The sequence below is a fragment of the Mycobacterium sp. IDUB_19 genome (assembly GCF_055419445.1).
Map to the genome: position 1 here is coordinate 1 of NZ_JBVAXR010000038.1, position 46494 is coordinate 46494.

The 46494-nt window shown below is 66.6% G+C and carries 46 protein-coding genes; 34 read left to right on the forward strand and 12 right to left on the reverse strand.

Annotated elements, in window-relative coordinates; translation table 11 throughout:
• The coding region (locus ACZY0B_RS22500; protein ID WP_463766445.1) for an AMP-binding enzyme at positions 1–222 on the forward strand (222 nt) is incomplete at its 5' end.
• 10 nt (positions 223–232) lie between these two features.
• Here the strand turns inward: ACZY0B_RS22500 and ACZY0B_RS22505 are convergent.
• Complete coding sequence (locus ACZY0B_RS22505) at positions 233–970, reverse strand: TIGR03089 family protein (protein WP_463766446.1); 738 nt, start codon at positions 968–970, stop codon at positions 233–235.
• A complete protein-coding gene (locus ACZY0B_RS22510) occupies positions 958–2424 on the reverse strand; it encodes an LCP family protein (RefSeq protein ID WP_463766447.1) in 1467 nt (488 codons plus the stop codon). Before ACZY0B_RS22510 ends, ACZY0B_RS22505 begins: the two co-directional genes overlap by 13 nt.
• Positions 2425–2498: 74 nt before the next feature.
• Here ACZY0B_RS22510 and rfbD point away from each other — a divergent pair, with 74 nt between their 5' ends.
• Genes rfbD through manB form a run of 3 tightly spaced genes read left to right on the forward strand, consistent with a single transcriptional unit; the run spans position 2499 to position 5374 of the window.
• Positions 2499–3404 (forward strand): dTDP-4-dehydrorhamnose reductase, encoded by a 906-nt coding sequence (gene rfbD / locus ACZY0B_RS22515; protein ID WP_463766448.1) that lies wholly within the window; start codon positions 2499–2501, stop codon positions 3402–3404.
• A complete protein-coding gene (locus tag ACZY0B_RS22520; protein ID WP_463766449.1) occupies positions 3397–4293 on the forward strand; it encodes a glycosyltransferase family 2 protein in 897 nt (298 codons plus the stop codon). Before rfbD ends, ACZY0B_RS22520 begins: the two co-directional genes overlap by 8 nt.
• Before the next feature lies 1 nt (position 4294).
• Positions 4295–5374 (forward strand): mannose-1-phosphate guanylyltransferase, encoded by a 1080-nt coding sequence (gene manB / locus ACZY0B_RS22525; protein ID WP_463766450.1) that lies wholly within the window; start codon positions 4295–4297, stop codon positions 5372–5374.
• Between the two features lie 72 nt (positions 5375–5446).
• Here the strand turns inward: manB and ACZY0B_RS22530 are convergent, their stop codons facing one another.
• Genes ACZY0B_RS22530 through cofD form a run of 4 tightly spaced genes read right to left on the reverse strand, consistent with a single transcriptional unit; the run spans position 5447 to position 9933 of the window.
• The gene (locus ACZY0B_RS22530; protein ID WP_463766451.1) at positions 5447–5986 is read right to left on the reverse strand and encodes an NUDIX hydrolase; all 540 of its coding nucleotides are present in this window, start codon (positions 5984–5986) and stop codon (positions 5447–5449) included.
• Complete coding sequence (locus tag ACZY0B_RS22535; RefSeq protein ID WP_463766452.1) at positions 5983–7572, reverse strand: Eco57I restriction-modification methylase domain-containing protein; 1590 nt, start codon at positions 7570–7572, stop codon at positions 5983–5985. Before ACZY0B_RS22535 ends, ACZY0B_RS22530 begins: the two co-directional genes overlap by 4 nt.
• 10 nt (positions 7573–7582) lie before the next feature.
• Positions 7583–8935, reverse strand: a complete 1353-nt coding sequence (locus ACZY0B_RS22540) for a coenzyme F420-0:L-glutamate ligase (protein ID WP_463766453.1) — start codon at positions 8933–8935, stop codon at positions 7583–7585.
• Positions 8932–9933, reverse strand: a complete 1002-nt coding sequence (gene cofD / locus ACZY0B_RS22545) for a 2-phospho-L-lactate transferase (RefSeq protein ID WP_463766454.1) — start codon at positions 9931–9933, stop codon at positions 8932–8934. The genes ACZY0B_RS22540 and cofD overlap by 4 nt, the downstream gene beginning before the upstream one ends.
• Positions 9934–10279: 346 nt before the next feature.
• On the opposite strand from cofD, the gene ACZY0B_RS22550 reads away from it, so the two are divergent.
• Entirely contained in the window at positions 10280–10624 is a 345-nt protein-coding gene (locus ACZY0B_RS22550) for a WhiB family transcriptional regulator (protein ID WP_463766489.1), read from the forward strand.
• Positions 10625–10640: 16 nt separating this feature from the next.
• On the opposite strand, the gene ACZY0B_RS22555 is transcribed toward ACZY0B_RS22550, so the two are convergent.
• Complete coding sequence (locus ACZY0B_RS22555) at positions 10641–11063, reverse strand: metallopeptidase family protein (protein ID WP_463766455.1); 423 nt, start codon at positions 11061–11063, stop codon at positions 10641–10643.
• A gap of 173 nt (positions 11064–11236) precedes the next feature.
• On the opposite strand from ACZY0B_RS22555, the gene ACZY0B_RS22560 reads away from it, so the two are divergent.
• The 4 genes from ACZY0B_RS22560 (at position 11237) to manA (ending at position 15547) form a co-directional block, all read left to right on the forward strand.
• Entirely contained in the window at positions 11237–11695 is a 459-nt protein-coding gene (locus ACZY0B_RS22560) for a DUF3499 domain-containing protein (protein ID WP_463766456.1), read from the forward strand.
• A 101-nt stretch (positions 11696–11796) separates the two neighbouring features.
• Positions 11797–13203, forward strand: a complete 1407-nt coding sequence (locus ACZY0B_RS22565; protein WP_463766457.1) for a phosphomannomutase/phosphoglucomutase — start codon at positions 11797–11799, stop codon at positions 13201–13203.
• Entirely contained in the window at positions 13200–14312 is a 1113-nt protein-coding gene (locus tag ACZY0B_RS22570) for a TobH protein (RefSeq protein ID WP_463766458.1), read from the forward strand. Before ACZY0B_RS22565 ends, ACZY0B_RS22570 begins: the two co-directional genes overlap by 4 nt.
• Positions 14313–14320: 8 nt before the next feature.
• Positions 14321–15547, forward strand: a complete 1227-nt coding sequence (manA, locus tag ACZY0B_RS22575; RefSeq protein ID WP_463766459.1) for a mannose-6-phosphate isomerase, class I — start codon at positions 14321–14323, stop codon at positions 15545–15547.
• On the opposite strand, the gene ACZY0B_RS22580 is transcribed toward manA, so the two are convergent.
• Positions 15525–16937 carry an FAD-dependent oxidoreductase gene (locus tag ACZY0B_RS22580; protein WP_463766460.1) on the reverse strand — a complete coding sequence of 471 codons (1413 nt, stop codon included), beginning with the start codon at positions 16935–16937 and terminating at the stop codon, positions 15525–15527. The genes manA and ACZY0B_RS22580 overlap by 23 nt on opposite strands.
• A gap of 64 nt (positions 16938–17001) precedes the next feature.
• Here ACZY0B_RS22580 and ACZY0B_RS22585 point away from each other — a divergent pair, with 64 nt between their 5' ends.
• The 16 genes from ACZY0B_RS22585 to mddA all read left to right on the forward strand — a co-directional run bounded on the left by ACZY0B_RS22585 (position 17002) and on the right by mddA (position 35214).
• The gene (locus tag ACZY0B_RS22585; RefSeq protein WP_463766461.1) at positions 17002–18477 is read left to right on the forward strand and encodes an amino acid permease; all 1476 of its coding nucleotides are present in this window, start codon (positions 17002–17004) and stop codon (positions 18475–18477) included.
• A 99-nt stretch (positions 18478–18576) separates the two neighbouring features.
• A complete protein-coding gene (locus ACZY0B_RS22590; protein ID WP_463766462.1) occupies positions 18577–19824 on the forward strand; it encodes an alkane 1-monooxygenase in 1248 nt (415 codons plus the stop codon).
• The gene (locus ACZY0B_RS22595) at positions 19821–19994 is read left to right on the forward strand and encodes a rubredoxin (RefSeq protein WP_463766463.1); all 174 of its coding nucleotides are present in this window, start codon (positions 19821–19823) and stop codon (positions 19992–19994) included. Before ACZY0B_RS22590 ends, ACZY0B_RS22595 begins: the two co-directional genes overlap by 4 nt.
• Positions 19991–20173, forward strand: a complete 183-nt coding sequence (locus ACZY0B_RS22600; RefSeq protein WP_463766464.1) for a rubredoxin — start codon at positions 19991–19993, stop codon at positions 20171–20173. Before ACZY0B_RS22595 ends, ACZY0B_RS22600 begins: the two co-directional genes overlap by 4 nt.
• A complete protein-coding gene (gene alkX, locus ACZY0B_RS22605; RefSeq protein WP_463766465.1) occupies positions 20170–20805 on the forward strand; it encodes a TetR family transcriptional regulator AlkX in 636 nt (211 codons plus the stop codon). Before ACZY0B_RS22600 ends, alkX begins: the two co-directional genes overlap by 4 nt.
• A gap of 128 nt (positions 20806–20933) precedes the next feature.
• Entirely contained in the window at positions 20934–22391 is a 1458-nt protein-coding gene (ahcY, locus tag ACZY0B_RS22610) for an adenosylhomocysteinase (protein WP_463766466.1), read from the forward strand.
• Positions 22392–22407: 16 nt separating this feature from the next.
• Positions 22408–23040, forward strand: coding sequence for a dTMP kinase (locus tag ACZY0B_RS22615; protein ID WP_463766467.1), 633 nt, complete (start codon positions 22408–22410; stop codon positions 23038–23040).
• Between the two features lie 80 nt (positions 23041–23120).
• Complete coding sequence (gene mtrA / locus ACZY0B_RS22620) at positions 23121–23807, forward strand: two-component system response regulator MtrA (protein WP_007168097.1); 687 nt, start codon at positions 23121–23123, stop codon at positions 23805–23807.
• Positions 23808–23895: 88 nt separating this feature from the next.
• The gene (gene mtrB / locus ACZY0B_RS22625; RefSeq protein ID WP_463766468.1) at positions 23896–25584 is read left to right on the forward strand and encodes an MtrAB system histidine kinase MtrB; all 1689 of its coding nucleotides are present in this window, start codon (positions 23896–23898) and stop codon (positions 25582–25584) included.
• Positions 25584–27338, forward strand: a complete 1755-nt coding sequence (lpqB, locus tag ACZY0B_RS22630; protein WP_463766469.1) for an MtrAB system accessory lipoprotein LpqB — start codon at positions 25584–25586, stop codon at positions 27336–27338. The genes mtrB and lpqB overlap by 1 nt, the downstream gene beginning before the upstream one ends.
• A 49-nt stretch (positions 27339–27387) precedes the next feature.
• Positions 27388–28020, forward strand: a complete 633-nt coding sequence (locus tag ACZY0B_RS22635) for a ComF family protein (protein WP_463766470.1) — start codon at positions 27388–27390, stop codon at positions 28018–28020.
• Between the two features lie 331 nt (positions 28021–28351).
• Positions 28352–29041, forward strand: a complete 690-nt coding sequence (gene hpf / locus ACZY0B_RS22640) for a ribosome hibernation-promoting factor, HPF/YfiA family (protein ID WP_463766471.1) — start codon at positions 28352–28354, stop codon at positions 29039–29041.
• Between the two features lie 91 nt (positions 29042–29132).
• The gene (gene secA / locus ACZY0B_RS22645) at positions 29133–31985 is read left to right on the forward strand and encodes a preprotein translocase subunit SecA (protein WP_463766472.1); all 2853 of its coding nucleotides are present in this window, start codon (positions 29133–29135) and stop codon (positions 31983–31985) included.
• Between the two features lie 56 nt (positions 31986–32041).
• A complete protein-coding gene (locus ACZY0B_RS22650) occupies positions 32042–32788 on the forward strand; it encodes a hypothetical protein (RefSeq protein WP_463766473.1) in 747 nt (248 codons plus the stop codon).
• A gap of 31 nt (positions 32789–32819) precedes the next feature.
• Positions 32820–34391: an HD domain-containing phosphohydrolase gene (locus ACZY0B_RS22655; protein ID WP_463766474.1), complete on the forward strand. Its 1572-nt coding sequence runs from the start codon at positions 32820–32822 to the stop codon at positions 34389–34391.
• A gap of 67 nt (positions 34392–34458) precedes the next feature.
• A complete protein-coding gene (gene mddA / locus ACZY0B_RS22660) occupies positions 34459–35214 on the forward strand; it encodes a methanethiol S-methyltransferase (protein WP_463766475.1) in 756 nt (251 codons plus the stop codon).
• Here the strand turns inward: mddA and ACZY0B_RS22665 are convergent.
• Complete coding sequence (locus ACZY0B_RS22665; protein WP_463766476.1) at positions 35211–35684, reverse strand: SRPBCC family protein; 474 nt, start codon at positions 35682–35684, stop codon at positions 35211–35213. The genes mddA and ACZY0B_RS22665 overlap by 4 nt on opposite strands.
• 118 nt (positions 35685–35802) lie before the next feature.
• Between ACZY0B_RS22665 and ACZY0B_RS22670 the strand changes: the two genes are divergently transcribed.
• Both ACZY0B_RS22670 and ACZY0B_RS22675 read left to right on the forward strand, forming a co-directional pair.
• A complete protein-coding gene (locus ACZY0B_RS22670) occupies positions 35803–36285 on the forward strand; it encodes a cation:proton antiporter regulatory subunit (protein ID WP_463766477.1) in 483 nt (160 codons plus the stop codon).
• A gap of 4 nt (positions 36286–36289) precedes the next feature.
• A complete protein-coding gene (locus tag ACZY0B_RS22675) occupies positions 36290–37447 on the forward strand; it encodes a cation:proton antiporter (RefSeq protein ID WP_463766478.1) in 1158 nt (385 codons plus the stop codon).
• A 3-nt stretch (positions 37448–37450) separates the two neighbouring features.
• Here ACZY0B_RS22675 and ACZY0B_RS22680 read toward each other — a convergent pair whose 3' ends face one another.
• Positions 37451–37999, reverse strand: a complete 549-nt coding sequence (locus ACZY0B_RS22680; RefSeq protein ID WP_463766479.1) for an Rv3235 family protein — start codon at positions 37997–37999, stop codon at positions 37451–37453.
• 191 nt (positions 38000–38190) lie between these two features.
• On the opposite strand from ACZY0B_RS22680, the gene ACZY0B_RS22685 reads away from it, so the two are divergent.
• The 5 genes from ACZY0B_RS22685 to ACZY0B_RS22705 all read left to right on the forward strand — a co-directional run bounded on the left by ACZY0B_RS22685 (position 38191) and on the right by ACZY0B_RS22705 (position 43725).
• Positions 38191–39600 carry a WS/DGAT/MGAT family O-acyltransferase gene (locus tag ACZY0B_RS22685; protein WP_463766480.1) on the forward strand — a complete coding sequence of 470 codons (1410 nt, stop codon included), beginning with the start codon at positions 38191–38193 and terminating at the stop codon, positions 39598–39600.
• Positions 39601–39644: 44 nt separating this feature from the next.
• Entirely contained in the window at positions 39645–40508 is an 864-nt protein-coding gene (gene ppk2 / locus ACZY0B_RS22690) for a polyphosphate kinase 2 (RefSeq protein WP_463766481.1), read from the forward strand.
• 2 nt (positions 40509–40510) lie between these two features.
• A complete protein-coding gene (locus ACZY0B_RS22695) occupies positions 40511–41035 on the forward strand; it encodes a DUF6912 family protein (protein WP_463766482.1) in 525 nt (174 codons plus the stop codon).
• Between the two features lie 156 nt (positions 41036–41191).
• Positions 41192–42343: a ferredoxin reductase gene (locus ACZY0B_RS22700; RefSeq protein WP_463766483.1), complete on the forward strand. Its 1152-nt coding sequence runs from the start codon at positions 41192–41194 to the stop codon at positions 42341–42343.
• Between the two features lie 86 nt (positions 42344–42429).
• Complete coding sequence (locus tag ACZY0B_RS22705; RefSeq protein ID WP_463766484.1) at positions 42430–43725, forward strand: fatty acid desaturase family protein; 1296 nt, start codon at positions 42430–42432, stop codon at positions 43723–43725.
• A 9-nt stretch (positions 43726–43734) separates the two neighbouring features.
• On the opposite strand, the gene ACZY0B_RS22710 is transcribed toward ACZY0B_RS22705, so the two are convergent.
• Entirely contained in the window at positions 43735–44340 is a 606-nt protein-coding gene (locus ACZY0B_RS22710; protein WP_463766485.1) for a DUF5134 domain-containing protein, read from the reverse strand.
• A 175-nt stretch (positions 44341–44515) separates the two neighbouring features.
• Here ACZY0B_RS22710 and ACZY0B_RS22715 point away from each other — a divergent pair, with 175 nt between their 5' ends.
• The gene (locus tag ACZY0B_RS22715) at positions 44516–45052 is read left to right on the forward strand and encodes a hypothetical protein (protein ID WP_463766486.1); all 537 of its coding nucleotides are present in this window, start codon (positions 44516–44518) and stop codon (positions 45050–45052) included.
• A 16-nt stretch (positions 45053–45068) separates the two neighbouring features.
• On the opposite strand, the gene ACZY0B_RS22720 is transcribed toward ACZY0B_RS22715, so the two are convergent.
• Entirely contained in the window at positions 45069–45803 is a 735-nt protein-coding gene (locus ACZY0B_RS22720) for a VIT1/CCC1 transporter family protein (RefSeq protein ID WP_463766487.1), read from the reverse strand.
• Positions 45804–46012: 209 nt separating this feature from the next.
• Here ACZY0B_RS22720 and ACZY0B_RS22725 point away from each other — a divergent pair.
• A partial coding sequence (locus ACZY0B_RS22725) for a DUF2231 domain-containing protein (RefSeq protein ID WP_463766488.1) occupies positions 46013–46494 on the forward strand: 482 nt, incomplete at its 3' end.

A 46494-nucleotide genomic window follows, 5' to 3' on the forward strand; every position in this document is an offset into this window, starting at 1 on the left:
GCCGACGAGGAGTTCGGCCAGCGGCTACGCAGCTACATCGTGTTGCGCCCGGGTGCGTCGCTGACCGAGCACGACGTCAAAGAATACGTGCGAAACCGGTTGGCCCGCTTCAAGATTCCGCGCGACGTGCTGTTCGTCGACGAACTGCCCCGCAACGCGGGCGGAAAGGTGCTCAAACGGATGCTGAACTCGCAACCAATCGACGACGCGGCAGGTGTATGACATGCCCCAGTCAGAGGACGCGAGTGACCTTTTCGGTCTCGACTCGGCGCTGCAACGCCGCCGGATCGGGGTTCGCCACCTGCACCAGTGACGCGCCGACGGCCATGACCGCCAGCAGGCCGTCGACCAACTCGGTGGGGCCGGGCCACGAGGCGCTGGAAAGCACACGATCTTTCGACGTCAAACCCCGTGCAGTCGCGGAGTTTTCACAGTCGGCCAGGATTTCGTCGACGGAGCGACCGGCCAGCGCCGCGCCGGGGAGGCGTTCGGGGACTATCTGGTCGCCGTGCACCCGTACCGCGGTGGCGTAATCGGTGACGCCGATCGGCAGGTCAGATCCCCTCAGTTTTGCAGGGCGGCCGAACGGGTCCATCGACAACACCGCGACCTCGCCACCCGGCTCGACGATCGAGTCGGCCTCATCCAGCCTTTCGGCCGTGCACAGCGCGAGGTCGGCCGGTCCGGCCGCGTCGAGTACGGCCTCGGCGCCGATCCACCACACCCCGAACAGGACCGCGGCGGTCTGCCAATGCGCCGGCAGCAAGATCGCCACCCGGCTGCCCGGGCCGGCGCCCATCTCGTCGCGTAATAGGTTGCCGGTCTTGGCGGCCCAGTTGGCCAGGGTCACCGCGGACAATTCGATGCGTTCGCCGGTGGCGTCGTCGTAGTAGGTGATGCGCGGACCAACCGGGTCGGCCCGCAGCATCGGATCGAGGATCGCCCCGGACAGAGTGATCAGTTGATGCACTCCGGCTTGTCGCTGCCGGCCGTCAGGATCGGCGAGGGCGCAGGAACATTCGGATCGGTGGCCGACTGGTTGGTCACCCGCGCCGGCGCCACGGTGTTACCGGACAGGCCCGAGCCCGGTCCGGTGTAGTCGTTGGCCAGCACTACCCGGACCGCTCCCGGCGCCAGCGACGCATCTCCGACGACCGGCAATCCGCCCAGTTCCTTGGAGACTTCCTGCGCCCCCAGGTCGTCGGGCTTGTTGGCGCGTACCTGGCTGGATTTCACGTGAGTGCCGTCGCTGTTGCCGACGGCGCCGGCGGTAAATCCTTTGGAGCTCAACACGTCTGATACCGCGGCTGCCAATCCGTTGATGTCGGTGTCGTTGACCACGCTGGTGGTGGTCTTGGCGGGAGTGTAGGCGAGTTGCTCGGTCTTGCCCTGATCCTGGTCGTGCAGCAGGCCGGCGACCCAGTCCTGAACCTGGTGCGGGTCCACCCGGACCACGCTTTGCATGCCGTCGTCGCTCCAGCCGGCCCCGTCGAGCACCGGGATGGTGGCGAACGCGACGTTGCCGCCGGCCAGCTTCTGCAACTGCTGGACGAAATCCATGACGTCCCAGCCCTGTGACAGCACCACCGAGCGCTGCACCGCCGCCTCCAGCCGCTTCATGGTGGTGGGGCTGGACAGCGTCTGGCCGGAGATCACCCGGTGAGCCAGCGAGGCCATCACCACTTGCTGGCGCACCACCCGGTCGAGGTCGCCGCGCGGCAGGTCATGGCGCTGGCGCACGAAGCTGAGCGCCTCCGAGCCGTCGAGCTTTTGCGGCCCGGCCGGGAAGTCGGCACCCGAAAGCGGTTCGTACACCGCGTCTTTGAGGCACACATTGACGCCGCCGAGCGCATCGGTGATCAACGCGAAACCGAGCAGCCCGATCTCGGCGTAGTGGTCGACGGTGACGCCGGTGAGGTCGGCGACCGTCTTGATCAAGGCCTCGCGGCCGGCCTCGGTTCCCTGGGTAGCGGCATCGTCGGCCGAATCACCGGCCTTGACCAGGTTGACTCGCTTGGCCTCCCTGGTCTGGCCGTAGACGCCGTTGATCTTCGTCTTGCCCAGGCCGGGGGCCATGACGTAGGAGTCTCGCGGAATCGAGATCGCGGTGGCCGACTTCCCGTTGTTCGGTATCCGGACCAGGATGATGGTGTCGGTGTTGGTGGCTTCCTCGTCACCGGCCTTGAGGGTGGCCAGTTCCTCGGGTGTCAACGCGTTGCCGTGGGCATCCGTGCGGCTGTCCAGGCCGACCAGCAGGATGTCGATCGCGCCGTCGTCGCCACCCTTGCCCAGCGATGGCGCGGACATGTGGAAGATGCCGTCTTCGAACGCCCGGACGTTGTTCCAGGCCACGCCGGTCCCGAGGACGATGGCGACGGCTAGCACAGTGGCAACAACACGAACAACACGTTGCACAGGCATCACACTAGGTTACTTGCGAAACAGCTGCTTCTCGGGTAGCCAGCGGCGGCGCGCCAAAGACATGCCAGACTCGAACCATGTCGGGCAGGATCGTCATCACCGGAGCCGGTGGGCAGTTGGGCGGTTGCCTGGCGTCGCGGGCCGCTGACCAGGGGCGCAATGTCCTCGCGCTGACGTCCGCGCAGTGGGACATCACCGACCCGGCCGCCGCCGAGGCGATCGTGACTAGCGGCGATGTCGTTATCAATTGTGCCGCGTACACCAATGTCGACGGCGCCGAAAGCGACGAAGCGAGGGCGTACGCGGTCAATGAAGCAGCGCCGGAACACATTGCGCGGGCCTGCGCGCGGACCGGCGCACGGTTGATTCACGTCTCGACGGACTTCGTGTTCGCCGGCGATTTCGGTGGCGCCGAGCCCCGCCCCTATGAACCCAGCGACGAGACCTCGCCACGCGGCGTCTATGCGTGCAGCAAGCGGGCCGGCGAGGTGGCCGTGCTGGCGGCGCTACCGGAGGCCGTCGTGGTCCGGACCGCCTGGGTCTACACCGGCGGCACCGGCAGTGACTTCGTCGCGATCATGCGCAAGCTCGCGGCCGGTGACGGCCCGATCAAGGTCGTCGACGACCAGGCCGGCTCGCCGACCTACGTCGCCGACCTGGCCGGCGCACTGCTGCAGGTGGCCGACGACGGCGTGCCCGGACCGATCCTGCACGCCGCCAACGAGGGCGTCGTCTCCCGATTCGGGCTGGCCCGTGCGGTTTTCGAGGAGTGCGGCGCCGACCCCGAGCGGGTGAACCCGGTGAGCACCGAAGAATTTCCCCGCCCCGCGCCCCGGCCGACCTACTCCGCGCTGTCCGGCCGGCAGTCGGCGGCGGCGGGCATGACGCCGCTAAGGCCGTGGCGCCCTGCACTTGTGGCCGCGCTGGCCGCGTCGGACGGTCCAGTCCCAGCCGAACGACCGATAATCTCTACGCGTGACTGACGTCCTGCCGGTCGTGACGGTGACCTATTCGCCGGGCCACCACCTCGAACGATTTCTGGCTTCGCTGTCGCTGGCCACCGACCGCCCCGTCAGCGTCCTGCTGGCTGACAACGGTTCCACCGACGGCACCCCGCAGGCGGCCGTCCAGCGCTACCCGAACGTGCGGTTGTTCAACATCGGCGCCAACCTCGGCTACGGAACCGCGGTCAATCGCGCGGTCGAACATCTCAGCGACCGCGGTGAGATCGACGACTGGGTGCTGGTGGCCAACCCGGATGTGCAGTGGGGCCCGAACAGCATCGACGCGCTGCTGGAGGCGGCGACCCGCTGGCCGCAGGCCGGCGCACTGGGCCCGCTGATCCGCGACCCGGACGGATCGGTGTATCCGTCGGCGCGCCACCTGCCGAGCCTGATCCGCGGCGGCATGCACGCGGTGCTCGGGCCGTTCTGGAAACGCAATCCCTGGACCGCGGCGTACCGCCAGGAGCGGCTCGAGCCCAGTGAGCGGCCGGTGGGCTGGTTGTCGGGGTCGTGCCTGCTGGTGCGCCGCTCGGCGTTCGGTCAGATCGGCGGATTCGACGAGCGCTACTTCATGTATATGGAGGACGTCGACCTCGGCGACCGGCTCGGCAAAGCCGGCTGGCTCAACGTCTACGTGCCGTCGGCAGAAGTGCTGCACCACAAGGGCCACTCCACCGGACGCGATCCGGCAAGCCACCTGGCGGCGCACCACCGGAGTACCTACATCTTCCTGGCCGACCGGCACTCCGGTTGGTGGCTGGCTCCGCTGCGCTGGATGCTGCGGGCATCGCTGGCGCTGCGGTCGGCTCTGATGGTGCGCAGCTCGCGCCGGGAGCGTTCCGAGAAGCTGGCAGAAGGGCGGCACTGAATTGGCAATTCCCTCGGTGGATGCGGTGATTCTGGTCGGCGGCAAGGGCACTCGGTTGCGGCCACTGACGCTGTCGGCGCCCAAGCCGATGCTGCCGACCGCCGGGGTGCCGTTCCTCACTCATATGTTGTCGCGCGTCGCCGCGGCGGGCATCGAGCACGTCATTCTGAGCACCTCGTATAAGGCAGGGGTCTTCGAAGCGGAGTTCGGTGACGGGTCTGCGCTCGGTCTACATATCGACTATGTCACTGAAGAGGAGCCGCTGGGGACCGGCGGCGGCATCGCCAACATCGCCGACAAGCTGCGTCACGACACCGTGATGGTGTTCAACGGCGACGTGCTCTCCGGCGCTGACCTCGGCCAGCTGGTGGAGTCGCACCGCGCCAACGAAGCCGACGTCACGCTGCATCTGGTGCGCGTCGGCGATCCGCGCGCGTTCGGTTGCGTGCCTACCGACGAGAAGAACCGCGTCATGGCCTTTCTGGAGAAGACCGAGGATCCGCCCACCGATCAGATCAATGCCGGCACCTATGTCTTCGAGCGCAGGATCATCGACCGGATTCCGCGGGGCCGCCCGGTGTCGGTCGAGCGAGAAGTGTTCCCGTCGCTGCTGTCGGACCCCGACGTCAAGATCTGCGGCTACGTCGACGCCACCTATTGGCGCGACATGGGCACCCCGGACGACTTCGTCCGCGGATCGTCGGACCTGGTGCGCGGCATCGCCCCATCCCCGGCGCTGCGGGGCCATCGGGGTGAGCAGCTGGTACACGAAGGCGCGGCGGTGTCGCCCGGTGCGGTGCTGATCGGAGGCACGGTCGTCGGGCGCGGCGCCGAGATCGGTCCCGGGGTGCGGCTGGACGGCGCGGTGATTTTCGATGGCGCCAAGATCGAGGCCGGCAGCGTGATCGAGCGCTCGATCATCGGCTTCGGGGCCCGCATCGGCCCGCGGGCCCTGATCCGCGACGGTGTGATCGGCGACGGCGCCGATATCGGTGCGCGCTGCGAGCTGCTGCGCGGCGCCCGGGTCTGGCCCGGCGTCTCCATTCCCGACGGCGGGATCCGCTACTCCAGCGACGTGTAGGCGGCTTTCGTCGAGCGCCCGGCTGGCCGCGCACTCGGCGTCGAAAGCCCGGCTGGCCGGGCACCCGCTAGGTCAATGCATCGTGCGTGCCCGCGAAACCAGGTGGGCGAGAGCGTAATCGGTGCCGGGCGGCAACGCGTCCGCCGGCCACCACCGCAAGTCCTCGGATTCGTTGCTGATCGCGATCTGCGCGCCCGCCGGCGCCTGCGCCACGAACTGCAGGTCCAGGTGGCGGGTCGGGACGCCCAGCGAGCACGTGAGCGGGTGGACGTGAATGGCGGCCAGGTCAGGTGCGATGCGCAGATCGGCGACACCGGATTCTTCGACGGCCTCGCGCAGCGCCGCGGTCACGATGTCGGGGTCGTCTTCGTCGCAGTGCCCGCCGAGCTGCACCCAGCGGTGCAGCCGGCGATGCAGCGTCAGCAGCACCTGGGTACCGGTGTGGTCGAGCACGATCGCCGACGCGGTGACGTGGCCGGCTTCGCACTCGCGGCGGCACGCGTCCGGGCGGCCGTGCACGAAAGCCAGCACGGCGTGGCGCAGCGAGTCTTGCGCCGGGTCGGGCGCCTGCCAGTCGGTGAGGATCGAGATCGCCGAGTCGCGGATGCTCATCGGGATCCGCGCCGGGTCCGGCGATCGCGCAGCGTGTGCCACGCCGCTCGGCACTGCGCGACGACATCCGGCGACCAGCCCAGCCCGTCGATCAGGACATGACGGTCGACGGTGTCGAGTGCCTTCTCGATTTCGTTGGCTTTCAACAGGAGATCGACATCTGCGGCGAGTTCGGCGCCGGCGTGCCCCGGTGCGGGCATGGGTAGCTGCTCGGCTTCCCGCGGTTCCAGTTCCAAGATCCCTCCACCGTAGCTACGGCCCATGATCTCGGCGAAAGCGAACGTCGCGCTGTTGTGGAACACCGCGGCAAACGCGGTGGGGTCAGCCCGGCCGTCGGGGTCGCCGATGAGCCGCACCCGATGCACGGTGTCGGTGCTGGTCGCCGCGGCGGCGTTGACGGTCATCCGTGGGGCCAGATGGATCTGGCGCAGCAGGAACAGGTCGGGGTACCACAGCGACGGAGTGCGCCACCACGGCGTCCGGATCGAGCACTTGTAGCCGCGGTGCACGCCGGCGGCCTCACCGGCGTCGATGTGGGCGGCCAGGGCGGGATCGGCCGGGCGGTCCGGGGCGTCGAGCAGCCAGGTCCGGTGCCCGGCCGCGACATCGTTTGCCCGGCAATCGGTGTCGTAGACCAGGCCGCACAGCTGGCTGCTGCGCGAGACGAGCGGGACGCAGTGCGGCCGCAGCCCCAGCTCGCGGGCTTGCGCGTCGGTGAAGGTGAAGAAGCTGTTGCGACCCGTCACGATGCCGACGTCGACGTCGGCGATGGACCCGAGCCGCGTCATCGTGTCGGATGCCTTGAGGGCGCGCAGCAGTCCGATCGCGACGGGGTCCAAAAAGTATTTGGTCCACTTCTCCTTCTCGTGCAGCAGCGCGGGAGCGGAATCGACATCGAGGTCGGCTCCCTCGAGCGCGTCGGCGTCGGTGAGATTGATCGTGCGAATCCGGGCGGGGCCCGCACCGACCACCCCGCAGAACAGCACGACTTCCTGCAGGATGCCGTCGAACACCAGACGCGCAAATGTGACCAGAGTGATTTCGCGGTAGCGGGTGAGCAGAAATTCGCGTAATTGCGCGGCATAACCGACTTGCAGTAATTCGGCGGGCAATACCAAACCCACCCGTCCGCCGTCGCGCACCATTACGGTGCTCGCGACGACGAAAGGGACCCAGGCATTGGTCAACCTGCTGGGGCGCAGACCCTCGCGCCGCATCAGGTCGAGCGCCGGCTCCCGTTGTTCGGATGCCCAGTTGCCGAATCGGACGTAGGGCGGGTTGCCCGCGACCCCGTCGCGGTCGGCGGACTCGTTTTCGGCCAGCCAGGTGAACAGGTTCGCGGCGTCGACCGGAGCGAACGCTCGCGACTTCGCGGCCTCGCCGTCGACGAGTTCCACGCCGTGGGCCTGGTTGCTCAGCGCGGCCAGCTCACGCAGGATTCGGCCGTCGCCGCAGGAGGGTTCGACAATCCGGGGGCCGGCCTCGCGGACCCAGCGGGCCAGAAATCGCGCAACCGATGCCGGTGTGTAGTAGCCGCCGCGAACCTTGTCGGCCGATACGGCCGCCTTGCCCGCGAACGTCTGCACCGGCTCAGTATCACTTGTCGATCAGGAGATCTCCGGGATTCGCGGGATCGCGCAACCCTTCAGGTTCCGCGGCGTAACCGATCGCGATGGCGCCCAAGGGCTCCCAATCGGCCGGCAGCTCGAGCTCGGTGCGGACCAAATCGGCGGCAAAGATCGTCGAGCCGATCCAGCAGCTGCCCACCCCGCGAACGGCCAGCGCCACCAATAGGGCCTGCACGGCCGCGCCGACGGCGACGGTGAACATGGTGTGCTCGGCAGCGGTGCGCTCGGCGTCGGAATAGGTGTGTGCCCCTTCGGGCACCAACATCGGGATGACGACCTCGGGTGCGTCGTAGAGGATCTGGCCGCGCGCCACCCGTCGGTCGATCGAGTCGGCGGGCTTACCGTCACCGGCCAGGTCGGAACGCCACTTGTCTTGCATGCGGTCGAGCAGTCGCGCCCGGGTGGCCGCAGTGCGCAGCCACACGAACCGCACCGGGCGGGTGTGATGCGGGGCCGGTGCGGTCAGGGCTTCGGCGACGGCGGCCTCGATCAGATCCGGCGGTACCGGCTCGTCGCTGAATCGGCGCACCGATCTGCGCAACAGCTGGGCCTGCGCGCGACCCATATCGATGGCTTCGGCGGTGCCGAGCCAGAACAGATCCTCGGGACCGGATCGCAGCAATTGCCGTGCCCTGGTGCCGTCGTCGACGACGGTGAGCCCGCGCACGACGGCCACCGGCATGGCGGTCAGCTTGCCCTTGACCAGATCGGCCGCCGCGGCCACTTCGTCGGCCACCGCGATCTCGGTGACCACCAACTCGTTGCCGTGCTCGTCGACCGCACCCGAATAGCCATGCAGCACAGCCATACCCGATGCACCGACCGCGGCGTCGATCTGACCATTGCGCCAGGCCCGGCCCATGGTGTCGGTGATCACCACCGCGACGGCGACGCCGAGCTTCTCGCGCAGTGCGGACCGCAGCGCCGCGGCACTGCCGTCGGGGTCGACCGGCAGCAGCGCGAGTTCGGTTCGGCCGACATTGGATCCGTCGACACCGGCAGCGGCCTGGACCAGCCCGAGCCGGTTCTCGGTGATCAGCGTCCGGCCCTTGCGGGCCAGCACCCGCACCGCCTCGTCGTCGACCAGCTTGCGCCGAAGCTCATCGCGCTCCTCGGGATCCTCGGGTGCGGTGACCAGCCGACCCTCGCATTTGGACACCACTTTGCTGGTGACCACCACGACATCGTTGTCTCGCAGCCATGGCGCGGCGGCGGCCACCGCGGCACCGAGATCGTCGCCGGGGCGGAATTCGGGAAGCCCGGCGACGGGCAGGATCTCGATCGCCGCGGCGGTGCCATGCTCTTTCGGAGAGCGGGTCACGGCACCACGCCCGCAACGTCCAGTCCGGCCCGCACCATTTCGGCCGTCGCCTTCGGGTCGCTCATCAGCAGCGGCACCGAGCGCACCGCGACGCCTTCGATTTCCGCGTGGTCGCTCTCGTGCACCAGCCAGCAATCCAATATCCCGGTGGTTGCGCGCGCCCCGTAATACCTACCGACCGCTTCGGCAGTGGACTCGACCCCTATCACCTCGAGGCAGGCATCCGCCATGCCGCGCAATGGCTTTCCACCGATGATCGGCGAGTAGCCGACGACCGGCGCGGACGCCGCCCGCAGCGCGCCGCGAATGCCGGGGACGGCCAGAATCGCGCCGACGCTCACCACCGGATTGGACGGCGCCAGCAAGATGATGTCGGCCTCGCCGATGGCCTGCACCGCTTCAGTTGTGGCGCTGGCCGTTTCAGCGCCGACGAACGCGAAGCTGTGGGTGGTCACGTTGGCCCGGTAGCGCACCCACCATTCCTGGAAGTGGATCGCGCGCCGGCTGTCGTCGGCGGGATCGGTGATCACTACGTGTGTTTCGCAACGGTCGTCACTGGCCGGCACCAACCGCGCGCCCGGTTGCCAGCGGTCGCACAGGGCCGTGGTGATCTGCGACAGCGGGTAGCCGGCGCCCAGCATCTGGGTGCGTACGAGATGCGTGCCAAGATCGCGGTCACCCAGTTGGAACCAATCCGGCTGCATACCGTAACGCGCCAATTCCTCTTTGGCGTGCCAGGTTTCGTCGCGGTGGCCCCATCCCCGATCGGGGTCGACGCCTCCACCTAAGGTATACATGCAGGTGTCCAAATCCGGACAAACCCGGACCCCATGGATCCAGGCATCGTCGCCAATGTTGACGACGGCAGTCAGCTCGTGGGCCTCGCCTGAAGTGTCGCGTGGCCCCTCGGTGCTGAACCGACCCAGCCCGAGTAACTGTTGAACACCCAGCAGGAACCGGGCGCCGCCGACCCCGCCGACCAGAACGGTGACCTTCACATCGCACGACAGTACCGGCCCGCGATGGTCCGAAATCGACGACCACAACCAACAGTTGGGAGCGGTTGTGATGGACACGCCGAAGGGGCGAAATAACAGAAACGCCGGAATTTGATCACGAGATGGTATGGAAATGCGCCGAAACGCTTGACCCGGCAGATTAACCCGTGTCTAATCACATCAGTGTCATTTCCCGGTTGGCCGGCCGGTTCCGGTGTCGCAGACCGAGATTCGATCACTTGTTCGAATTGTCTGTTACATCAGAACAGCGGGAAACAAACCACTCTCTCAAACAAGAAGCTGAGGAGGCGTACGACGCATGTCTTACGAGCACCTGTGGGGCATCATGCCAAGCACTGAGCACGCCGCGATCAGCTCCTCGTCGGCACCGATCATCCGGCCGCACTTGACCGTGGTTCCCGATGCGCCAGTCGCATTCGAGCCCGAGCCGTTGCCGGAACCCGAACTCACTCCGGACCAGTGGCAGGACCGCGCGCTGTGCGCGCAGACCGACCCCGAGGCTTTCTTCCCGGAGAAGGGCGGATCGACCCGCGAGGCGAAGAAGATCTGCCTGGGTTGCGAAGTGCGTCATGAATGCCTGGAGTACGCCCTGGCGCATGACGAGCGCTTCGGTATCTGGGGTGGCCTCTCCGAGCGTGAGCGCCGCCGCCTCAAGCGCGGCATCATCTGAGAAGAACCCTGTCCAGTTATTCGTCTTCGATCGTCGGGTCGATGACCGTGGGTTCAACGTCGAGATAAATGGCCACCTGAGCCACCAGAATCTCGTGCAGTAATTCGCCAAGTTCGACGGTGTCTTTGGCGCGCCGTTCGATGGGCTTGCGAAACAACACAATTCGCGCGCGTGTCGAATTGCCTCGGACGTCCACCCCGGCTGGGATCAAGCGGGCCAGTGCGATCGGTCCGTCGGCGACGACCTCGGGGGGCCACTGCACGCTGTCGGGATCCTTGGCAGCGATGCGGGGAATTTCGTCGACTGCCACGTCGAGTTCGGCCACTCGCGATTGCCAGCGCCGCTCGATGGGTTCGTAGGCTTCCAGCACCGCCATGTCGAATCGCTCGGCCCGGCTGCGCCATCCGGGCACCGTCGGCGGCAGCAAAGGTCCGCGCATATCGCGCCCCCGTCGAGTTGCCCGGTGCCCAGGCGTTCGGTCCGACGGCCGCCCGTTCCGCGGGAAACTGCGCCAATCACCCACGCGCCGATGGTAACGGTTGAACATCGTGCGTCGAACGGATGCGCGTGTCCGGCGCTTCGGCGGCGTTTCCGCACGATAGCCTTTCCGACGTGAACGTTCCCCGTCGCTGCTGCCGGCCCGGGTGCCCGCATTACGCCGTGGCGACCTTGACGTTCGTCTACTCGGACTCAACGGCAGTCGTAGGACCACTCGCGACCGCGCGCGAACCGCATTCGTGGGATTTGTGCGTCGGCCACGCCGGCCGGATCACGGCGCCCCGAGGATGGGAGCTCGTGCGCCACGCCGGGCCCCTCAATTCGGAGCCCACCAATCCCGATGAAGACGACCTGGTCGCCCTTGCCGACGCCGTGCGCGAAGGCAGTCCGGGCGAGGCGGCGGTCTCGTACGGGGGCGGAACCGGCATGCCGTTGAACGGCTTTTCGGACCAGCATCTGCACCATGCCGGGGTCCAGGCCACCGCGCCCAGCAGCAGTCTGCTCGCGCCGTCCGAGAAACGCTCCGGACGCCGCCGTGGACATCTGCGGGTGTTGCCCGATCCGTCCGACTAGGGCCGCGGGGCTTGTTCCAAACCGTTTGGAACCGTAACTTCTGCGGGCCGATAGGCTGACGCCAAGAGGCAGATCAATCCATGGCGTCAAGGAGGCCCCGCATGTCTCGGCCCGCCGCGACTGTCCACCGTGTCATCAAGGCTTATGACATCCGTGGGCTGGTCGGCGAAGAGATCGACGAGTCGCTGGTCGCCGACATCGGAGCCGCGTTCGCCGCGTTGATGCGTGGTGAGGGCGCGCAACGAGTGGCGATCGGATACGACATGCGCGACAGTTCGCCGTCGCTGGCCGCTGCCTTCGCGACCGGTGTGACCAACCAGGGCCTGGACGTGGTGCGCATCGGGTTGGCGTCCACCGATCAGCTGTATTTCGCCTCGGGGTCGCTGGATTGCCCCGGCGCGATGTTCACCGCCAGTCACAACCCCGCCGCCTACAACGGGATCAAGCTATGCCGGGCCGGTGCCAAACCGGTCGGCGCGGACACCGGGCTGAAAGTGATCAGCGACCAACTCATCGCGGACCAGCCGGGCTATGCGACCTATGACGGGCAGCCGGGGACCATCACCGATCGCGATGTGCTTGCCGACTACGGCGAGTTCCTGCGTTCGCTGGTCGCGACCTCCGGAATGCGACCGTTGCGGGTGGCGGTGGACGCCGGCAACGGGATGGCCGGTCACACGACTCCGGCGGTGCTCGGCGCGATCGACTCGATCACCTTGTTGCCGTTGTACTTCGAGCTCGACGGTTCGTTTCCCAATCACGAGGCCAACCCGCTCGACGCGGCCAACCTGCTGGATCTGCAGTTCTATGTGCGCGAAACCGGCGCCGATATCGGGCTGGCCTTCGACGGCGACGCCGACCGGTGCTTCGTGGTCGATGAGCGTGGCGTCGCGGTCTCTCCGTCGACGGTGACGAGCCTGGTGGCCGCCCGCGAACTCGGCCGGGAAATAGGCGCCACCGTCATCCACAACCTGATCACGTCCCGCGCGGTGCCCGAACTGGTCTCCGAGCGCGGCGGCACGCCGCTGCGCTCGCGCGTCGGACACTCCTATATCAAGACGCTGATGGCCGAAACCGGCGCGATTTTCGGCGGTGAACATTCGGCGCACTATTACTTCCGCGACTTCTGGTGCGCCGACTCGGGCATGCTGGCCGCGCTGTATGTGCTGGCGGCGCTCGGTGAGCAGGACCGGCCGTTGTCGGAGCTGACCGCGGACTACCAGCGCTACGAGGCCTCCGGCGAGATCAATTTCAAGGTGGCGGACGCGGCGCAGTGCGTGGACGCCGTATTGAAGTCATTCGGCAGCCGGATCCACTCCATCGATCACCTGGACGGGGTGACGGTGGATTTGGGTGACGGCAGCTGGTTCAACTTGCGCACCTCCAACACCGAGCCGTTGCTGCGGCTCAACGCGGAGGGACGCAGCACCGAGGACGTCGACGCGATGATTGCCCAGATCAGCGCCGAGATCAGTGGCCAGGTGCAGCACAACGAGAGCGTGCCATGAACGCAACCCGGGCGATCGATCTCGAAGACATCGACGGCCTCCTCGCCGCGGACCGGCAGGGCCTGTTGCGGTCCGCCTCCTCGGCGGGCGCGCAGGTGCGCGCCATCGCCGCCGCGGCCGACGAAGGTGAACTGAACTCGCTGCGCACCGGCGACCGGCCACGCAGCGTGATCTGGGTGGCCGGGCGCGGGACCGCCGAGACCGCGGGGACCATGCTGGCCGCGACGCTGGCCGGGGCGGCGTCGGCGCCGATCGCCTTGGTCAGCGAGGTCCCGCCATGGGTGGGTCCGCTCGATGTGCTGGTCGTCGCGGGCGACGACCCCGGCGATCCGGCCCTCGTCGGTGCCGCCGCGACCGGGGTGCGCCGCGGGGCCCGGGTTGTCGTCGCCGCGCCGTATGAGGGTCCGCTGCGCGACTCCACGGCCGGTCGCGTCGCGGTGCTGGCGCCGCGGCTGTCGATTCCCGACGAATTCGGATTGTGCCGGTATCTGGCCGCCGGCCTGGCCACGTTGCACGCTGTGGACCCCCGGCTGAACGTCGATCTGCCGTTGCTGGCCGACGAGCTGGACGCCGAAGCGCTGGGCAACAGCGCCGCCCGCGAGCTGTTCACCAACCCGGCCAAGACAATTGCCGCGCGCCTGTCCCACCACCCGGTCGCACTCGCCGGCGACTGCCCCGCGACGCTTGCGCTGGCCCGGCACGGCAGTGCGGTGTTGCTGCGGATTGCGCACCAGGTGGTTGCCGCCACCGGGCTGGCCGATGCGGCGGTGGCGCTGCGCGAGCCCGTCGAGTTCGGCGATGGCCCTTTGTCGGTGGATGCCCTCTTTCACGACGAAGAGATCGACGGGCCGCTGCCCGAGCGGCTGCGGGTGCTGGCGTTCACGCTGGCCGGCGACCGGACGGTGGTGGCCGCTCGAGTCGCCGGGCTCGACGAGGTCTACGTGATCGCGGCGCACGACGTGCCCGAAGCGCCCGGCGGTGTGGGTGGGTCCGGCGGCTTGGTCGGGGCAGTGGCTCCGGGAGGCGCGATTCGCCCCGAGCAGCAACTGGCAGTATTGGCCGTTCGGCTGGAGATGGCCGCCGTTTATTTGCGACTGGTGCGGGGATAGATAGACAAGTGGAAGTGCTTCGCGGTGCCGTACGGACCTACGCGTGGGGGTCGCGTACCGCTATCGCCGAATTCACCGGGCGTCCGGTGCCCGCGGCTCACCCCGAGGCCGAGCTCTGGTTCGGCGCGCATCCGGGTGACCCGGCCTGGCTGGAAACCGAGAAGGGCGAGCTCTCCTTGCTGGAGGCGGTGACCGCCGATCCGGAAGGACAGCTCGGCTCCGCGTCCCGCGAGCGGTTCGGTGACGTGCTGCCGTTCTTGGTCAAGGTGCTCGCCGCCGACGAACCACTGTCGCTGCAGGCGCACCCGAGTGCCGAACAGGCCATCGAGGGTTATCTGCGCGAGGAAAAATTGGGCATCCCGGTGGCCTCGCCGGTCCGCAACTACCGCGATACCTCGCACAAGCCCGAGTTGTTGGTGGCGTTGCACTCGTTCGAGGCGCTCGCCGGATTTCGTCAGGCGTCCCGAACGATCGAGCTGCTGCAGGCGTTGGCCGTCACCGACCTGGACCCCTACATCGAGTTGCTGAACGACCAGTCCGACGCCGACGGTCTGCGTGCGCTGTTCACCACCTGGATCACCGCGCCTCAGCCCGACATCGATGTGCTGGTGTCCGCCGTGATCGACGGTGCCATCCAGTATGTCAGCTCCGGAGCATCGGAATTCGCGGCCGAAGCCAAGACGGTGCTCGAACTCGGCGAACGCTACCCCGGAGACGCCGGTGTGCTGGCGTCGTTGTTGCTCAACCGGATCAGCCTGGCCGCGGGCGAGGCGCTCTTCATTCCGGCCGGCAACCTGCATACCTATCTGCGCGGTTTCGCGATCGAGGTTATGGCCAACTCCGACAACGTGTTACGCGGCGGACTGACCCCCAAGCACGTCGATGTGCCCGAGTTGCTGCGAGTGCTGGACTTCGCGCCCACCGCCGAGGCGCAGCTGCGGCCGCATGTGCACCGCGAGGGGCTGGGGCTCATCTATGACACCCCGGCCGACGAGTTCGCGGTCGCGCTGCTGACCCTCGAGGGCGAGCATCTGGGCCACGAGGTCGACGCGTCGCCGAGCCATGACGGCCCCCAGATCTTGTTGTGCGCAGAGGGTTCGGCGACGGTGCACGGGAAATCCGGGTCGCTGGAGCTCAAGCGCGGGATGGCCGCCTGGGTCGCGGCCGACGACGGCCCGGTGGGGCTGGTCGCACACGAGCCCGCCAAGTTGTTCAGGGCGACCGTAGGTTTGTGACGGCTTTCGCGGCCTGCCGCGACTCGCGGCGCCCGCGCAGCCACAGCCGCACGTTGTGGGCAATGGTCCGGCCGACGATCCGCGGCGGCGGAACCATGTAGAGGCTGTCGAGCAGCGAGAACCGGCGCAAAAACCATTCGGCGAGAACGGGTTCGGTTTCGGCGGCCCCGAGGAATTGGTCGAACAGCGCCCCCGTCGGCCGCCACCACCAGGGGATCGGTCCACTGGTGCCGGCATGGTGAAAGGCGACGTCGCCGATGGCGTTCATCGTCCACACCGGATAGGTGGTCTTGGCGGTCGCCCGACTGAGTTCGCCGGCCAGGTCCCCGTTCACGGATCGCAATGCCCGCCGCAGGTGACCAGCCTGTAGCGACGTCATCGTCATGCCCTGCCCGAAGGTGGGATTGAAGCTCGCGACGGCGTCGCCGAACGGGATGATCCCGGCCGGGAAGCGGTCCAGCTTGTCGTAGCGGCGCCACCTGCTGGCCGGGAAAGCGTGAAATGCCGGCGCGCCAACGGGTTCGGCCTGCGTCAGGGCATCGGTGAAATGCTTCGGGAGCAGCTTGTCGGCCAGCGCAAGCATCTCGGGGAACGTTGTCGGCGGTTTGGCGTGGGCCACGCCGAATGTGGTCAGTACCCAGGTGCCGTCCTCGTAGCACAGCATGCCGAGCCCCAGCGACTGGTCGTGGGAGGCGCCGGCCACGACCACCTTCTCCGCAATCAACCCGTCCGGGATGCGGAACTGGTGGCTGGCGTAGTTGATGCCGATGTCCATCGTTTCCTCGACGGGGCGCTGATACCCCCACTGCGTCAACCACACCGGTAGCCGGGTGCCGCGACCAGCCGCGTCGACAACGAGGTCGGCGCTCACGAACTCCGGCTCCTCGCCGTCGACGGGGTCCAGCAGCACGCCGTTCACTCGGTTGCGCCCGCGGTCGAACCGCGGTTGTGCCACAGAGCGCCGCACGATCGCGACATTGTCGATGTCCTGGACACGGCTGCGCAGCTGCCACTCCAGATGCGGTCGGCTGGGCACGTAAGCGGTGAACTCGTCACGCAGTGTGTGGGCCGTCCCAAGCACATGGCCCGCGGCACCCAAGTGGATGCAGTCCGGCCGGTTTTCCAGCATGGGCACACCGGCGGCCACCATGTCCTTCAGCAGGCCGGGGAACAGGGTGTCGAATTCCGCCGCCCCGCGGGCCATCAGCATGTGCAAATGCCGATCCTGCGGGATCGTCGCGCGGTTTGCCGGGGTGCTCGGCAATTCGTCGCGCTCATAGACGCTGACCTGGGAATACCAATCCGACAGCACCTTCGCGGCAGACAAGCCCGCGATGCTGGCGCCGATCACTACCGCGTGACCCCGCATGTTGTCTCCGCCATCCGACATGCCGGGAGGGTACCCAGTACTGTGCGGTCCAACGACTTCCCGACGGCTCATGAGAGGGCGGCAGATGGCCAACCGATGGCGCACCAAGTCGGTCGAACAGTCGATCGACGACACCGATGAGCCAGACACCAAGCTGCGTAAGGAGCTCACCTGGTGGGACCTGATGGTTTTCGGCGTCGCGGTGGTGATCGGCGCCGGCATCTTCACGGTCACCGCTTCGACCGCCGGCGATATCACCGGCCCGGCGATCTGGATATCGTTCACGATCGCCGCGGTCACCTGTGCGCTGGCGGCGCTGTGCTACGCCGAATTCGCCTCGACACTGCCGGTCGCGGGCAGCGCGTACACCTTCTCCTACGCCACTTTCGGTGAGTTCCTGGCCTGGATCATCGGCTGGAACCTGTTGCTGGAATTGGCGATCGGTGCCGCCGTGGTGTCCAAAGGCTGGTCGAGTTACCTGGGGACGGTGTTCGGATTCGCCGGTGGCACTGTCAACTTGGGCTCCATCAACTTCGACTGGGGCGCGCTGCTGATCGTCGCGGTGGTGGCGACGCTGGTCGCCGTGGGCACCAAAGTGTCGTCGAGGATTTCCGCGGTGATCACCGCCATCAAGGTGTCGGTGGTGATCTTCGTCGTGGTGGTCGGCATCTTCTACATCAAAGGCTCCAACTACTCGCCGTTCATCCCCAAGCCGGAAGCGGGGCACGAGGTCAGCGGCATCAATCAGTCGGTGCTGTCGCTGCTGACCGGGGCGCACAGCAGCCATTACGGGTGGTACGGCGTGCTGGCCGGTGCCTCGATCGTGTTCTTCGCGTTCATCGGGTTCGACATCGTCGCGACGATGGCCGAGGAGACCAAGCGACCCCAGCGCGACGTGCCGCGGGGGATCCTGACATCGCTGGCGGTCGTCACCGTCCTTTACATCGCGGTCTCCGTCGTGTTGTCCGGCATGGTTTCCTACACCCAGCTCAAGACCATGCCGGGTGGTAAGCCGGCGAACCTGGCCACCGCGTTCACCGCGAACGGGATCCATTGGGCGAGCAAGATCATCGCCATCGGGGCACTGGCCGGGTTGACGACCGTGGTGATGGTGTTGGTGCTCGGCCAGTGCCGGGTCCTGTTCGCGATGGCGCGCGACGGATTGTTGCCGCGCCAGTTGGCCAAGACCAGTTCACGCGGGACGCCGGTGCGGATCACCGTGCTCGTCGCGCTGGTGATCGCGGCGACCGCTTCGGTGTTCCCGATCAGCAAGCTCGAGGAGATGGTCAACGTCGGAACGCTGTTCGCGTTCGTCCTGGTGTCCGCCGGAGTCATCGTGCTGCGCCGGACCCGGCCGGATCTGGAGCGCGGATTCCGCGCGCCATGGGTGCCGGTGCTTCCGATCGCCTCGATCTGTGCGTGTGTCTGGCTGATGGTGAACCTCACCGCGCTGACCTGGGTGCGGTTCGGGGTGTGGCTGGTGGTGGGAACCGCGATCTATCTCGGTTACGGATACCGCCACTCGATGCAGGGCCGTCGGCAGGCCGATCAGCCGGCGTAGTCATTCCTTTACAAAATAGCACTCTGTGTCTAGACACAAGACGCATATGGCAGTATTGTCAACTTCCAGCGTGGTATGACTCACAAGGAGGTTTGGCATATGACCGCACAGATCCAGGTGGTCCAGGAGCCCGGGGTAACCGAATGGCGCGACAAGAAGCGTCACCTGTGGCTGATGGGCCTGATCCCGCCGACGGCGTTGTTCGTGATGCTGCCGATCGTCTGGGGACTGAACCAGTACGGCTGGCACGGCGCTGCCCAGGCGCCGCTGTGGATCGGCCCGATCCTGCTCTACATCCTGCTGCCGATCCTGGATCTGCGTTTCGGACCCGACGGACAGAACCCGCCCGACGAGGTGATGGAGCGGCTGGAGAACGACAAGTACTACCGCTACTGCACCTACATCTACATCCCGTTCCAGTACCTCAGCGTGGTGCTGGGCGCCTACCTGTTCACCGCTTCGGACCTGCACTGGCTGGGTTTTGACGGCGGCCTGGGCTGGGTCGGCAAGATCGGCGTCGCGCTCTCGGTCGGTGTGCTCGGCGGCGTCGGCATCAACACCGCGCACGAGATGGGGCACAAGAAGGACTCGCTGGAGCGCTGGCTGTCCAAGATCACCCTGGCGCAGACCGCCTACGGTCACTTCTACATCGAGCACAACCGCGGTCACCACGTGCGCGTCTCCACCCCCGAGGACCCGGCGTCGGCCCGCTTCGGCGAGACCTTCTGGGAGTTCCTGCCCCGCAGCGTGTTCGGCAGCCTGCGCTCATCGGTTCATCTCGAGGCGCAGCGGATCCGCCGGCTCGGCAAGAGCCCGTGGGACCCCAGGACGTATCCGTCCAACGACGTGCTCAACGCCTGGGCCATCTCGGTGGTGCTGTTCGGCGCGCTGATCGCGGCCTTCGGCGTGGGCGTGATCCCTTTCCTGATCATCCAGGCGGTCTTCGGCTTCTCGCTGCTGGAAACCGTCAACTACCTCGAGCACTACGGCCTGCTGCGGCAGCGCAACTCCAACGGCCGCTACGAGCGTTGCGCCCCGGTGCACAGCTGGAACTCCGACCACATCGTCACCAACCTGTTCCTGTACCACCTGCAGCGGCACAGCGATCACCACGCCAACCCCACCCGGCGCTACCAGACGCTGCGCAGCATGGAGGGCTCACCCAACCTGCCCAGTGGGTACGCGTCGATGATCGCGTTGACCTACTTCCCGCCGGTGTGGCGCAAGGTGATGGACCACCGGGTGTTGTCGCACTACGACGGCGACATCACCAAGGTCAATCTGCAGCCGCGGCTCCGCGAGAAGCTGCTGGCGAAGTACGGGGCCCCCGAAATGGCCCAGCCATGACCGCCTACCGCTGCCCCGGCTGCGACTACACCTACGACGAGGCGAAAGGCGCTCCGCGGGAAGGCTTTCCCGCGGGCACGCCCTTCAGCGACATCCCCGAAGACTGGTGCTGCCCCGATTGTGCGGTGCGCGAGAAGGTCGATTTCGAAACCATAGGAGTGAACCGGTGACCGACTACAAGCTGTTCATCTGCGTGCAGTGCGGGTTCGAGTACGACGAGGCCAAGGGCTGGCCCGAAGACGGCATCGAGCCCGGTACCCGCTGGGACGACATCCCCGACGACTGGAGCTGCCCGGACTGCGGCGCGGCGAAATCCGACTTCGAGATGGTAGAGGTAGCGCGTTCGTGAGCGCTCCAAGCGCTATTGTCGCGCCTGTGGAGCGGATTCCCTACGCCGAGGCGTCGCGGGTTCTGCTGCGCGACTCGGTGCTGGACGCGATGCGCGAGGAGCTGCTGACCCGGGATTGGTCCGCCATCACGTTGTCCGACGTGGCCAAGGCGGCCGGCATCAGCCGCCAGACCATCTACAACGAGTTCGGTTCACGGCAGGGTTTGGCGCAGGGGTACGCCCTGCGTCTGGCCGATCGCCTGGTGGACGCCATCCACGCCGCATTGGACGCCAACGTCGGCAACTTCTTCGAAGCCTTCCTGGCGGGCTTCCGGTCGTTTTTCGCCGAGTCGGCGTCGGACCCGCTGGTGATCTCGCTGCTGAGCGGTGTCGCCAAGCCCGATCTGCTGCAGCTCATCACCACCGACAGTGCGCCCATCATCACCCGCGCTTCGTCCCGGCTGAGCTCGGCATTGATCAGCACGTGGGTGGCCACCAGCGACGAGGACGCCGGCGTGCTGGCGCGCGCCATCGTGCGGCTGGCGTTGAGTTACGTATCGATGCCACCCGAGGCCGATCACGACGTCGCACGCGATCTCGCGCGGTTGATGACGCCTTTTGCAGAGCGTCACGGCGTCGTCAACGCGTCCTGACCTGGCCAGGGCCCAGGGCCCCAAAGGTCACGGGCTACAGTGGCGGACGAGCGTACCCATGCTAACTAAAGCCACCTGGTCCGCTCCTACCTTGAGCCCCCATGAGCCGCAGAAGGAACAGACACGCCATGACCCTGACGCCCGACGTTCGTAACGGCATCGACTTCAAGATCGCCGATCTGTCGCTCGCGGAATTCGGCCGCAAAGAGCTCGACCTGGCCGAATACGAGATGCCCGGCCTGATGTCGTTGCGCCGCGAGTACGCCGACGTGCAACCACTGAAGGGCGCCCGGATCTCGGGCTCGCTGCACATGACCGTGCAGACCGCGGTGCTGATCGAGACGCTGACCTCGCTGGGCGCCGAGGTGCGCTGGGCGTCGTGCAACATCTTCTCGACCCAGGACCACGCGGCAGCGGCGGTCGTCGTCGGCCCGCACGGCACGGCGGAGGAGCCCAAGGGTGTTCCGGTGTTCGCCTGGAAGGGCGAATCGCTCGAGGAGTACTGGTGGTGCGCCGAGCAGATGCTCACCTGGGAGGGCGAGCCGGCCAACATGATCCTGGACGACGGTGGTGACGCCACCATGATGGTGCTGCGCGGCGCGCAATATGAGAAGGCCGGCGTGGTGCCGCCCGCCGAGGACGACGACTCCGCCGAATGGAAAGTCTTCCTGAGCGTGCTGCGGAGCCGCTTCGAGTCGGACAAGACCAAGTGGACGAAGATCTCCGAGGCCGTCAAGGGCGTGACCGAGGAGACCACCACCGGGGTGCTGCGGCTCTACCAGTTCGCCGCGGCCGGCGACCTGGCCTTCCCGGCGATCAACGTCAACGACTCGGTGACCAAGTCCAAGTTCGACAACAAGTACGGCACCCGGCACTCGCTGATCGACGGCATCAACCGCGGCACCGACGCGCTGATCGGCGGCAAGAAGGTTCTGATCTGCGGCTACGGTGACGTCGGCAAGGGCTGCGCGGAGGCGGTGAAGGGCCAGGGGGCCCGCGTCGTCGTCACCGAGATCGACCCGATCAACGCGCTGCAGGCGCTGATGGAGGGCTTCGACGTCGTGACGGTCGAGCAGGCCATCGGCGACGCGGACATCGTCGTCACCTCGACCGGCAACAAGGACATCATTTCGCTGGACCACATGAAGGCGATGAAGGACCACGCGATCCTCGGCAACATCGGCCACTTCGACAACGAGATCGACATGGCGGCGCTGGAGCGCTCCGGGGCGACGAAGCTCAACATCAAGCCGCAGGTCGACCTGTGGACCTTCGGGGATTCCGGCAAGTCGATCATCGTGCTGTCCGAAGGCCGGCTGCTGAACCTGGGTAACGCCACCGGGCACCCGTCGTTCGTGATGAGCAACAGCTTCGCCAACCAGACGATCGCCCAGATCGAGCTGTGGACCAAGAACGACGAGTACGACAACGAGGTGTACCGGCTGCCCAAGCACCTGGACGAGAAGGTGGCCCGGATTCACGTCGAGGCGCTCGGCGGCACGCTCACCAAGCTGACCAAGGAGCAGGCCGAATACCTCGGGATCGACGTCGAGGGCCCGTACAAGCCGGACCACTACCGCTACTGATCGACGCTTTCGCGCCGTGCTGATCGCGATCGAGGGCGTCGACGGTTCCGGCAAGCGGACGCTGACCGAAAGGCTGCAGGCCGCGTTCGAGGCCGACGGGAAATCGGTGGCGACGCTGGCCTTCCCGCGGTACGGGCAGTCGGTGACCGCCGACATCGCGGCCGAGGCGCTGCACGGCGAGCACGGAGACCTCGCATCGTCGGTGTATGCGATGGCGACGCTCTTCGCGCTGGACCGCGCCGGCGCGATCGAAGAGATCGACGCGCTGACCCATGCCCATGACGTGCTGATACTCGATCGCTACGTCGCCTCCAACGCCGCCTACAGCGCGGCGCGCCTGCGTCAGGACGCCGATGGGGAGGCGGTGGCCTGGGTGCGGCACCTGGAGTATGAGCGATTGGCGCTTCCTACGCCCGACTGGCAGGTGCTGCTCGCGGTGTCCACGGAACTCGCCGGGCACCGGGCGCGCAGCCGCGCGCAGAGTGATCCCGGCCGGGCGCGAGACAGCTACGAACGCGACGACGAACTGCAGCGGCGCACCGGCGCGGTGTACGCCGGACTGGCCGAAGCGGGCTGGGCAGGGCGATGGCTGGTGGTCGATGCAGACGTCGATCCGAGCCGCTTAGCCGCCGATTTGATCGCCGGATAGCACAAATTTGTCACGATTTGGCCCTATCCAATGAGAAACGCCCGTGTGGCGCCCGAGTTTTGTCCCGATCTGGTGACACCATGGACTCCATGAGGCAAAGGATTTTGGTCGTCGATGACGACGCTTCGCTTGCGGAGATGCTGACCATCGTTCTTCGTGGGGAGGGTTTCGACACTGCGGTCATCGGTGATGGCACGCAGGCTCTGACCGCGGTGCGCGAGCTGCGGCCCGACCTGGTGCTGCTGGACCTGATGTTGCCCGGCATGAACGGCATCGACGTGTGCCGGGTACTACGCGCCGATTCCGGCGTTCCGATTGTGATGTTGACGGCCAAGACCGACACCGTGGATGTGGTGCTGGGCTTGGAGTCGGGTGCCGACGACTACATCATGAAGCCGTTCAAGCCCAAGGAGCTGGTCGCCCGGGTGCGGGCGCGGCTGCGGCGCAACGACGACGAGCCCGCCGAGATGCTCTCCATCGCCGACGTCGAGATCGACGTGCCGGCACACAAGGTCACTCGGAACGGCGAGCAGATCTCCCTGACGCCACTCGAGTTCGACCTGCTGGTAGCGCTGGCACGCAAACCGCGCCAGGTGTTTACTCGTGATGTGCTGCTCGAACAGGTGTGGGGATATCGTCACCCAGCGGACACCCGCTTGGTGAACGTGCACGTCCAGCGTCTGCGGGCCAAGGTCGAGAAAGACCCTGAGAACCCGACTGTGGTGTTGACCGTTCGAGGAGTGGGTTACAAGGCCGGACCTCCGTGATCCGCGCCGGCGACGATGCAGAGCGCAGCGATGAGGAGAAGCGGCGCGTAGGCACAGCCGGCGAGCGTCACGATACGGAGCGCCGCCATTGATCTGGGGTTCGCGGCGACGCATTCACGGTCACCGCTGGGGGCGCACCGGCCCCATGACTCGAGGCATGAGTGCGTTGAGTCGAGCCGTCGGCATTGCCTGGCGCCGTTCGCTGCAGCTGCGAGTCGTGGCGTTGACTCTGGGTCTGTCCTTGGCGGTGATCTTGGCGCTCGGCTTCGTGCTGACCAGCCAGGTCACCAACCGCGTTCTTGACGTCAAGGTCAAGGCGGGCATCGAGCAGATCGAACGGGCGCGCACCACCGTCGGCGGGATCGTCAACGGCGAGGAGTCGCGCTCGCTGGACAGCAGCCTGCAACTGGCCCGCAACACGTTGACGTCGAAAACTGATCCGGCCTCCGGTCCCGGTCTTGCCGGCGCGTTTGACGTGGTGCTGATGGTGCCGGGCGACGGCCCGCGCGCCGCGACCGCGGCCGGACCGGTCGATCAAGTGCCTGCCTCGTTGCGTGGCTTCGTCAAGGCGGGGCAGGCGGCCTATCAATACGCCACGGTGCACACCGAAGGCTTTTCCGGGCCGGCGCTGATCGTCGGCACACCGGCGTCGTCGCAGGTGGCGAACCTGGAGCTTTACCTGATCTTCCCGCTCACCAGCGAGCAGGCCACGATCACGCTGGTCCGCGGCACGATGATTACCGGTGGCGCGGTGCTGCTGGTGCTGCTGGCCGGAATCGCGCTGCTGGTATCGCGCCAGGTGGTGGTGCCGGTGCGGTCTGCGTCGCGGATCGCCGAACGTTTCTCCGAGGGGCATCTGTCCGAACGCATGCCGGTGCGCGGCGAAGACGACATGGCGCGGCTGGCGGTGTCGTTCAACGACATGGCGGAAAGTCTGTCCCGGCAGATCACTCAGCTCGAGGAGTTCGGCAACCTGCAGCGCCGGTTCACCTCCGATGTCAGCCACGAACTTCGCACCCCGCTGACCACCGTGCGGATGGCCGCCGACTTGATCTACGACCACAGCGACGACCTGGACCCGACGCTGCGCCGGTCGACCGAGCTGATGGTCAACGAGCTCGACCGCTTCGAGTCGCTGCTCAGCGACCTGCTGGAGATCTCCCGGCACGACGCCGGTGTGGCCGAGCTGTCCGTCGAGGCGGTCGACCTGCGCACCACCGTGCAGAGCGCGCTGGGCGACGTGGGACACCTGGCCGAGGACGCCGGCATCGAGCTGCAGGTGGACACGCCCGCCGAGGAGGTGATCGCCGAGGTCGACCCGCGCCGGGTGGAACGCATCCTGCGCAACTTGATCGCCAACGCCATCGACCACGCCGAGCACAAGCCGGTGCAGATACGGATGGGAGTCGACGAAGATACGGTCGCCGTCACGGTCCGCGACTACGGGGTGGGGTTGCGGCCCGGCGAGGAGAAGCTGGTGTTCAGCAGGTTCTGGCGGTCCGACCCGTCGCGGGTGCGTCGTTCCGGCGGGACCGGGCTGGGGCTGGCGATCAGCGTCGAGGATGCGCGACTGCACCAGGGCCGGCTGGAGGCATGGGGCGAGCCGGGTCAGGGCGCCTGCTTCCGACTCACGCTGCCCATGACGCGTGGCCACAAGGTCACTACCAGCCCGTTGCCGATGAAACCGATCCCACAGCAGCCACCTCAGGGCGCGGCCGACCAACAACCCGGCAACGAACGTTCGCGCCAACACGAGCACGCCGACAGGAGCGGGTAATGCGGCGCCTGCTCCTCGGGCTGTTGGCGGTGCTGCTCGCCGGCTGTGCGGGCGTACCCAGTTCGTCGGCGCCGCAGGCCATCGGCACCGTGGAACGACCCGCGCCGTCGAATCTGCCCAAGCCGACACCGGGCATGGATCCCGATGTATTGCTGCGCGAATTCCTCAAGGCCACAGCCGATCCGGCCAACCGGCATCTGGCGGCACGGCAGTTCCTCACCCAGTCGGCATCCAACGCCTGGGACGATGCCGGTAGCGCACTGCTGATCGACCACGTGGTGTTCGTCGAAACCCGTGGCGCCGAACGGGTTTCGGCGACGATGCGGGCAGACATCCTGGGCTCGCTGTCCGACGTCGGGGTGTTCGAAACAGCCGAGGGCGTGCTGCCGGACCCGGGTCAGATCGAGTTGGTCAAGACATCCGGCGGCTGGCGCATCGACAAGCTGCCCAACGGGGTTTTCCTGGACTGGCAGCAGTTTCAGGCGACCTACAAGCGCAACACGCTGTACTTCGCCGACCCGACCGGCAAGACGGTGGTCCCCGACCCGCGCTACGTCGCGGTCGCCGATCACGATCAGCTGGCCACTGAACTCATGTCCAAGCTGCTGGCCGGGCCGCGGCCCGAGATGGCGCACACGGTCCGCAACTTGCTCGCCCCGCCGCTGCGGCTGCGCGGGCCGGTGACCCGGGCCGACGGCGGCAAGAACGGCATCGGGCGCGGTTACGGCGGCGCGCGCATCGATTTGCAGAAGCTCTCGACCACCGATCCGCACAGTAGGCAATTGCTTGCCGCACAGATCATTTGGACGCTGGCCCGCGCCGACATCCGGGGTCCGTACGTGATCAACGCCGACGGGGCACCGCTGGATGACAGGTTCGCCGAAGGGTGGACCACCTCCGACGTCGCGGCCACCGACCCCGGCGTGGCCGACGGCGCCGGCGCGGGGATGCACGCCCTGATCAATGGATCGCTGGTCGGCCTGGACGGACAGCGGGCCGCCACGGTGCCCGGCGCTTTCGGCCGGATGGGCGACCAGACGCTGGCCGCGCTGTCCCGCAGCGGCCGGCAGGTGGCGTCCGTCGTGACCCTGCACCGCGGCGCCCCGGACATGGCGGAGTCACTCTGGATCGGCGATCTGGGCGGCGAGGCGGTCCAATCCGCCGACGGGCACAGCTTGTCGCGTCCCAGCTGGTCGCTGGACGACGCGGTCTGGGTGGTGGTGGACGGCAATAACGTGCTGCGGGCCATTCAGGAACCGGCGTCCGGGCAGCCCGCGCGCATCCCGGTGGATTCCGGGGCGTTGGCGAGCAAATTCCCGGGGCCGATCACCGACCTGCAACTGTCCCGGGACGGCACGCGTGCCGCGATGGTGATCGGCGGCGAGGTCATTCTCGCCGGTGTCGAGCAGACGCAGGCCGGGCAGTATGCGCTGACTTACCCGCGGCGGTTGGGTTTCGGGCTGGGCAACTCGGTGGTGTCCCTGTACTGGCGAACCGGCGACGACATGGTGGTGACTCGCAACGACGTCGCGCATCCCGTCTCGTACGTGAACCTCGACGGAGTGAACTCCGACGCGCCGGCCCACGGTTTGCAGATTCCGCTGACCGCGATCGCGGCCAACCCGTCGACCGTCTACGTTGCGGCTCCCCAAGGGGTGCTGCAGTATTCGGCGTCTGCTCCGGAAAGCCAGCAGACCTGGTCGGACGTACCGGGCTTGATGGTCGGTGGCGCCGCGCCGGTGCTGCCGGGGTAACCGCAGCGGTGCGGCGCTGAGTGTCACCCCCTCCGGCGACACTGGTGCCGTGCTTGATTTGATCCTGCCGTTGGAATGCGGCGGCTGCGGGACACCGTCGACCCGCTGGTGCGACGCGTGCGCCATGGAACTCGTCGTCAAGCCCGACGAACCGCACCTGATCAGTCCGCGCGTCGACCCCCAAGCGCCGGTGTTCGCGCTCGGCCGCTACGCCGGCGCCCGTCGCCAGGCGATTCTCGCGATGAAGGAGCACGGTCGCGGCGACCTCGTCGCGCCGCTTGCCCAAGCGCTTGCGGTCGGCGTACACCGGCTGCTGGCCTGGGGGATCGTCGAGACCCCGTTGACGATCGTGCCCGCGCCGACCCGGCGTTGGGCGGCACGCCGGCGCGGCGGCGATCCCGTCACCCGTTTGGCCACGGCCGCGATCGCCCGACATCCGGACGTCACCGTCGTTGCGGCGTTGCGCATGCGGGCGCTCACTCGTGACTCGGTGGGCCTCGGGACCGCCGAGCGCGAGCGCAACATCGCGGACCGGGTGCTGCTGCGAGGCCGGCGGCCGCGCACCGAGGTCCTGCTCGTCGACGACATCGTCACCACCGGCACGACTGCGCGCGAGTCGGTCCGGATGCTGTCCGCCGCCGGGGTGCGGGTGACCGCGGTGCTGGCGATCGCCGTCGCCTGAATCGGCGCATATCGTCGCAACCAGTGAAATTGCCAAGAAGACGTGAAGAACTCGCTACGGGTTCATCAATTCGGTGGCACGGCAGGGCGAACACGAGCTAACGTCGAGGACAACGTTCAACAACTCTTCGGGACTCACTGGTTCCGACTCACGGGTCGCGATTTCCCAGGTTGAGACGCCAAGTGCGGAGGGGGTGAGCATTCGACACCTTGCACCGGCGGGCTGCCTGCGGCGGTGGCTCTTCCAAAACCGCTCCCACCCCGTCGACGCACTCTGAAGAAATCAGGCACGCAGGCGCGTGCGACGTGAAAAGAGAAATGAGTTGTCACGTATGTCAAGACTCACCGTGGATTCCACTCAGCTCCTGGACGAACCGCCGGTAGCTATCGACGCCGATGAACCGACAGCCACCGCCGAGGTCGTCTTCAAAGGCCGCAACGTCGAGATTCCCGATCACTTCCGCGTGTACGTCTCGCAGAAACTCGCCCGCGCGGAACGCTTCGACAAGACCATCTATCTCTTCGACGTCGAACTCAAGCATGAACGCAACCGTCGCCAACGTAAGTCCTGTCAGCGCGTGGAGATCACCGCGCGGGGCCGTGGGCCGGTAGTCCGCGGCGAGGCCTGCGCCGACAGCTTCTATGCCGCGCTCGAGTCCGCGGTGGTTCGGCTGGAGAGCCGGCTGCGCCGCGGCAAGGATCGCCGCAAGGTCCATTACGGCGAAAAGACCCCCGTCTCGCTGGCCGAGGCCACCGCGGTGGCCCCACCGCCGGCGAAGGCCTTCGGAAACGACGCGTCCGCGGAGGCGCACCAGCACGACACCGGCGACGATGATCACCAGCCGGGGAGGGTGGTGCGCACCAAAGAGCACCAGGCCACCCCGATGTCGGTCGACGACGCGCTCTACGAGATGGAACTCGTCGGACATGACTTCTTCTTGTTCTACGACAAGCAGACCGAGCGGCCGTCGGTGGTCTACCGCCGCCACGCATATGACTACGGACTGATCCGGCTGTCCTGACGGGTCGCCGCGTCGGCGGCCATCACGGCGTCGTCCCCTACCATGGGAGTCGCTTTAACGAATAAGACTCCAACCAACAGGGGACAAAGCTGTGCTGGAAAAGCTGCTGCGCCTCGGTGAAGGTCGCATGGTCAAGCGCCTCAAGCGGGTGGCCGACTATGTCAACACCTTGTCCGACGATGTCGAAAAACTCACCGACGCCGAGCTGCGGGCCAAGACCGACGAGTTCCGCAAGCGGCTCGAGGACGGCGAAACCCTCGATGAGCTGCTGCCCGAGGCGTTCGCGGTGGCCCGCGAGGCCGCCTGGCGGGTGCTCGACCAGCGCCCCTTCGACGTGCAGGTGATGGGTGCCGCGGCACTGCACCTGGGCAACGTCGCCGAGATGAAGACCGGTGAGGGCAAGACCCTGACCTGTGTGTTGCCCGCTTACCTCAATGCGCTGGCCGGAAACGGCGTCCACGTCGTCACCGTCAACGACTATCTGGCCAAACGCGACAGCGAGTGGATGGGCCGGGTGCACCGCTTCCTCGGGCTGCAGGTCGGGGTGATCCTGGCCAACATGACGCCCGACGAACGCCGGGTGGCCTACCACGCCGACGTCACCTACGGCACCAACAACGAGTTCGGCTTCGACTACCTGCGCGACAACATGGCGCACTCGCTGGAAGACCTGGTGCAGCGGGGGCACACCTTCGCCATCGTCGACGAGGTGGACTCGATCCTTATCGACGAGGCCCGCACCCCGCTGATCATCTCCGGGCCCGCCGACGGCGCGTCCAACTGGTACCTCGAATTCGCCCGGCTGGCCCCGCTGATGGAGAAGGACACCCACTACGAGGTCGACCTGCGCAAACGCACCGTCGGTGTGCACGAGCTCGGGGTGGAGTTTGTCGAGGATCAGCTCGGCATCGACAACCTCTACGAGGCCGCCAACTCCCCGCTGGTCAGCTACCTGAACAACGCGCTGAAGGCCAAAGAGCTGTTCAACCGCGACAAGGACTACATCGTCCGCGACGGCGAGGTCCTCATCGTCGACGAGTTCACCGGTCGCGTGCTGATCGGCCGCCGGTACAACGAAGGCATGCACCAGGCCATCGAGGCCAAGGAGCACGTCGAGATCAAGGCCGAAAACCAGACGCTGGCCACGATCACGCTGCAGAACTACTTCCGGCTCTACGACAAGCTGGCCGGCATGACCGGCACCGCCCAAACCGAGGCGGCCGAACTGCACGAGATCTACAAGCTCGGCGTGGTCTGCATCCCGACCAACAAGGAGATGATCCGCGAAGACCAGTCCGACCTGATCTACAAGACCGAGGAAGCCAAGTACATCGCGGTCGTCGACGACGTCGAGGAGCGCTACGAGAAGGGCCAGCCGGTCCTGATCGGCACCACCAGCGTCGAGCGCTCGGAGTATCTGTCGCGTCAATTCCAGAAACGGCGCATCCCGCACAACGTGCTCAACGCGAAGTACCACGAGCAGGAAGCCGGCATCATCGCGGTGGCCGGCCGCCGGGGCGGCATCACCGTCGCCACCAACATGGCCGGCCGCGGTACCGACATCGTGCTGGGCGGCAACGTCGACTTCCTCACCGACCAGCGACTGCGCGCCGCCGGCCTCGACCCGGTGGAGACACCCGACGAGTACGAGGCGGCCTGGCACCAGGAACTGCCCAAGGTCAAGGAGGAGGCCGGCACCGAGGCGACCGAGGTGATCGAGGCCGGTGGCCTGTACGTGCTGGGCACCGAACGCCACGAGTCGCGCCGCATCGACAACCAGCTGCGCGGCCGCTCCGGGCGGCAGGGTGACCCGGGAGAATCCCGCTTCTACCTGTCACTGGGCGACGAGCTCATGCGCCGGTTCAACGGTGCGGCGTTGGAGTCGCTGCTGACCCGGCTGAACCTGCCCGACGATGTGCCGATCGAAGCCAAGATGGTCACCCGGGCCATCAAGAGCGCCCAAACCCAGGTCGAGCAGCAGAACTTCGAGGTCCGCAAGAACGTCCTCAAGTACGACGAGGTGATGAACCAGCAGCGCAAGGTGATCTACGCCGAGCGCCGTCGGATTCTCGAAGGCGAGAACCTGCAGGAGCAGGCGTTCGACATGGTGCGCGACGTCATCACCGCCTATGTGGATGGCGCGACGGCCGAGGGCTATGCCGAGGATTGGGACCTTGACGCGTTGTGGTCGGCGCTCAAGACGCTGTACCCGGTCGGTATCGCGCACGAGAGCCTCACTCGTCGAGACGCCGACTCCGAGCACGACGATCTCACCCGCGACGAGCTGTTCGACGCGCTCGTCAAAGACGCCGAACAGGCTTATGCCACAAGGGAAGCCGAACTGGAGGAAATCGCCGGCGAGGGAGCGATGCGGCAGCTGGAACGCAATGTCTTGCTGAACGTCATCGACCGCAAGTGGCGCGAGCACCTCTACGAGATGGACTACCTCAAGGAGGGCATCGGGCTGCGCGCGATGGCGCAGCGCGACCCGCTGGTCGAGTACCAGCGCGAGGGCTACGACATGTTCATGGCCATGCTCGACGGCATGAAAGAGGAGTCGGTCGGCTTCTTGTTCAACGTCACCGTGGAGGCGGTGCCCTCTCCCCAGGTCGCTCCGGTTGAAACTCCGGCGGGGCTGGCGGAATTGGGGACGTCGACGGCCGCTGCCGACGAACAGCAGGATGACACTTCCGTCGCCGCGCCCGCCGCGGTGCGGGAACAGGTTCCGAGCACGTTGCGCGCCAAGGGCATTGACAACGAGGCCCCCGCTCTGACGTATTCCGGTCCGGCAGAGGACGGTTCGGCGGAGGTTCAGCGCAACGGCGGTGGCGCGCAGAAGACTCCGGCCGGAGTACCCGCCGGTGCCAGCCGGCGCGAGCGGCGCGCCGCCGCACGCCAACAAGGCCGGGGCGCCAAGCCGCCGAAGTCGGTCAAGAAGCGCTGAATAATTGAGGCATAAGCCTCATGCCCCGTCGTGGCCGCGCCGCGCAACATCGGTGCATGACCACGTTGCACACTCCCGCCGATGCTGCCTCGGCCGTTCTGCATAACCCCGTCGTGCCGGACGGGGACGACGAACGATTCGTCGGCTTCGGTGTGATGGGCTTGCCCTTCGTCAACGGGCATTACCTTGCCCTGCGCCACTTTCCGGCAACAACCTTCTCGCCCGGATACCGGTCCGTGTGGCACCGCGACCCCGACGGCGTCTGGACGTTCTATGCGACAACGCCGGGTCCGCAGAGCTGCGCTCGCTACTTCAGCTCGGCCACAGCGCGGGATGCGGTGCAGTGCGACATCGACGTCGCGTGGGTGACGCCGTGGTCGCTCTACGTCGGCATCACGGGACTGCTCAAGTGGGCAATCGACTTGCGCGCAACCTTGCCGACGCGGCTGATGAGCGCGATCGGCCGGCGGCTGCCGGACGGGGCGTGGACCAACCGGGTGGTGCTGGGTGCCATGGGCCGAGCAGCCGGCCCGACATTGGGCGCCGGACAGGTCCGGTTGTCCGGGACCGTGCCCAACGGCCAGCGATTCATGATCGCTCCCAAGCAGGTGTGGGCGGTGGCTTCCTCGCGCGCGGTGTTGGGTGGTGTGGACCTCGGAACGGTCGGGCCGCTGCCCGAGCAAGCTCATCTGCAGGGCTTTCGGCCACCGCAAAAGGGTTTGTTCGTGGTGGGTTCGGGACATTTCGAGACGTTCGACCCGAGCCGCCACCGCGCCGTGGAACGCACAATTTCGATTCGCTGACCCGGACGCAACCGAAGGGGACAATGAGCCGATGGCGTCGCACATCACCGAGCCGGCGCCGGCGGGCGAGGCACCCAGTCGGGCGGAGCTGCTGGCAGCGCTGTCGGTGGCGATCGACCTCGGCCTGGGTCAGCCCGCCGAACACATGCTGCGCTCGGCGATGATCGCGACCCGGCTCGCGGATCGACTGGGACTCGCCGACGCACAACGGGATTGCGTCTACTACACGACGTTGATCATGTGGATCGGCTGTCATGCCGACTCCCACGAATACGCTCGTTGGTTCGGCGACGACATCGCCGTGCGGCATGACTCGTACCTGGTCGACTGGTCGGGGCTGCCGTACTGGCGGTTCTTGATGGGCAACATCGGTCGCGGTCAGCCGTTGACGCAACGGCTGGTCATCATGGCGACACTGTTCGCCAATGCGCGCGGCCAACTGTCCCGGTTGATTCATTCGCATTGCACCTCGGCGGCGCTGCTGGCGGATCGAATCGGCCTGGGTCCCGACGTCCAGGCCTCGCTCGCATTCGCTTTCGAGCGTTACGACGGCGGCGGCCTGCCCGCCGGTGCGCACGGCGACGAGATCCCGATACAGATGCGGGTCGCTCAGCTCGCCGAGATGGTGGAGGTGCACCACCGCGCGTACGGCGTCGAGGGCGCCGTGGCCATGGCCCGCAGCCGCCGCGGTGGCCAGTTCGACCCGAAGGTCGTCGACACGTTCATCCAATATGCCGATCCGATTTTGGCCGGCCCGGCACCCGGCGATGCCTGGGCCGCCGCACTTCAGGACGCCCCCGATCGCCACCAGCGGCTTGACGACAACGGGCTAGACACACTCCTTGTCGCATTCGGAGACTTCGTCGACCTCAAATGCCCGTTCACCCTTGGGCATTCGCGTGCGGTGGCCGGGCTTGCCGGCGACGCGGCGCTGGCGGCCGGCGTCGACCCCGGCTCGGTGGCCCTGACCAGACGTGCGGGCCATGTCCACGACCTGGGCCGCATCGGTGTGTCGAATCAAATCTGGTCCAAGCCAGGGTCGTTGACCGCGGGCGAATTCGAGCGGGTGCGGCTGCATCCCTATCTCACCGTGCGGATCCTCAACCAGGTCCGCGGCCTTGGGCGGCTGGCGGAAGTCGCCGGCAACCACCACGAATGCCTGAACGGATCGGGATATCCACGCGGGCTCGCCGGGACCGCGCTGAGCCTGCCCGACCGCATCCTGACGGCTGCGGTCAGCTATCAATCCGGTTGCGAGCCAAGGCCTTACCGAGGTGAGCTATCATCCGGCGCGGCGACGCAGCGGCTGCACGAGCGGGTGCGTGCCGGTGAACTCGACCCCGTCGCCGTCGAGGCCGTGCTGCATGCGGCGGGACAGCCGGCCCAGCGGCCCAAGTCGCGTCCGGGCGGACTCACCCCACGCGAGATCGAGGTGCTATGCCTGGTCGCCCGCGGGGCGTCCAACAAGGAAATCGCGGCGACGTTGGTGATCAGCGAGAAGACCGCCCGCAACCACGTGGAGCGAACCTACGCCAAGATCGGGGTCTCAAATCGCATCGGCGCCAGCATGTATGCGCTGCAACAGGGGTTGTCGATTCCGTGACCGCACCCGACAGAAATTGAGGCAGTCGCCCCATTCCGTTAGGTGAAATTCGGCGGACAATCGATCCATGAGTCGATATTTGACAGTCTGTTACGGCGCAGTGGCTTATCTGCTTTTCCTGGTGTCGTTCTCGTACGCGATCGGATTTGTGGGCAACATCTGGGTGCCCCGCAGTGTCGACCACGCGCTCTCGTCCCCGGTGGGCCTGGCGGTGCTGATCGACGCAGCGTTGCTTGGCGTTTTCGCGGTCCAGCACAGCGTCATGGCGCGGCCCGCGTTCAAGAGATGGTGGACCCGGTTCGTGCCCGTCTCGATCGAGCGCAGCACCTACGTGGTCCTGGCAAGCGCCGCGCTGTTGCTGCTCTACTGGCAGTGGCGGACGCTGCCTGACATCGTTTGGGACGTGAGCCTGCCGGCGGCACGCGTGCTGTTGTGGGCGTTGTTCTGGCTCGGTTGGGCGACGGTGTTCCTCTCGTCCTTCATGGTCAGCCACTTCGACCTGTTCGGCTTGCGGCAGGTGTACCTGGCTTGGCGCGGAAAGCCCTACCGTAACTTGGACTTTCGCGTTCGGTACCTGTACCGGCTGGTGCGTCACCCGCTGATGCTCGGTTTCCTGATCGCGTTCTGGGCGGCACCCACGATGACGGTCGGACATCTGCTGTTCAGTGTGGCCACAACGGGTTACATCCTGATCGCCTTGCGGCTGGAAGAGCACGATCTGGTCGAGTCGCTAGGTGATCAATACCGCGCCTACCGCCGCGAAGTGCCGGCGCTGCTGCCGTGTCCACGCCGGCACCCGAACGCGGCGGCGGGCCAGCACTAACCCTCCACCAGGGTCGCGATCCGCTCCAGGGTGGCCCGGATTCCCGCCGCGGTCTGGCTGGGCATCGAGCCGCTGGTGATCATCGCCTTCTGCTTGTCTTGCGACACGTCCCAGGTTTCGCGGACCAGCGTGCCGGCGGCGCCTTCCGGGGCCGGGCTCAGCTCGTAGCGCCAGATGCGGCCACCCACCAGGCCGCCCATCGCGGTGGTCTGCCATGCGATGCGCCGGTCGGGTTCGTACTCGATGACGGTGTTGGTGGTGCGGTAGGGGATGAACAGTGTCTCCTTGCGGCCACGCATCGCCATCCCGAATTTCGACCCCATCGTCAGGGGAGCCGACTTCTGCGTAGCGCGATTCACCGACTCCGAACCGTCGAAGCTGGCGTGTTTGCCGGCGTCGGCCAGCAGCGCGAAGATCCTGTTCGGCGGTGCCTTGATGACCCGCTCGACGCTGAGCGTGTTTCCGTCCATTCGGTAACACTAACGCCGTTGCGCTGGGGGCACGCCCGCTTGCGGGGGAATATGAGATCGGTCTGTATCGCGGCAATCTGTGCGGTTTTCCGTTGTGGATTCCCGGTATGTTGCGGATATGGATGTCAAGGAGGTGTTGCTGCCGGGCGTCGGTCTGCGATACGAGTTCATCAGCCACAAGGGTGACCGGATCGGCATCATCGCGCGGCGCGGCGGGGACTTCGACGTCGTTCTCTATGGCTCCGACGATCCCGACCAGGCGCGGCCGGTGTTCCACCTCACCGACGAAGAGGCCGATACCGTGGCCCAGATCCTGGGCGCTCCCCGCATCGCTGAGCGGTTCACCGAGCTGACCCGCGAAGTGCCCGGCCTCGAGGCGGGTCAGGTCAACATCGAGCCGGGCAGCCCGTTCGTCGGCCGGCCGTTGGGGGACACCCAGGCTCGGACCCGCACCGGGGCGTCGATCGTCGCGATCGTGCGCGACGAGGATGTGCTCGCCTCGCCGGGTCCGGCCGAGATGCTGCGCCAACGAGACGTCTTGATTGTCATCGGCACCGAAGAGGGCATCGCCGCAGTCGAGCAGATCGTCGACAAGGGCTGAGCCAGTGCAGGTTTCGGGGGCGCTGCTGTTTCAGCTGGGCGCTCTCCTGGCCGCGCTCGCAGTGCTGGGCGGCATCTCGCGGCGATTCGCGCTCTCGCCGATTCCGGTTTACTTGATGGCGGGTCTGTCACTGGGCAAAGGCGGCATCTGGCCGGTGGCCGCCGCCGGCGAGTTCATCATGACGGGTGCGCCCATCGGCGTCGTCCTGCTGCTGCTGACCCTGGGACTGGAGTTCTCCGCAACGGAATTCGCCGCCAGCTTGCGCCACCATCTCCCGTCTGCCGGTGTCGACGTGGTCCTCAACGCAACCCCCGGTGCGGTGACGGGCTGGCTGCTGGGGCTCGACGGCATCGCGATCCTGGCCCTGGCCGGCGTCACCTATATCTCCTCCTCGGGTGTGATCGCGCGCCTGCTGGAGGATCTGCGCCGGCTCGGTAACCGCGAAACGCCGGCCGTCCTGTCGGTGCTGGTGCTCGAGGATTTCGCGATGGCCGCCTACCTGCCGCTGTTCGCGGTGCTCGCGTCGGGCGGCACCGGGCTGGAGGCGGTCGCCGGGATGGTCGTCGCGATCGGTGCTCTCATCGCCGCATTCGCCGCGTCGTATTACTGGGGCCATCACGTGGGCCGGCTGGTTGCACACGCCGACTCCGAGCAGCTGTTGCTGCGGGTGCTGGGGATCACGCTGATGGTGGCGGCATTGGCCGAATCGCTGCACGCCTCGGCGGCCGTCGGCGCGTTCCTGGTCGGGCTCACCCTGACCGGCGACACCGCGCAGCGGGCGCGCAAGGTGCTGGGTCCGCTGCGCGACCTGTTCGCCGCGATTTTCTTTGTGGCGATCGGCTTGCAGGTGGACCCGCACGAGCTGGTGCCGATGCTGCCGGTGGCACTGAGCATGGCCGTCGTGACCGCGGCGACCAAGGTCGCCACCGGAATGGTCGCAGCCCGGCGCGACGGTGTGGCCCGGCGCGGTCAGTTGCGCGCCGGCACCGCGCTCGTCGCGAGGGGCGAATTCTCCTTGATCATCATCGGATTGGCCGGTACGGCGATCCCGGTCGTGGCCGCGCTGGCGACGGCGTATGTGTTCGTCATGGCGATCCTGGGCCCGGTGCTGGCCCGATTCTCCGGCGCCCCGCCGCCCGAGGGAGCCGGATCGGCGGCCTAGCGCTCAACCGATATGGAGGGCCACCACCTGCCAGCGGGCTCCACCGGTGGCAGGTAGCTTCTCCACCCGGGCGGCGATGGCGTGGATGCGGTCCCCGCGGCTGTAGGAGCCGAACACCTCGGCGGCGTTCTCCGGATCCCGGTGCCCGGCGGGTTGCAGCCGCATGCGGCGCAGCACCGCGGCACCCTGGCGCCCGGCCGCGGACTGACTGACCGACAGCACGGAGTCGACCAGGCCGGGCACCAGCAGCGGCCGGAGCTGGGTGACCGGACGGCGGTGGTCGATGACTTCCAGCACCCGGCGCAGCGCGGCGTCGGCGAAGATCGCCGCCTGGCGCATTGCGGCCGACCAGGCCGCCGCGGTCGGCTCCGGTCGCCTGACGGCTCGCCCGCTGTAGGGGCGGCGCGGCGCGGTGCCCGTTCGGCGCGCCACGGTTGACTGCCGGCACCCGGCGACGCTGGGCGGCACATCCCGCGGCGGCGGTTCGTACTCCACGACCGGCACGACGGCGAAAGCGTCACGGGCAGGCGGGCTTTCGGGGCTGATGGTCAACGCGCACTCTCCAAGTCGTCGATGAACGAGCGGTCTGCAGGAGAGTGACAGACAATTGATCTTCAATTGCCAGTCATCATCGCATAATTCGACATCGCGCGTACCCGCGCCGTGTTGCGCCCCAGCGGACGATTACCGTGGGCGACGACATCGGGGAACGCGAAGGATTGACCTAGGAGGCCAGGCCGGCAATGGTGACCCGGTTGTCCACATCGGACGCTTCCTTCTATCGGCTGGAGAACAGCGCCACCCCGATGTACGTCGGTTCGCTGTCCATCCTGCAGCGTCCGCGGGCCGGCCTGAGTTACGAGACGCTGCTTGCCGCCGTCGAACAGCGGCTCCCGCAGATACCGCACTACCGCCAGAAGGTCCGCGAAGTGGGGGTGGGCATGGCCCGCCCGGTATGGATCGACGACGCCGATTTCGACATCACCTACCACGTACGGCGCTCCGCGTTACCGTCGCCGGGCAGCGATGAGCAGTTGCACGAACTGATTGCCCGGCTGGCCGCACGGCCCCTGGATAAGACGCGACCGTTGTGGGAGATGTACCTGGTCGAGGGCCTGGCCAACAACCGGGTCGCCCTCTACACCAAGTCGCACCAAGCGCTGATCAACGGGATGAGCGCGCTGGAGATCAACCACGTGATCGCCGACCGGACGCGGCGGCCGGCGCCGTTCCCCGAAGACATCTGGATTCCGGAACGGGAACCCGGAGCGACCCGGCTGCTGGTGGGTGCGCTGAGCGACTGGGTGATGGGGCCGGGCACCCAGCTGCAGGCCGTCGGCTCCGCGATGGCCGGGGTGGCAACCAACTACGGCGAACTGCTCAACGTGGGCCGCCGGGTTTTCGACATCGCGCGCACGGTCGCGCGCGGCACCGCGCCCAGCAGCCCGCTCAACGCCACCGTTTCGCGCCATCGGCGGTTCACCGTTGCCCGCGGAAACCTCGAGGACTACCGCGCGGTGCGCGCCCGCTACGACTGCGACATCAATGATGTGGTGCTGGCAGTGGTGACCGGCGCGTTGAGCAACTGGCTGATGTCCCGCGGGGAAGGAGTGTCGTCGAGCGCGACCATCCGGGCGATGGCACCGCTTTCCGTCTATGCCGAGGACCAACACGACTCGACGGGCCCTGGCCAGATGATCAGTCAGGTCACTCCGTTCCTGGTCGACCTGCCGGTGGGCGAGGGCAACGCGGTAGTACGGCTGTCGCAGATCGCGCATGCCACCGAATCGAATCCGTCCGCCTCGCGCCTCGTCGACGCCAGGACCATCGTCACCTTGTCGGGTTTCGCGCCACCGACCCTGCATGCCATGGGCATCCGGGTCGCGACCAGCTTCTCGGCGCGGTTGTTCAACTTGCTGATCACCAATGCTCCCGGAGCTCAGAAGCAGATGTACGTTGCCGGCGCCAAACTGCTGGAGACCTACGCGGTGCCGCCGCTGCTGCACAATCAGGCGCTGGCCATCGGTGTGACGTCCTACAACGGCACGATGTATTTCGGAATCAATGCCGATCGCGAGGCGATGAGCGACGTCGAGCTGTTGCCGGCGTTGTTGAAGCAGTCACTTGAGGAGCTGCTGGAAGCTTCTCGCTAGTTGTTGGCGGTGAAAATCAATGTGTGGATATACCATTCGTTGATGTGAGCACCTCTAACGACGGCGCGCCGGCAAAGGCGAAGAAAAAGAAGTCGCCGGCACGGAATGCGCCAAAGATCTCCGCTGCCGTCTATGGGGACGAATTGTTCCGGCTACAAACAGAATTCGTGAAGCTACAGGAGTGGGTACGGCATTCCGGCGCGCGAATCGTGATCATCTTCGAAGGCCGCGACGCCGCGGGCAAGGGTGGCGCCATCAAAAGGATCACCGAATACCTCAGCCCCCGCACCGCCCACATCGCCGCGTTGCCCGTCCCCACCGATCGGGAGCGCGGTCAGTGGTACTACCAGCGGTATATCGCCCATCTGCCCAGCAAAGGCGAAATCGTGCTGTTCGACCGGTCGTGGTACAACCGCGCCGGCATCGAGAAAGTCATGGGATTCTGCACGCCGCAAGAGCATGCGCTTTTTCTGCGGCAGACGCCGATATTCGAGCAGATGTTGATCGACGACGGGATTCTGCTTCGCAAGTACTGGTTTTCGGTTTCCGAGGGCGAGCAGCTGCGCCGTTTCAAGGCTCGCCGCAACGACCCGGTCAGACGTTGGAAACTGTCCACGACGGACCTGGAATCGGTGTATCGATGGGAGGACTATTCGCGCGCCAAAGACGCGATGATGGTGCACACCGATACTCCGGTAAGTCCTTGGTACGTCGTGGAATCCGATATCAAGAAACACGCACGGCTGAACATGATGCACCACCTGCTGTCCAGCATCGAGTACGGCGAGGTCGAACAGCCGAAAGTCGACTTGCCGGAACGTCCGGTTGTGACCGGCAACTACGAGCGTCCGGCGCGCGAGTTGTCGAAGTATGTCGACGACTACGCGGCTACCTTGATCGAGCGCTAGCGATGGGCGCTACCTCGATCCAGGTCTACATTCCGGCCACGCTGACGATGTTGGAGCAGCTTGTCGCCGATGGCTCGCTGTTGCCCGTCAATGGCACCGCGTTCGCGGTCACGCCCACATTGCGCGAGGCCTATGCCGAGGGCGATGACGACGAGCTCGCCGACGTGGCGTTGCGGGAGGCGGCGCTGGCCTCGCTGCGGCTGCTGGCCGCCCATGAAGCCGATGGAGCCGACCAGGCGGTGCGGCCGCGGCGCGCGGTGGTGGCCGCCGAAGTCGATGACGCCACCTTCCGGCCCGATCTCGACGATGCGGTGGTCAGACTCGCCGGGCCCGTCCCGCTGGAGCGGGTGATTGCCGCCTACGTCGACAACGCCGGCGCCGAGGAGGCCGTCGTGAAGGCGATCGAGGCCATCGATGCCGCTGACCTGGGAGATGAGGATGCCGATCTGATTGTCGGCGACGCGCAGGACCACGATTTGGCGTGGTACGCGAACCAGGAGCTGCCGTTCCTGCTCGACTTGTTGTGAGCACCACCGCGCGCCGACGAATGTGACGCAAACCGGGCCTTCGAGCCTGTAAAGATAACGTAACTTACGGTACCGTAGCCTTTAGTGACGGGCGCGGACGCCCTCCGAAAAATCAGGCGGAAGCTAATCGCCCGCTGCATGGAGCAGGAGCTTCCTATGGGTAAGAAATATCAATCGATCACGGCAAACGTCGTCGAAACCAAGCGTCCCACGGTCGCGGGCGCGGAGCGGCATCCCGGCTGGCATGCGCTGCGAAAGATCGCCGCGCGCATCACGACGCCGCTGCTGCCCGACGACTATCTCCATCTGGCCAACCCGCTGTGGTCGGCGCGGGAATTGCGGGGCCGCATTGTGCAGGTCCGCCGGGAAACGGAGGACTCCGCGACCCTGGTGATCAAACCGGGCTGGGGCTTCAGCTTCGACTACGAGCCGGGCCAGTACATCGGAATCGGATTGTTGGTGGACGGACGCTGGCGCTGGCGGTCATATTCGCTGACGTCGAGCCCGGTTGCGCGGTCCGGGTCCGGCCCCGAGCGCACGGTGACCATCAGCGTGAAAGCGATGCCGGAAGGCTTCCTGTCCACCCACCTGGTGGCCGGTGTCGAGCCGGGGACGATCGTGCGGCTGGCCGCACCGCAGGGCAACTTCGTGCTGCCCGACCCGGCCCCGCCGTCGATTCTGTTCCTCACCGCCGGGTCGGGGATCACGCCGGTGATGTCGATGTTGCGAACATTGGTGCGCCGCAAGCAAATTAGCGACATCCAACACGTGCATTCAGCGCCGACCGAATCGGATGTGATGTTCGGCGCCGAACTGACAGACCTGGCATCTGTCCACCCCGGGTACCGGTTGCGGGTACGCGAGACCCGGGCGCAGGGCCGACTCGACCTCGCACGCCTCGACGACGAGGTGCCGGATTGGCGCGAACGTCAAACCTGGGCCTGCGGGCCCGAGGGCATGCTCGCCCAGGCGGAGAAGGTCTGGGCGACGGCGGGCATCAGCGATCGGCTGCACCTGGAGCGATTCGCGGTGGCCAAGGCCGCACCCGCCGGTGCTGGCGGGACCGTGACGTTCGCCCGAGCCGGTCGCACGGTGGCCGCCGACGCGGCGACATCGCTGATGGACGCCGGGGAGGGTGCGGGAATCCAGATGCCTTTCGGCTGCCGGATGGGTATCTGCCAGTCGTGCGTGGTACCCCTGGTGGAGGGTCACGTGCGTGACCTGCGAACCGGGCAGGAACACGAACCCGGGAGTCGGGTACAGACCTGCATATCAGCCGCATCCGGCGATTGTGTGCTCGACATTTAAACGCTACTCATTGGTAACCTACGGAGTCGTAGGTTACGATAGCGTAGGTACTGACCACAGGAACGAACCGCCGGGAGGTGAGAACGATGGCGATCACAGACGTCGACGTATTCGCACATCTGTCGGACGCTGATATCGAAGCCCTGGGCGTTGAGCTGGATGCTATCCGCCAGGACATCGAGGACTCGCGCGGTGCGCGGGACGCCCGCTACATCCGTCGCACCATCGCAGCCCAACGCGCGCTGGAGGTGAGCGGCCGGCTGCTGCTGGCCGCCAGTTCACGCCGTTCGGCGTGGTGGGCGGGGACCGTCACGCTGGGCGTGGCCAAGATCGTCGAGAACATGGAGATCGGCCACAACGTCATGCACGGCCAGTGGGACTGGATGAACGACCCCGAGATCCACTCCTCCACGTGGGAGTGGGACATGAGCGGGTCGTCCAAGCACTGGCGCTACACCCACAACTTCGTGCACCACAAGTACACGAACATTCTCGGGATGGACGACGATGTCGGCTACGGCATGCTGCGCGTCACCCGCGATCAGCGCTGGAAGAAATTCAACGTCTTCAATCTGGTGTGGAACACCTTGCTGGCCCTCGGTTTTGAGTGGGGCGTCGGCTTGCAGCACGTCGAGATCGGCAAGATCGTCAAGAAGCGGATGGATCAGGACGAGGCTCGGCAACGGACGGATGAGTTCTTCGCCAAGGCCGGCCGCCAGTTGCTCAAGGACTATGTCGCGTTCCCGGCGCTGACCTCGCTGTCACCCGGCGCGACTTACAAGTCCACCTTGAAGGCCAATGCGGTTGCCAACGTGATCCGCAACGTGTGGGCCAACGCCGTCATCTTCTGCGGCCATTTCCCCGACGGCGCAGAGAAATTCACCAAAACCGACATGATCGGTGAAACAAAGGGCCAGTGGTACCTGCGCCAGATGCTGGGCAGTGCCAACTTCGAAGGCGGCTGGCTACTGCGGTTCATGAGCGGCAACCTGTGCCACCAGATCGAGCACCACCTGTACCCCGATCTGCCGAGCAACCGGTTGCACGAGATCTCGGTGCGGGTGCGCCAGGTTTGCGACAAGTACGACTTGCCTTACACCACAGGCCCATTCCTGGTGCAGTACGGCAAGACGTGGCGCACCATAGCCAAACTGTCGTTGCCCAACAAGTACTTGCTGGACAACGCCGACGACGCGCCGGAAACCCGGAGCGAGCGGATGTTCGCCGAACTGGAATCCGGCTTCGCCGGCACCGATCCGGCCACCGGCCGGCGGCGTGGCCTCAAGACCGCCATCGCCACCGTTCGGGGTTGGCGTCGCAACAAGCGCGCCATGAAGAAAATGGAGCAGATGCTCCGCGACGCCGACGATCTGGCGGCCTAGGCGCTGCGCCTATATCTGGGCAAAGAGCATCACCGTGGTGCCGGCGGCAGTGCACGCTTGATAGAGCGGTTCCAACCGCGTGGACTGCCGCCGGGCTACGTAACGGCATGACCAATACAGCGCCACGACCGCGAACCCGAGGGCCGCGATCCAGTCGACGGTGGTGATCCACCCGGGTCCTGCTGGCGTCCTGGACATTTCGTGTCCGGGCATTTCCATCCCGGGCATGTTCATGGCCAGCGAATCCGATGGCAGATGAGTGGTCTGGCCGCCCACGGTGCCGCTCATCACCGCGTACATCCACACCATCGCCGCCGTCATCACGGCGTAGTAGGAGTTGGTCAGTCGCACGTTGACCGCCGTGGAGGTCTGCCCGGCGCCGCGCACAAACCAGGCGCCTGCCAAGACGAAGAAGATCATCGGCCCGATTGCCGGAACGCCCATTCCGATGCGCCAGGCCATCAGGATCATGGCCGCCGCCATCGCCAGGTGTATTACATGGTTGACAGTGCTCGTGGATCGGTCACGTTGCGCGACAAGGAGATAGACGTATGTCGCAATGCTGACGCCGAAGAGCGCGGTGACGATCCACCGCAGCATGGGGTCGCCGATCAAGGGCAGGCTCCATGTTCGGACATGCGGCGAAGGGTACCCCCCTGGGGTACCTAGGTCAAGCAACGCGGCCGTCCGGCGCGCCGCCTCGTTCGTGGTGATCGGTAGAGCGGCGGACGAAGATGGCGCGCGTGCCGCCTAGGTCTACCCTCGAAGAGGTACGAGGAAAGGGTGCGCGATGCTCGCAGCGTTCGGATTCGAAACCCTGGGCGTAGTCGTCGGGGACATGTTTTTCGTCGACCCGACCCCGAACGAAGGTCAAGAAACCCCGGAACGGGGAGTCAGATTGGAACTCCGCATCGTCGACCGGGCCGAGCCGCAGGGGTCGATCTATGCGGGCATCCCGATCGCGTTCAACCGCCCGGTGTGGCGGGTGGATCTTTTCGGATCGACCGAGAGCCCGCCGGGGACGCTGGACCGGGCCCATCACCATCCGCGCTTCCACGGTTGGGAACCCGGACGCCGGAACTTCGTCCCCGAGCTGTCAGCCGACCCGGTGTCCTGGTTGGCCGATCAGCTCGCGGATCCGGCCGCGGTGCTGGCCCGCGCGGGCGTCGATGCCGATGAGGTCAGCGAGGCCGACAAAGCCGGACTCGCTGCGGCGGCGCCGGAGATTGTCGCCGCTGTGAAACGGATGCTCGACGGTGTGCGAGACGGGAAGTTAGCGCCGGCCCCCGCCGAGCCGGTTGCCGCCGCTCGTACCGGCTGGCTCTGATCTCGGCAGGCGGCCGCTACTGGATTGCGGTGCCGAAGAGATGTCCGACGCCGTAGGTGAACCCGAGACCCACAGCGCCGCCGAGCACAACGCGCAGCACCGCGCGCCATACGCTGCCACCGCCGATCCGGGCGCTGAGCGCCCCGGTGAGCGCCAAGGCCGCGAGCACCGCGACAAAGGTCACTGGCACCCGAAATTCATTGGGTGGCAACAGAATTGACACCAACGGCAGCAGCGCTCCGATGATGAACGAGGCCGCCGAGGCCGCGGCGGCTTGCCAGGGGTTGGCTAAGTCGTGGGGATTGATGTTGAGTTCGGCGTTGGCGTGGGCGGTCAGCGCATCGTGAGCGGTCAGCTCTTTGGCTACTTGCGCTGCGGTCCGAGCGGATAGACCTCGGCCCTGGTAGATGGCGGTGAGTTCGGCAAGTTCGGCCTCGGGTATGTGCCGCAACTCATGTCGCTCTATGGCCAGCTGAGCCCTTTCGCTGTCCCGTTGACTTGAAACCGAAACGAATTCACCCAGGGCCATCGAGACTGCGCCGCCCACCAGGGCCGCCAGTCCGGCGGTGAAGATCGGACCGCGCTCTGTGGTGGCCCCGGCCACACCGACCACCAGGCCGGCCACCGAGACGATGCCGTCGTTGGCACCCAACACTGCCGCCCGCAGGCTATTGAGCCGGCCGGAGCTGTGGCCGGCATGTGGTTCCGCGGCATGCGTTAACGACTCCTGAGGTGGCTGATTGTCGCCCATGCCGTCTAGCCAAGCGCATTTTCACCCAGTCGCGCCAGCAAGCCCAGCCTCATCAAACTTCGTGCACCTAGCCATAGTTAGCTTTGCCTTTGCCGGGGTGACCGACGTTATGATCGCGCTCGCCCGACCTCACAGGACGTCCGTTCTAGCCCGCCGGACAAGCCATGACGCTGGCGCCCGAGGTAGTTCACTTCGCGTAAAGGACATTTATGACCGTCATTCATGGCTTGCCCGCCCACGTGCTGCTTGTACATTTCCTTGTCGTCCTCGCACCACTGACGGCCCTGCTCGAGATCGTGTGCGCCCTGTGGCCGCGCGCCCGGCGGGGACACCTGGTCTGGTTCACCGGCATCCTTGCCGTCGTAACGATGGTGCTGACGCCGATCACGGCAAATGCCGGTGGGTGGCTTTACGACCTGCGGCGCGATCCCAGTCCGATCCTGCGCCAGCACGCCGAGTTGGGCGACACCATGATCTATTTCGCTGTTGCGCTATTGGTCGTCGCGGCCACTCTTTTAGCTCTCGGTTTGGCCGAACGTCGATCCGGCTCGCGTCACGTGGCCGTCAACGTCACCGTCGCGATCGTCGCCCTGGCCGTTGGCGTTGCGACGATGATTCAGATCTACCGCATCGGCGATGCCGGCGCACAATCAGTGTGGGGCAACGAGATAACGCATCTCAAACAGGCCAA

Coding starts and splice junctions, on each gene's coding strand:
- rfbD (WP_463766448.1), top strand. CDS start 2,499: ATGTCGGGCAGGATCGTCATCACCGGAGCCGGTGGGCAGTTGGGCGGT.
- ACZY0B_RS22530 (WP_463766451.1), bottom strand. CDS start 5,986: ATGAGCATCCGCGACTCGGCGATCTCGATCCTCACCGACTGGCAGGCG.
- ACZY0B_RS22550 (WP_463766489.1), top strand. CDS start 10,280: ATGCCAAGCACTGAGCACGCCGCGATCAGCTCCTCGTCGGCACCGATC.
- ACZY0B_RS22555 (WP_463766455.1), bottom strand. CDS start 11,063: ATGCGCGGACCTTTGCTGCCGCCGACGGTGCCCGGATGGCGCAGCCGG.
- ACZY0B_RS22565 (WP_463766457.1), top strand. CDS start 11,797: ATGTCTCGGCCCGCCGCGACTGTCCACCGTGTCATCAAGGCTTATGAC.
- ACZY0B_RS22570 (WP_463766458.1), top strand. CDS start 13,200: ATGAACGCAACCCGGGCGATCGATCTCGAAGACATCGACGGCCTCCTC.
- ACZY0B_RS22580 (WP_463766460.1), bottom strand. CDS start 16,937: ATGTCGGATGGCGGAGACAACATGCGGGGTCACGCGGTAGTGATCGGC.
- ACZY0B_RS22585 (WP_463766461.1), top strand. CDS start 17,002: ATGGCCAACCGATGGCGCACCAAGTCGGTCGAACAGTCGATCGACGAC.
- ACZY0B_RS22590 (WP_463766462.1), top strand. CDS start 18,577: ATGACCGCACAGATCCAGGTGGTCCAGGAGCCCGGGGTAACCGAATGG.
- ACZY0B_RS22595 (WP_463766463.1), top strand. CDS start 19,821: ATGACCGCCTACCGCTGCCCCGGCTGCGACTACACCTACGACGAGGCG.
- ahcY (WP_463766466.1), top strand. CDS start 20,934: ATGACCCTGACGCCCGACGTTCGTAACGGCATCGACTTCAAGATCGCC.
- mtrA (WP_007168097.1), top strand. CDS start 23,121: ATGGACTCCATGAGGCAAAGGATTTTGGTCGTCGATGACGACGCTTCG.
- lpqB (WP_463766469.1), top strand. CDS start 25,584: ATGCGGCGCCTGCTCCTCGGGCTGTTGGCGGTGCTGCTCGCCGGCTGT.
- hpf (WP_463766471.1), top strand. CDS start 28,352: ATGTCAAGACTCACCGTGGATTCCACTCAGCTCCTGGACGAACCGCCG.
- ACZY0B_RS22650 (WP_463766473.1), top strand. CDS start 32,042: ATGACCACGTTGCACACTCCCGCCGATGCTGCCTCGGCCGTTCTGCAT.
- ACZY0B_RS22655 (WP_463766474.1), top strand. CDS start 32,820: ATGGCGTCGCACATCACCGAGCCGGCGCCGGCGGGCGAGGCACCCAGT.
- mddA (WP_463766475.1), top strand. CDS start 34,459: ATGAGTCGATATTTGACAGTCTGTTACGGCGCAGTGGCTTATCTGCTT.
- ACZY0B_RS22665 (WP_463766476.1), bottom strand. CDS start 35,684: ATGGACGGAAACACGCTCAGCGTCGAGCGGGTCATCAAGGCACCGCCG.
- ACZY0B_RS22670 (WP_463766477.1), top strand. CDS start 35,803: ATGGATGTCAAGGAGGTGTTGCTGCCGGGCGTCGGTCTGCGATACGAG.
- ACZY0B_RS22685 (WP_463766480.1), top strand. CDS start 38,191: ATGGTGACCCGGTTGTCCACATCGGACGCTTCCTTCTATCGGCTGGAG.
- ACZY0B_RS22695 (WP_463766482.1), top strand. CDS start 40,511: ATGGGCGCTACCTCGATCCAGGTCTACATTCCGGCCACGCTGACGATG.
- ACZY0B_RS22700 (WP_463766483.1), top strand. CDS start 41,192: ATGGGTAAGAAATATCAATCGATCACGGCAAACGTCGTCGAAACCAAG.
- ACZY0B_RS22705 (WP_463766484.1), top strand. CDS start 42,430: ATGGCGATCACAGACGTCGACGTATTCGCACATCTGTCGGACGCTGAT.
- ACZY0B_RS22715 (WP_463766486.1), top strand. CDS start 44,516: ATGCTCGCAGCGTTCGGATTCGAAACCCTGGGCGTAGTCGTCGGGGAC.
- ACZY0B_RS22720 (WP_463766487.1), bottom strand. CDS start 45,803: ATGGGCGACAATCAGCCACCTCAGGAGTCGTTAACGCATGCCGCGGAA.